Raw genomic sequence first — 47,289 nt, 5'->3', positions numbered from 1 at the left:
CGCCCAAGTCGACGAGATCGCGCTGACCGGCGGCAACTCGCCGGGTTGGGGCGCCGCGTTTGCGGCGCTGCCCGCGTGGCGGCCCGGCGACCGCATCCTGGTCGGCCGCCACGAATGGGGCGGCAATCTGGCCGCCATGCGCCTGATTGCGCAGCGCGCGGGTGCGACGCTGGAAACCATTCCGTCCGACGACAGCGGCTGCGTCGACGCAGAGGCGCTGGAAGCCATGCTTGACGACCGGGTGCGTCTGATCGCGCTGACCTGGCTACCCGCCAACGGCGGCCTCATCAACCCGGCCGCCGCCATTGGGAAGGTCGCACGCAAGCATGGCATTCCGTATTTCGTGGACGGCGCACAGGCGGTGGGACAGTTTCCCATCGACGTGCGGGAAATCGGCTGCGACGTGTTGAGCGGCGCCGGACGCAAGGCATTGCGCGGGCCGCGCGGCACGGGTTTGCTATATGTGCGCCGCGAGTTTCTGGACCAACTTACGCCCGCCTTCGTGGACACCCATTCCGCGCCGCTGGGCGAGGACGGCGAACCCATGCTGCGTGCCGATGCCGCGCGCCTGGAGTCCGCGGAGAATTCACTGGCGCTGCGCTGCGGCCTTGCCAATGCGCTGCGCGAAGCGCTGGATGTGGGCCTGGACACCATCCGCGCCACCATCGACGCCAACGCCCAGGCGCTGCGCGCCGAACTGGCGGCCATCTCCGGCATTTCGGTGCTGGATCAGGGCCGCGACAAATCCGGGCTTGTCGCCTTCAACATCGCCGGACACGACGCGGCGGACGTGCAGCGCACGCTCGCCGCGCAGGGCATCACCATTGGCAGCAACGGCGTGCCCTATACGCCGCTGGACATGCAGGCCCGCGGCCTGGACCGGGTCGCGCGCGCGTCCGTGAGCTATCTGACAAGCGGCGACGAAATCGATCGGTTGCTGGAAGCCTTGCGCAAGCTGGCTGCATAGCGCGTGCGCAAACGCGGCATCCATGTGGGACTGCCGCGCGGCGGCCGACAGGACCCGAGTTACGCAATCTTGCCCGCCACGCCTGCGCGCTTCGTAAACGGCGACCATTTCGTGAACACGAGCAGGTTGCCCAGCATCACCAGCGCCAGGCCGGCGAACGCGTAGGGCGTCCAGCGGTAGCCTTCGACGACGGTGGATATGCTGAGCGCCACGACCGGAAACAGCACCGTGCAGTAAGCGGCCCGCGCGGGTCCCATGCGGCCGACCAGCGTCAGATACGCGGTAAAGCCCACGACCGACCCCAGCACGGCCAGATAGAGCAACGCGCCCACATAGGCCGGCGAGGAATCGAAGCCGAACGGCAGTCCGGCAACCACGCAGCCCACCAGAAGAATGGCCGCGCCATAGAGCATGCTGTACGCGTTGCCCGTCAGCGGCCGGATGCCGGCGCGCTGCTGCAGGGATGACAGCATGTTGCCCGTGGAAAAGCAGAGCGTACCCAACAGCGCAAAACCCAGGCCCAGCAGCGTCTCGTGGCTGGCCTCCTGGCCCGCCAGTTCCGGCCAGAACAGCAGCACCAGACCGCAGAACCCCAGCGCGCCCGCCGCCATGATGCGCGGCGAGATGCGAGTGCCAAACCAGATCCGCGCATTGAGCGCGTTCCACAGCGTGGCGGCCGAAAACACCACCGACACCAGACCGCTGGGAATCCATTGCGTGGCCGAATAAAAGCACAGGAAGTTCAGGCAGAACAGGCACAGGCCCTGACCCACGCACAGCCAGTGGCCGCGCCGGTCCAGTTTCTGCAGTTTGCGCATGGCCAGCAGCGCCACGAACAGCAGCAGCCCCGCCAGCGCAAAGCGGTAGAAGATCGACACGGGAATGGCCACCACGCCAAGCTGCAGCTTGATGGCGATCCACGTGGTGCCCCAGATCAGGACGGTGAGCAGGTACAGGGAAAGATTCATGATGCGAGGAGCGCGGGAAAGCCGCGCGAAGAGCCGATTCGGACACCGGCGGCCATTTGGCGCACCGGACAGCCAGTGTGCGCCCCGATGCCGCGCCGCAATTGCCGGTTCTTGCGCTTTTGTCCGGATCGGGCGCGTCACGCGCGCGCGAACGCAGTAGCATTCCTTCCCATGGGCAACACCGCTACGGCCCCGGCCGATTTTTCCGTTTTCCGCACGCTGTCGCGCTCGACAGCGACGCTGCAGCGCGCCACGTCGCTGGGCGAGGGCATGGCGATCTCGCAATGGTCACGCACCGCCCGCGAAACGCTGGGCTACGAAACGCCCGGCCATCACACGCTCTCGCTGTACCTGCACGGCGGCGACCGCTCGTTTCGCGTGGGCCAGGACTCGCTGCATGGCGGCGCGGGCAAATTCTGCGTGCTGCCCGCCGAACACCATTCCCGCTGGTGCATGAACGACAACGTGCATTTCCTGCACCTGTACATCGCCCCGCAGCGGCTGGCGCGCGAAGCCGTCATGCGGCTGGACTGCGAACCCCGCACGTTGGAGCTGCGCGACCGCACCTACATCCAGGACGACTCGCTGATCGACGTCTGCCGCCGCCTGCTGGGCGCAGACTGGAACGAACCCGCCGACCGTCTGGCCGCCAGCAGCGCGGCCGAGACCGTGCTGCACCATCTGCTGATGCAGGGCGTGGCGCGCAAGACGCCGCAACCGGCGCGCGGCGGCCTCGCGCCCGGCGTGCGCCGCCGCGTGATGGACTACGTGGACGCGCATCTGGCCGATCCGCTGACGCTCGACGAACTGGCCGGCGTCGCCGCGCTGTCCACCTATCACTTCGCCCGCATGTTCCACGCCTCGTTCGGCGAGCCGCCCCACGGCTGGGTGCGGGGCAGGCGTCTGGCTCGCGCCCAACACCTGCTGTCGGCCGGCAAGGGCGACCTCGCCAGCATTGCGCAGGCCTGCGGCTTCGGCAGCGCCAGCCACCTTGCCCGCGTCTTCCGGGCCGCCATCGGCATCACGCCGGGCCAGTACCGCGGCGCGCACGCCCGGCACTGACACCGCCGATCCGGCATCATGCCGGCCGCAGCGCGCGGTCTACAATGGCGCATCGCCCTAGCGGCTCACCCGGCCACCTCCCGCCTGCTCCGACGCGATGCCGCTTCCGACCTCTCGCGATACGTCCCCACTCATCGACAGCGCCGGTCAGCGCCCCTTGCGCGCGCACTGGCTGGCCGAACTCATCCGGTTGCGCGAAACGCACTGGGGGCCGCTCGAAGACGCGCAGGCGGTGCGCCAGGTGCGCCAACTCGATGCCGACCTGCCGTCGCGCATCCTTACCCGCGCCGCGCTGCTGGCGCAACGCGAAAACCTCATTCCCCTCGTCGATGCCTGGCGCCGCAGCGCCACGGCCATGCTGGCCGTGCTGTTTGTACTGGCGCTGGTTTCCGGCGCGGCCGCCGCCTTGGGCGCGCTGGGCGATGGCACGCGGCCCGTTAACGTGCTGTGGGCGGTGGGCGCGCTGCTGGGGCTGCACGCGCTGACGTTCCTGCTGTGGCTGGCAAGTTTTCTGCTGCGGCCCGCGGCCGTAACTGGCTTTGGGCGGCTGTGGCTCTGGGCCACGCGCAAACTGGCGCGCGGGCCCGATGGCGCGCTGGTGCCGCAGGCCTTCCTGAATTTGCTGTCGCGCGCCGGCGCCCTGCGCGGCCTGTTCGGCAGCATCAGCCATCTGCTGTGGCTGACCGCGCTGTGCGCCGCGCTCGCGACACTGCTGGCCGTGCTGTCCACCGCCAGCTACCGCTTCATCTGGGCCACCACGCTGCTCGCGCCCGACACCTTCGTGTGGCTGACGCAGGCCATCGGCTGGCTGCCCGCGCATCTGGGCTTTCCCATGCCCGACGCCGCGACGATCCGCGCCAGCGACGGTACGCAGGTCCTGCCGGCCGGCGCGCAGGCGCAATGGTCTCTCTGGCTGATCGGCGTGCTGGTGGTCTACGGCATCGTGCCGCGTCTGATCGCGGGCGCGCTGTGCATGGTCGCCACGCTGCGCGCGCTGCGCCGCGTGCGCATCGATCCCGCGCTGGCGGGCTTCTCGCCCCTGCGCGACCGCCTCGAACCGCCCGCGTTGTCCACCGGCATCGACCGCCCCGTCGATCCTCTGCACGAACCGCGCGTGCGAGCCCCCGCGCTGGAAGGCCTGGGCGGGCAGCCCGTGCTGCTGGCGCTGGAACTGCCGGCGGACCTGACGTGGCCACCCGCGGATCTGCCAGACACCATCCGCCAGGCCGGCAATCTGGATACGCGCGAGGAACGCAACCGCGTGCTCGACGCGCTGGCGCAGACGGCGGCCTCGCGTCTCTTGATCGCCTGCGACGCGCGCCAGACGCCCGACCGGGGAACCCTGTCGCTCGTGGCGGACCTGTCGGCCCACGCGGGACAGACGCGCGTCTGGCTGATCACGCCGCGCGCCGGCGACGACACGCCTGGCGAAAGCCGCGCCGACCTCTGGCGCGACCGCCTGCTGGCGCTGGGCCTGCCCGCCGACGCCATCCTCCGGGCGCCCGTCGCGCCGCTGACCTGGCTGGAGTCCGGTCATGACTGACCCGCTCATCAGGATCGCCCTCGTCGGCCACACCAACACCGGTAAGACGTCGCTCTTGCGCACGCTGACCCGCGACACGACGTTCGGCGAAGTGGCCGACCGCCCCGGCACCACGCGTCACGTCGAAGGCGCGCGCCTGCGCCTGGACGGGCGGCCCGTGCTGGAATGGTTCGACACGCCCGGCATGGAAGACAGCATCGCCTTGCTGGAATACCTGGAACGGCTGGACCGCCCCGGCGAAAGGCTGGACGGCCCGGCGCGCGTCCGGCGCTTTCTGGACACGCCCGAAGCGCACGGCCGCTACGAACAGGAGGCGCGCGTCCTGACCAAGATGCTCGATTGCGATGCCGCGCTGTACGTCATCGACGCCCGCGATCCGGTGCTGGGCAAGCATCGTGATGAACTCGCCATCCTGGCCGCGTGTGGACGGCCCCTGCTGCCGGTCTTGAACTTCGTCAACGCACCCGCGCACCGCGCCGACGAATGGCGCGATGCCATGGCAAGACTGGGCCTGCACGCCGTCGTGGAATTCGACACCGTCGCGCCGCCGCTCGATGGCGAACAGCAGTTGTACGCCAAGCTCGGCGTGCTGCTGGACCGCCACGCCGGCGCGCTGACCCGGCTGGCGGACAGCCTTGCCGCACAGCGCCGCGAACGCCACGCCGCCGCATACGAACTGGTTGCGGACCTGCTCATCGACGTGGCCGCGCTGCACCTGTCCAGCCCCAGCGATGAAGCCGCGCTCGCCGCCGCGTCCAGCCAGCTTCGCGACCAGGTGCGCCAGCGTGAACAGACCTGCGTCAACGCGCTGCTCGCCCTCTACAACTTCCGCGCCACCGATTACGCCGACGACGCCTTGCCCTTGCAGGGCGAACGCTGGGGCATGGATCTTTTTCATCCGCAGGCGCTCAAGGACATGGGCGTGCAGGTCGGCATGGGCGCGGCCGCGGGCGCCATGGCCGGCGCCGCCGTCGACCTGATGAGCGCGGGCCTCAGCCTGGGCACCGGCATGCTGATCGGCGCGGCCGCGGGCGGCTTGTGGCAAGGCGTCGAAAAGCTGGGCAAGCGCGTCGCGGGCAAGCTGCGCGGCTATCGCGAGATCAGCGTCGACGATGCAGTGCTGCGCCTGCTCGCGTTGCGCCAGCGGCAGTTGATCGAGGCGCTGGAGCGCCGCGGCCACGCGGCCCGCGAACCGTTGCGCCTGGACCTGCCCGCCGATGACGCATGGCGCAAAGGCCCCTTGCCCGATGCGCTGAAGGAAGCGCGCAGCCGGCCCGAATGGTCGGCCCTGGGTAAACACTATGAAGACAGCGACCGCCGCAAGCGCATGCTGCTCGACTTGGCGAAAACCCTAGCATCCGCGCCGCTTCCGGCCGAATGACCGGCGGCCCGCGCGCCCCGCAGGACGCACCATTCACGGCTTCCGGCAAGCGCGTGATAACCCCAATCCAAACCAATTGACGCTTAAACGAATGCGTCGATAAGATTCGATCTGCATCGGCGCGGGTCCGTCCCCGTCATGTCAATCACAAGGGGTCGGTCTATCGTGAAGTCGAAGTCCTGCGCAGTGATTACCGGCATCGCCAACCACGGCCCGTGCGCAGTTCGCGCCGCGCGCCGCCCGGCCCCCATCCTTCCATCGTCGTAAGCAGCAACGCCATGCCCCGGAACCCCTTGGGGCCGGGGCCCTGTCACTTCTGTCGCGCGATCCGCGCACCACACGGAGCATGAGGGCTATGCGTACTTTTCCCCACTTCAAGCAGGCGGCGCTAGCCGCTGCCGTGGCCGCCTCGCTGGCCTTCAGCGCTGGCGCGGCCGCCAAAACGCTGCACTGGTCGTATCAGGGCGATGCCACGTCGATGGATCCGATGGCGTTGAACGAGACCTTCACGCTGGGCTTTCAAGGCAACATCTACGAAACGCTGGCCGGCTACGACGGCAACCTGAAACTCACGCCGCTGCTCGCGGAAAGCTGGGAGAACCCCGAGCCCACCAAATGGGTCTTCAAGCTGCGTAAGGACGTCAAGTTCCACGACGGTTCGCCCTTCACCGCCGACGACGTGATCTTCTCGTGGAAGCGCAGCCTGACGCCGGGCTCGGACATGAAGGGCTACGGCGCCAAGGCCAGCGACATCAAGAAGGTGGACGACTACACCATCGAAGTCACCACCCCCACGCCCAACCCCATCCTGCCGCGCGAATGGGTGTTCCTGTACATCATGAGCAAGAACTGGGCGGAAAAGAACAAGACCACCGAGGCCACCAACGTCAAGGGCGACAACCAGGGCAACTACGCCAACCTGCACGCCAATGGCACCGGCCCGTTCATGCTGACCGAACGTCAGCCCGACGTGAAGACGGTGCTCAAGCGCTACGGCGGCTACTGGAACAAGAACATCAAGACCAACATCGACGAGGTCATCTTCCAGCCGATCACGCAGGAAGCCACGCGCGTGGCCGCGCTGATCTCGGGCGAGATGGACGTCGTGCAGCCCGTGCCGGTGCAGGACTGGAAGCGCCTGGAAGACGCCAAGGGCGTCAAGCCGCTGACCGCGCCCGAAGCCCGCGCCATCTTCATCGGCATGGACCAGGACCGCGACGAGTTGCTGTTCTCCGACGTGAAGGGCAAGAACCCGTTCAAGGACGTGCGCGTGCGCGAGGCCGTCGTGCTGGCCGTGGACACCAAGGCCATCAACGAGAAGATCATGCGCGGCGCGGCCAAGCCGCTGGGTTCGCTGATCGCCACGTCCATCAATGGCTACGACGAATCCTTCGGCGCGCCGTACAAGCCGGATCCCGAGCGCGCCAAGAAGCTCCTGGCCGAAGCCGGCTATCCCAAAGGCTTCACCGTGACGATGGACTGCCCGAACGACCGCTACGTCAACGACGAGAAGGTCTGCCAGGCCGTGGCCGGCATGCTGGCGCGCGTGGGCATCAAGATCAACCTGCTGGCGCAGACCAAGTCCAAGTACTTCGGCAAGATCCTGCTGCAGGCCGGCAACCAGACCAGCATGTACATGCTGGGTTGGACGCCCAGCTCCACCGATGCGCACAACACGCTGCTCAACCTGACCTCGTGCCGCGACGCCAAGACGGCCGCGGGCCAGTTCAACCTGGGCGGCTACTGCAACAAGAAGGTGGACGAGCTGACCAACAAGATCGGCGTCGAAACCGATCAGGCCAAGCGCAACGCGATGATCAAGGAAGCCTTCGGCATCGTGCGCAGCGACTTCGGCTACCTGCCGCTGCACCAGCAGCCCATGTCGTGGGGCGTGAAGGAAAACGTCACCGTCACCCAGCGCGCCGACGACGTGCTGGACCTGCGCGACGTCGTGCTGCCGTAAGCGGCGCGTGATGCAACCCCGGGCGGCGCGCGCCGCCCGGACGCGCCCGGCCCAGCCCCCATTCCCGCACCGCGCGCGGAACGCGGCCCGGCGCCGTCCGAACCAGAGGGCTTCCTGACATGCTTTCCTTTATTGCGCAGCGGCTGTTTCAGTCGGTGCTCGTGATGTTGACGGTGGCGCTGATCGCGTTCTCCATGTTCCGTTATGTGGGCGATCCGGTCGCCAGCATGGTCGGCCAGGACACGACGCCTGAACAACGCGCCCAGTTGCGCGAACAGCTCGGCCTGGATGATCCCTTCGTCGTGCAGTACGCGCATTTCGTCATCAATGCGGTGCAGGGCGACTTCGGCATGTCGTACCGGCATCGCCGCCCGGTCAGCGACCTGCTCGAAGAGCGCATGCCGGCCACGCTGGAACTGTCGTTCGTGTCCGCCGTCATGGCGCTGGCGCTGGGCATCCCGATGGGTATCTACACCGCGCTCAAGCGACACGGCGTGCTGTCCAAGGCCTTCATGGCGATCTCGTTGGCGGGCATCTCGCTGCCCACGTTCCTTATCGGCATCCTGCTCATATTGTTCTTTGGCGTGCAGCTGCGATGGCTGCCCAGCTTCGGGCGCGGCGATGTGGTTAGTCTGGGATGGTGGACCACGGGCTTTCTCACCAAGTCCGGCTGGCTGGCGCTCATCATGCCCGCGATCACGCTGGCGCTCTTTCAGATGACACTCATCATGCGCCTGGTGCGCGCCGAGATGCTGGAAGTGCTGCGCGCCGACTTCATCAAGTTCGCGCGGGCGCGCGGCCTGCCGGAGCGGCTGATCAATTTCCGCCATGCCCTGAAAAACACGATGGTGCCCGTCATCACGATCACGGGGCTGCAGTTGGGTTCCATCATTGCGTTCGCCATCATCACCGAGACGGTGTTCCAGTGGCCCGGCATGGGCTTGCTGTTCATACAGGCCATCAGCATGGTGGACATCCCGGTCATGGCCGCGTATCTGGTTCTGATCGCCTTCATGTTCGTGGTCATCAACCTGGTCGTTGACCTGCTGTATTTCGCCGTAGACCCGCGCCTGCGCGTGCAGAGCAAATAGAGGATTCAACCCATGATTGCTCGCATCGCTCCCTTCTTCACACGCGCCGCCGACAGCGACCTGTGGCATAGCTTCAAGCGCTCGCCCGGCGCCATCATCGCCGCGTCCGTCACGCTGGTCATCGTGCTGGGCGCGCTGTTCGCGCCGCTCGTCGCGCCGCACAATCCCTTCGACCTCGCGTCCCTGAGCATCATGGACGCCAACACGCCGCCTGCCTGGGAAGAGGGCGGCAGCCCCGACTTCCTGCTCGGCACGGACGACCAGGGCCGCGACATTCTGTCGGCCGTCATGTATGGCTCGCGCGTGTCGCTGCTGGTCGGCTTTGCCTCGGTGCTGTTCTCGATGGTGCTGGGCGTGACGCTCGGTCTCATCAGCGGCTACGCCGGCGGGCGCGTCGACAGCTTCATCATGCGCATCGCCGACGTGCAGCTTTCGTTTCCGGCGATCCTGGTCGCACTGCTGATCGACGGCGTGGCGCGCGGACTGCTGCCGCGCGACATGCACGACCAGCTCGCGCTCTACGTGCTGATCTTTGCCATCGGGATCTCCGGCTGGGTGCAGTACGCGCGCACCGTGCGCGGCTCGACGCTGGTCGAGCGCAACAAGGAATACGTGCAGGCGGCCAAGCTGATCGGCATCGGCCCCATCACCATCCTGCGCCGCCACATCCTGCCCAACGTCATGGGACCGGTGCTGGTCATCGCCACCATCCACCTGGCGATCGCCATCATCACCGAGGCCACGCTGTCGTTCCTGGGCGTGGGCGTGCCGCCCACCGCGCCGTCACTGGGCACGCTGATCCGCATCGGCAACAGCTATCTCTTTTCGGGCATGTGGTGGATCTCCATCTTCCCCGGCATCGCGCTGGTGGCGCTGGTGCTGTCGGTCAACCTGCTGGGCGACTGGCTGCGCGACGCGCTCAACCCCAAGCTGCGCTGAGGACGTCATGGCCCTGCTGAACATTGATGACATCCGTATCGAATTTCCCAGCCGCCGCGGCACGCTGGTGGCGGTGGACGGCGTTTCCCTGTCGCTGGAAAAGGGCGAGATCCTGGGCGTGGTGGGCGAGTCCGGCGCGGGCAAATCCACCATCGGCAACGCCGTCATCGGCCTGCTGGAAGCGCCCGGACGCCTGGCCGGCGGATCGGTGCTGCTGAACGGCGAACGCATCGACACGCTGACGCCCGCGCAGAAGCGCAAGGTGCGCGGCCGCCGCATCGGCATGATCTTCCAGGATCCGCTGACGTCGCTGGACCCGCTGCAGACCGTCGAAAGCCAGCTGGTCGAAACGATGCTGGTGCATCTGGACCTGACGCATGACGCGGCAAAGAAACGCGCCGTGCAACTGCTGGCGCAAGTCGGCATCGACCAGCCCGAGCTGCGCGTGCAGCAGTATCCCCACCAGTTTTCAGGTGGCATGCGGCAGCGCGTCGTGATTGCACTGGCGTTGTGCTGCGAACCTGAAGTCATCATCGCCGACGAACCCACCACCGCGCTCGACGTGTCGATCCAGGCGCAGATCCTGGACCTGCTTAGAAAACTGTGCCGCGAAGAGCAGGTGGGCATGATCATCATCACGCACGACATGGGCGTGATCGCGGATGTGACGGACCGCGTGGCGGTGCTGTATCGCGGCAAGCTGGTCGAGCAGGGCCCCACGGCCAAAATCCTGGGCGACCCCGACCACGCCTACACGCGCAGCCTGATCTCGGCCGTGCCGCGTCCGGACATCAAGCTCAAGCGCTTTCCGCTGGTGACCTATATCGAATCCGTGCGCACGCCCGCGCAGCCGCTGGACCTGGCCACCCACTGGCTCGGCCAGCGCCGCGACTTCGGCAAGCGCACGGAAGGTCCACTGGTGCAGGTGCGCGACCTGTCCATGCGGTTCGTGCTCAAGAGCGCGTTCTTCAAGCGCAACCAACGCACGCTGGACGCGGTCAAGCGCGTGAACCTGTCCATCGGCGAAGGCGAGGTCTTCGGGCTGGTCGGTGAATCCGGCTCGGGCAAGTCGACCGTGGCGCGGCTGATATCGGGGCTGTACACGCCCAGCGAGGGCTCCGTCACGTTTGGCGGCACGGACCTCACGGCGCTCAAGGGCGAGAAGGAACTCAATCCGTTCCGCCGGCAGATCCAGATGATCTTCCAGGACCCGTTCTCGTCGCTGAACCCGCGCATGCGCGTGCTGGACATCGTGGCCGAGCCCATCCGCTTCCACAAGCTTGCCGCCAGCGAAGCCGAGACGCGCCGCATCGTGGCCGACCTGCTGGACGTTGTGGGCCTCGCAGACCGCGCGGCCGAACGCTTCCCGCACGAGTTCTCCGGCGGCCAGCGGCAGCGCATCTGCATCGCACGGGCGCTGGCCACGCGGCCGCGCTTTCTGATCTGCGACGAGCCCACCTCGGCGCTGGACGTATCCATCCAGGCGCAGATCCTGAACCTGCTCAAGGATCTGCAGGAAGAGCTTGGCCTGACCATGCTGTTCATCAGTCACGACCTGCCGGTGATCCGCCAGATGTGCGACCGCGTCGGTGTGATGCGCCACGGCGAACTGCTGGAAGTGGCCGACACGGAAACCCTGTTCGAACACCCGCAGCATCCCTACAGCCAACATCTGCTCGGTCTGATGCCTCGCCTGCAATCCATGTCCCGCGAAGGGCTGGACGTGGTGGGCTGAGACCGCGCGCCAACGGAGTCCACTGACATGAGCGAGTCACGGCAAACCCTCTTCATCGGCGGCAAGGTATTCGACGGAGAGGGGCGGACGTTGCCCAACCACGGTGTGCTGGTCGAGGGCGCACGCGTGGCCCGCGTGGCGCCTGCGGGCGAATTCTCGGGCTACGCGGGCGCACGGGTCGACACCACCGGCATGACGCTCATGCCCAGCCTGGCGGATTGCCACGTGCATCTGGTCTACACGGGCGGCGCCGACCCCAACGCGCAATTGAGCAAGCAGGGCCCGGCGCAGATCACGCTGACCGCGCTGGAGAACGCGCAGGCCAGCCTGCGCGGCGGCGTCACGGCGCTGCGCGACTGCGGCGGCAAGGACTATCTGGAATTCGGCGTGCGCGACGCCATCGCGCGCGGCGTGTTTCCCGGCCCCACCATCAAGGCGTCAGGCCGCATCATCTGCATGACGGGCGGCCACGGCAACCGCATCGGCCGCGTCGCCGACGGTTGCGAAGAAGTGGTCAAGGCGGTGCGCGAACAGGTCCACGCCGGCTGCGACCTGGTCAAGATCATGGCCACGGGCGGCGTCATGACGCCGGGCGTCAGCCCCATGGATGCGCACTACAGCTTCGACGAAATGAAGGCGGGCGTGCACGAGGCCAAGCGCTTTCGCAAAAGCACCGCCAGCCATGCGCAGGGCACGCAGGGCATCCTGAATGCGGTGCGCGCCGGCATCGATTCGATCGAGCACGGCATCTTCATGGACGACGACTGCCTGCGCGAAATGCTGGAGGCCGAGACGTATCTGGTGCCGACCATCGCTGCCGTGCGCAACATCATCGCCAACGCCGACAACGGCATTCCCGCCTACGCGGTGGAAAAGGCCCGCGCGGTGGAGCAGCGCCATCGCGAGTCGTTCCAGATGTACTACAAGGCGGGCGGGCGCATCGCGCTGGGCACCGACGCGGGCACGCCGTTCAATCTGCACGGCGAGAACGCCATGGAACTGGCGTACATGGTGGAGTTCGGCATGACGCCGGTGGACGCGCTGATCGCCGGCACGTCACGCGGCCATGACCTGATGGGCATGACCGATCACGGCGTGATTGCGGAGGGCAAGGTGGCCGACCTGCTGCTGGTGCAGGGCGACCCGGTTGAAGACATCATGAAGGCCGCCGACAAGCGCTTTCACGTCGCCGTGCTGCGCAACGGCGAACTTGCGGCGGGGGCCTTGCCGTTCTGAACCTCAGGGCGCCGGCGCGGCGCCCGGCGAATTGCGCATGAACATCTGGCTCAGGAATATCTCGACGGGGATGCGCTTGCCATTGACGTCGACTTGGCCCTCCCGGTAGTCCGCCTCGAACTGGATCACGCCGTCCTCGATACGGGCCCAGGTCGATGCGGCGACCAGGCCTCGTAGCCCCGCGGCTTCCCGCTCGGCCGCCGACCGGGCTGCCTCACGCGTGGCGCCCTTCAGTTCCGCCCGCGCCGCGATCACGTCGGCCAGGTTTTCCGGCGACAGCTTCAGCCGCACGCTCAGGTTGCGCAAGACTTCCTTGGTGATGGCAATAGGGTCGCTTTTCCAGAACGACGGCGCAGCCAGGCCGATATCCAGGCTGAGCGATGACGTGCCACGCGCCGTGTCGACCTGCAGCGTCGACAGCGTGAAGCTGGGACGGGCCAGAAGGAACTTCAACAGATGAGACGCGGCAAGCATCCCCTCGCCCGAAAGGGGATCGGCCTTTTTCGCGCTCAACATCGTGCTTGTGGTGGCGTCCTGAAACGCCTTGAGCGACGCCACGTCCATGTCCTTGCCGCTCGCCACCATCCGCAGCTTGGCCACGTGCAGGGCGCGCACGCTGATGCTGCCGACATCGAGCGCCATCTTGCCCGTCATGCGCTCGCGGGTCCCTTCCGAACCCAGCGTCAGCGCAATGTCCTTCAGGCCCAGCGGCAGCTTGTCCATATTGGACGCCCATTGCTTGACCGTCAGCGTCGTGCTGCTCGCGGAGGACTCGGCCGCACCGGACAACTCATGCGACAACGCCAGATCATCGAGGGTCAGCGTGGAGGGCGTGCCCCTGATCACTTCGGTCAGCGAGGCCTTCTTGACGGCAAGTGACACCGTGTCGCGCGTGCCGTCGCCGGCATGTTCGACCTGCGCCTGCAAGCCCGAGAAGTCGAACGTGATCGGAGCGCCGGCATACTTCACCGGCGCCAGCGCCAGATCGCCGGAAAAGTCGCGGTCATAAGCGAACAGGAAGTTCGCCGTCACCGGCGCCGACCCGCCCGCAGCCGCGAACCAGGCGGCTGCGTCGGGCGTCTCCGTCATATGCAGCCGGCCCGCCGCCATCACAGGCGCGACATCGCCGGACGCAAGCCGCGAGGCGGGAAACGGACCGTGTTCGATCTTGCTCGTGAACGCGAATGCCTTCTCAGCGGGCTTGCGGCCAGACTGCACCAAGACCTTCACACCAAACCGCGCATCGGAAGAAAACACGCCGCGTTCAAACGATTGCAGTTCAAGCGTCACGGGCACGCCCAGCTTTGCACTCAGGCGCTGCGCCTCTGCGTTCAACGCCTGCACGTCCTGCGTCAGCCGGGCTTCGATCTTCTTGCCGGTGTACCACGCGGTGCCGACCCACGCCGCAGCCACCACCGCCACCAACACGCCACCCGCCACGATCCGCTTGTTCATGATGCCTATGTCCGTTTGAGATACGCCGTGATTGCCGCGCCCGGCGATGATAAAGAAAAACGGGCTGTCACATGGACAGCCCGTAGCAGGCGGCGCCGGAAAAATCGCGGCGCGCCAATCGTGTTGCGGCAGCTTAGCGCATGCCGCCCAGCACGCCACCCATCGCCATCATCAGGAACTGCTGCAGCGGCATCTTCTTGCCGTTGAAGTCGACCTGGCCGTCGGCGTAGTTCAGGTACGAGACGATGTTGTTGTTCTCGATCTTGCCCAGGCCCATTGCCGTGGCCATGGTGCCGACCATTTCAACCTGGCCCTTGGCCGTCTGCACGGCTTGTTCGGCAGCCACACCGCGCATTTGCGGTTCGATGGCCATCAGGTCCGACAGGTTGCCCTTGGACAGCACGAGCTTGGCATCCAGCTTCTTCAGGGCCTGCAACGCCATGTCGGAGGCTTCGCCTTCCAGCGCGGCCGGCTTGACCAGCGCCATGTTCAGGTTGAACGTCGACGTGCCGTTGGCAGTGCGCACTTCCAGCGGCGAGACGGCCAGCGTCGGGTTCCCGGCCAGCAGTTGCTCGACGTTGGTCTTGAGCACGGCCTTTTCTTCGTCCGTGAATTGCGGCGTCTGCTCTTCGCCCTTGCTTTGCAGCATGCGGCGCGAGGCGGCCTCGTAGATGTCGTTCAGCGACTTCAGCGCCTTGGAGTCCAGGTTCTGCGCGTCGATGACCAGCTTCATGCCGGCCATGTCCTTGGCCTGCACGTTGATCATGCCGAAGTCCACGGCCATCTTGGCGCCCATGGCCGAACCGTTCTCGGTCATGTCCACGGCGATCGACGTGTCCTTGAGTTGGACGGGCGGCTTTTCGCGCGACGTGATCGTCCAGTCCTTGAACGTCACCTTCTGGCTGCCCACGTACATCTCGTTGGCGGCCGGCTTCAGGTCGCTGGTCAGGGTGATGCCCTTGACCGCCATGGCGGTGATGTCGCTGGTGTCGGACGGACCCGACAGCTCCAGGCTGTCGACGGCCACGTCGAAGATGCCGCGCTTGGTGGAAGTGGCGTAATCAAAATCGCCCTTCATGCCCGAGAACACAAGCTTGGTGGTGTCCTTGGCGACTTCGACCGGGGCCATGTTGAACGTGCCGGTGATGTCCTTGCCGTAGCTGACGCTGTAGTGGCCCGACAGCGGCACGGCGCCCTTGGCGGCCGCGAACCATTCGTTGACGGTGGGCGTCTCTTCCAGCGCGAAGTCGCTGGCCACCATGGCCGGCATGAACTTGCCCGACTTCAGGTTGGAGAACGGCAGGGGGCCGTGGCTCAGGTGTTCGATGAAGACCACGTCGCGCTCTTGCGCGGGCTTGCCTTCGGCGGCGGGCGTGGTGAACTTGATGCGGTAGCGGGAAGTCGAGGTGAAGACGCCGCGGTCGAACGAGACCAGCTCGGCGACGGCATTGATGCCCCACTTGTCGGAGGCCTTCTTGAGCTCGACGTTCGAGTCCTCGATGGCCTGCTTGACGAATGCTTCGGCCTTTTGGCCCGTGTACCAAGCCGTGCCGGTCCAGACCGCGCCCAGCGCGACGACGATGCCAACCAATGCCGATTTCTTCATTGCATCCCTTTTATTTTGAATAGATGAAAGCCGACGGATTATAGGGAGGGCCGACTAGGGAAAACACTTATTTTGTTCTAATTTAATTCAAAATATTGCTGAATGATTCTATAGAGACCTTTTAAGCGCTTGCTGCGCCGCCACATCAGCTACAATCCGTTCCGTGCGCCAAGCCAATCTGCGCACGTCCGCTCGGCCCTTCGCCGCCAAGCTTCGCCCTGATGGGCGCTTCCCCTTTTCTCCTTATTCGACCGCCTGGATTGGAGTCTCTCAAATAGAGCGACAGGCTGCCGCTGGAGCTGTTTTGACTACCACTTCCCCTTTCGCCGACCTCGGGCTGGCTGATTCGCTGTTGCGCGCCATTGCCGACACCGGCTACACCGCGCCCACGCCCATTCAAGCCCAGGCCATTCCGCAAGTGCTGAAGGGCGGCGACCTGCTCGCAGCCGCCCAGACCGGCACCGGCAAGACTGCCGGCTTCACGCTGCCGATCCTGCACCTGCTGTCGCAGAAAAAACCCGAGGCCCGCAAGCCCGGCCGCCCCCGTTGCCTGATCCTGACCCCGACGCGTGAACTGACCGCGCAGGTCGCCGAATCGGTGCAAACCTATGGCAAGTACACCTCGCTGTCGTCCATGGTGATGTTTGGCGGCGTCAATATCAACCCCCAGATCTCCGCGCTGCGCAAGCCGCTGGACATCCTGGTCGCCACGCCCGGCCGCCTGCTGGACCATTGCGGCCAGAAGACGGTGGACCTGTCGGGCGTCGAAATCCTGGTGCTGGACGAAGCCGACCGCATGCTGGACATGGGCTTCATCCGCGACATCCGCAAGATCCTCGCGCTGCTGCCCAAGCAACGCCAGAACCTGCTGTTCTCGGCCACGTTCTCCGACGAGATCCGTACGCTGGCGCGCGGCGTGCTGAACAATCCGGGCGAAGTCTCGGTCACCCCGCGCAACACCGCCACCGAGCTGGTCACGCAGACCGTGCACATCGTCGAGCAACACCACAAGCGCGACCTGATCAGCCACATCATCCGTGAAAGCGGCTGGCACCAGGTGCTGGTCTTCACGCGCACCAAGCACGGCGCCAACCGCCTGGCCGAGAAGCTCGTGAAGGACGGCCTGACCGCCGCCGCCATCCACGGCAACAAGAGCCAATCGGCCCGCACGCGCGCGCTGGCCGGCTTCAAGGACAGCACCGTGACCGTGCTGGTCGCCACCGACATCGCCGCCCGTGGCCTGGACATCGACCAGTTGCCGCAGGTCGTGAACTTCGAGCTGCCCAACGTGCCGGAAGACTACGTCCACCGCATCGGCCGCACGGGCCGCGCCGGCGCCACCGGCGCCGCGGTCTCGCTGGTCGACAACAGCGAAATCAAGCTGCTCAAGGACATCGAGCGCCTGATCAAGAAGACGATCGAACGCAAGCCCGTGGAAGGCTGGACGCCTCCCACGACCAGCGCGGCCGCCTTCGAACGCCAGGAGCGCGACGAAGACTCGCGCAGCATGCGCGGCGGTCCCCGCAATGGCGGCCGCGGCGGCAACGGCGGCTCGGGCCGCTCCTCGCGTCCCGCCCAAGGCCAGCCGCGCGCAGCGGCAGGCGGCCGTGCCCCCGCCCCGGCCCGCGCCGGCGAAGGCCGTGGCAACGGCGGTTCGCGCGATGGCAAGCCCGCAGACCGTCCGGCTCACGCCGGCCGCAACGAGGGCCGTCCGCAGCAGAATCGCCGTCCCGAAGGCTCGTCGCGTCCGGCCGGCAACGCCGGTTCCGGCCGCCCGTCCGAGGGACGCTCCGGCCAGGGTCGCCCGGCCGGCGCGCCGCGCGCCGCGTTGCTGAGCAAGTAATATCTCCCGCAACCCCGACACTGCGATCCACGGACCCGCGCCATCATGCCCTTATCCACCTGGTTGACGTTCTTCCTGGCCTCCTGGGCCATTTCGTTCTCACCGGGCGCCGGCGCCATCTCGGCCATGTCCTCCGGCCTGAAATATGGCTTTGCGCGCGGCTACTGGAACACGGCAGGCCTGATCATGGGCATCCTGTTCCAGTTCGTCGTGGTCGCCGTGGGGTTGGGCGCCGTGCTGGCGACGTCGGAAATGGCGTTCAACGTGGTCAAGTACCTGGGCGTTGCCTACCTGATCTACCTGGGCGTGCGCCAGATCCGCACGGACGCCGCGCCGGTCGCGGTGGACGCCGGCGATCCCCGTCAGGCGTCCATTCGTGACCTGGTGTTGCGCGGTTTCCTGATCAACACCATGAACCCGAAGGGCACCGTGTTCCTTCTGGCCGTGGTGCCGCAGTTCGTGGATCCGGCGCTGTCGCTGACGCCGCAGTACGCGGCCTTGGCGGCCACGCTGGCGTTCACCGACCTGGTGGCGATGGGCGTGTACACGCTGCTGGCGGCGCGCGTATTGCGCCTCTTGCGCGACGCCAAGCACATCCGCTGGATGAACCGCACCTTCGGGTCGCTCTTCATCCTGGCAGGCGTGTTCCTGGCAACCTTCCGCCGCCACAACTGAATCAATAAGCGTGGGGCACGGGCCGGCAACGGCGCGTGCCCCACATGTTTTCGTGCACGACACCGGACCGCACCGGCCTGAAAAGCGGCGTTAAGTAGAATCCTCCGATCATGAGCATTTCCAACGAAGTCGCACGGCGCCGTACGTTCGCCATCATTTCCCACCCTGACGCGGGCAAGACCACGCTGACGGAAAAACTGCTGCTGTTCGCAGGCGCCATTCAGATCGCCGGCAGCGTCAAGGCGCGCAAGGCGTCGCGCCACGCCTCGTCCGACTGGATGGAAATCGAAAAGCAGCGCGGCATCTCGGTGGCGTCCTCGGTGATGCAGATGGAGTACCGCGACTGCGTCATCAACCTGCTCGACACCCCGGGCCACCAGGACTTCTCCGAAGACACCTACCGCGTGCTGACGGCGGTCGACGCCGCGCTGATGGTGATCGACGCGGCCAACGGCGTCGAGCCGCAGACCATCCGCCTCCTGCAGGTCTGCCGCGCGCGCAACACGCCGATCATCACGTTCATCAACAAGATGGACCGCGAAGTGCGCGAGCCCCTGGAACTCCTGTCCGAGATCGAAGGGCACCTGGGCATGGACGCCGTGCCGTTCTCGTGGCCGGTGGGCATGGGCAAGTCGTTCGGCGGCGTGTTCGACATCCGCCGCGACCGCATGCGCGTCTTCCGCCCCGGCCAGGAGCGCCGTTCCGACAACGACGACTTCATCGAAGGCCTGACCAACCCCGAGATCGCCAAGCGCTTCGGCGGGGCGTTCGACCAGGCCAGCGGCGAAATCGAGCTCATCAACGAAGCGGCGCCCGCGTTCGACCGCGACCAGTTCCTGGCCGGCAAGCAGACGCCCGTGTTCTTCGGCTCGGCCATCAACAACTTCGGCGTGCAGGAAGTGCTGGACGCCCTGGTCGACCAGGCGCCGCCCCCGGGCGCGCGCACGGCCCTGCAACGCGAAGTGAAGCCCGAAGAACCCAAGTTCACCGGCGTGGTGTTCAAGGTGCAGGCCAACATGGACCCCGCCCACCGCGACCGCGTCGCCTTCGTGCGCGTGAGCTCCGGCCGTTTCGAGCGCGGCATGCGCCTGAAGGTGGCGCGCACCAACAAGGAAATGCGCCCCAACAACGTGGTGTCCTTCCTGTCGCAACGCCGCGAACTGCTGGACGAAGCCTTTGCCGGCGACGTCATCGGCATTCCGAACCACGGCGTGCTGCAACTGGGCGACGTGCTGACCGAAGGCGAGACCCTGCAGTTCACCGGCCTGCCGTTCTTTGCGCCGGAACTGTTCCAGGCGGTCGAAGTGAAAGACCCCCTGCGCACGAAGCAATTGCGCACCGGCCTCACCCAATTGGGCGAGGAAGGGGCCATTCAGGTGTTCCGTCCCGAGGTCGCCGGTGGCTCGCTGCTGCTGGGCGCGGTCGGGCAGCTGCAGTTCGAAGTGGTCGCGCACCGCCTGAAGACGGAGTACGGCGTGGATGCCCGGATGCTGCCTTCGCGCTACACAATGGCACGTTGGATTACGTCTGAAAACCCCAAGGCGCTGCGCAAGTTCATGGATGCCAATGCCGCCCATATCGCCTATGATGTCGTCGATGCTGCGGCGTTTTTGATCGGTTCTCCCGCGCAGTTGCGCGTCGCCGAGGAACTGTATCCCGATGTGAAATTCCACGCCATGCGGGAGCACGGTGGCAAGGTTTTCGGAGACAAAGCGTAGACCCGTTCGGGTTCCGCACGGCAGATTGAGGGTAGCAATGTCTTGGCGTTTTTTGTTCGCAACGCTCCTGATCGCGCTCGGCGCGTCGGCATGGGGCGGAATTCAATTAGGTGATTGGCTGGTGGCGCATGCGCCGGCGGCCGCGCCCGCTCCTGGGCAGGACGCAGCCGCGTCCCAGCAGCCCGTTCTGGATGCCAATGGCCGTCCGTATGTGGCGCAGCCGCCGCAGCCGCGCATTGACGGCACGTTGGGCGTGCCCGACAAGCCGTCCGATCGCGAATGGCAGGTCAATACGGTGTCGCTGTTCGACACCGTCAGCGATCCCGCCGTCCAGATCTCGCGTGAACGCATCAGCCCCGAACAAGCGCGCGAAATCGCCGCCTCGTCGCAGGTGCCGCTGCCGTCGGGCAATTCCGATGTCAGCACGATGGACCTGCTGGTGCCCGGCACCTCCACCGCCATCAATGGTGGCGTAGCCGCAGGCGGCAGCTACGGCACACCGCAGATGGTGCAGGCGCCCCCGCCGCCGCCCAACACCGCGCCGGCGCCCGGCGCGCAGGGCTGGCAGGATGCGCTGCGGCGCGAACTGGCCCAATGCGCCACGCAAGGCTTCTTCGAACGCCCGTCGTGTTCCTGGAACGCGCGCAACAAGTACTGCGCGCCGAATCGCGCCTGGGGCACGATGGCTGAATGCCCGGCCCGTCCGCAGTAAGAGGTTTGCAATAAGACGTCTGCAATAAAGCCGTCACATCGCAACCTGCACACGCAGATTGATGGCAAGAAAAATGGCGCCCCACGGGGCGCCATTTCTTTTGCAGCCAGCAGCCTTATTCAGGCACGGACATCTGGCTTTGCAGGTAGTTCTGGATGCCGACCTTGTCGATCAGGTCGATCTGGGTTTCCAGATAGTCGATGTGCTCTTCGGTGTCGTCCAGAATGTCCTGGAACAGATCGCGCGACACGTAATCCCGCACCGATTCGCAATACGCGATGGCTTCCTTGACGGTCGCCTGGGCGGCCGTTTCGAGCTTCAGGTCACAGGCCAGCAGTTCCGGCACGTCTTCGCCGATCAGCAGCTTGTGCAGGTCTTGCAGGTTGGGCAGGCCGTCCAGCATGAAGATGCGGGCGATCAGACGGTCGGCGTGCTTCATTTCGCCGATGGATTCTTCGTACTCGTGCTTGCCCAGCTTGTCGAAGCCCCAATGGTTCAGCATGCGGGCATGCAGGAAATATTGGTTGATGGCCGTCAGCTCGTTGGTCAGCTGCTTGTTGAGAAACTGGATGACGGTTTTATCGCCTTTCATGATGGACTCCTTGCAGTCAGGCGCGACGCGAGCGCATCGCGACAAAGGAGCGCACGATGCCGCGCGTACGCAACCCATGCAGACTACCATTCGCCGCAGGGCCGCGACTACCCTTGCGCTGCATTTGGTAAACGGCTTTAGGAGCGCAACAAGAAAGCGACAAGCTAATGAGAATGAGTATGCATTTCTGATGCCTTGCATGCTTGGCGACGCAACGGCGCGGGATGCGGACGCGCGTTGCACTGAAACGGCTTCGCGATTGCCCGTGTTCGTGTTCCGCTGCGGCCCATGCGCCGCGCCATTCTGCGCAGCAAACGCGTCATGCCCGCTCGTTGCATATCAGCAACCGGATCAGGGCGTGTTGACCATGCTCAACTTACGCCGTGCGCCGCGTCGCAAGCCAGATGCCGAACGCGATGGGTACGATGCCCAGCAGGTCCAGCCAAGAGACGGGCTCGCGCAACACCACCCAGCCGAACAACAGGCCAAGCGGCGGCATCAGAAAATGCAGCGCGCTGGCCGACGTGGCGCTGGCGCGGCCCAGGATCATGAACCACAGGTAATAGCCGCCCATCGACACCGCGACGATCATGTAGGCCATGCTCCAGATCAGGCTGGACGTCAGGCGCGCATCGCCAAGGCTTTCGGTGGCCAGCGCAAACGGCAGCAATGCCGCGGCGCCGGCCAGCGACTGGATGCCGGTCGAGGTCCATAGGCCCGAGGTCGGCTTGAGCATCTTGTAGAGCAGCGTGCCGGCCACCAGCGCCACCAGGCCGCCGGTCACAAGCAGCGTGCCGTGCAGGTCTTCCTGCATGCCTGTCAGCCGCGATCTCAACACCAGCGCGACACCCGCCAGCCCGAGGCACAACCCGAGCAGTTTGCGCCAGCTCAGCCGCTCGCCCAGCAGCGGGCCGGCCAGCACGCCGATAAGCAGCGGGTTGGTGCTGATGAGCACGGCGGTGAATGCGGACGATACGGTGGTCATGCCCGACCAGCTCAAGCCCAGGTAGAGCGCGTTGTTGAGCGCCCCCAGCAGGATCAGCGCGGCCAAGTCGCGCCCCGAAGGCAGCTTCCAACGGCCGCTGGCCGCCGCCAGGCCCAGCATCAGCGCGCCCGCGATCAGGAACCGGATCGTCAGCAGCGTCAGCGGCGGACAGTCGCGCACCGCGATCTTGGCCGCGGCAAAAGCGGAACTCCACAGAAAGCAGAACGCGGCGATCGGCGCCAGGCTGATGCCGGGGCTGCCGGTCACGGGCAAGGCAGGAGCAGGGGTTGAAAGCGCCTTCATGGATGATCCGGCAACGTAGTCTGCAACCGCGATCGCGGCGGGATGGAGGCATTCTGCTCGCCAGCCCATCCAGTGACAAACGCTTTATTCGGATCGAACTCCTGCACCGCAGCCCGTCCATGGTCAGCCAGCAGATCCGTAGTCGAAACTGGCGCTATGCGCGGCCGGCAACGCGCGCGAAGCGGCGCGTCAGTTGGCGATAGAAATCAGGGAGTTTTGCGGGAAGGAAATGACGCGGCTCGCCGCATGAAGGCAGCGAGCCGGAAGTGACACCAATGCTCAGGCGATGGCGACCAGCGGAATCGGAAAGCTGCTGTTGGCAGCCGGAGAAGCCGATTCGACGAGGGCGGGAGCATTGACCGGAACTGCGATGGAGCGCACGTCGCACACGCTGGAGCAGCGGCCGCCCGGCAGGTATTCGGCGGCGGTCGCCGCGCAGCAGCCGCAGCACGTGGCCACGCCCAGCTCGAACTGCAGGTCGGAAAGCGTCGTCGCGCCCGCGTCCACGCTGGCGCGGACTTGGCGTTCGGTGATGGCATTACATACGCAAATGTACATGCGAATGATTATCGAAAATTATTCAAGCCCTGGCAAGTCCCGCGCACAAATAATTTTGCAACCGAAATGTCACGCAAGCTATTGAAAATAGGGACAATTTTGCCTAAGCTTGTCCCTTATTTCAACGCGCTGCGGCTTGCGCCTTGCGCAGCGCGGCCGGGGCAATCCGCAGCGCTTCGCGGTACTTTGCCACTGTCCGACGGGCGATCACTATCCCCTGATCGGCCAGTTTTTGCATGATCTGGCTGTCCGACAACGGCTTGGCGCGGTTCTCGTCGGCCACCATCTGGCGGATGTAGGTCTGCACCGCGGTCGCCGACGTGGCGTCGCCGCCTTCGGTCGAAACGCCAGTGCCGAAGAATCGCTTGAGCTCCAGCGTGCCAAACGGAGTGAGCATGTACTTCTGCGTTGTGGCGCGCGAAATGGTCGATTCGTGCAAGCCGAGTTCGCCGGCGATGTCTTTCAGGATCAGCGGGCGCATGGCCGCCGGACCCTGGCTGAAGAAGGCGGTCTGGCGTTCGACGATGGCCTGCGACACGCGCAGGATGGTGTCGAAACGCTGCTCCACGTTCCGGATCATCCATTTGGCCTGCTGCAATTGGGCTTGCAGCCCGGCGTGCGCGGACTCCTTCTGGTTGCCCAGCATCTGCGCGTACAGGCCGTTGATCTGCAGCCGCGGCACCGCGGCGCTGTTGAGCGTGGCCTGCCAGCCGCGCCGGGTCTTGCGCACGATGACGTCCGGCACGGCATACTCGGCCGCCGGCACGGTCCACGCCCGTCCGGGGCGGGGCTCCAGACGCAGGATCAATGCATGCGCCGCGCGGAATGTGGGCTCGTCGCAGCCGAGCGCCGCGCACACGCGCGCGGCGTTGCCGGTCGCCAACAGCGGCAGGTGCTCGGCGCAGATCCGCCGCGCACAGGCCAGAACGGCGGGATCGGCTGCCTCGGACAGCCGGCTGAGATCGGGATTGCGCAACTGAAGCTGAAGGCACTCGGCCATGTCGCGCGCGCCAATGCCCACGGGATCGAACGACTGCAGCAGCGACAGCGCCGCGCGCAGCTCGTCCAAGTCCGGCTCCATTTCGGCCGGGAGCCAACCCAGGATCTCGTCCAGCGGCGATCCGAGATAGCCGTTTTCGTCCAGTTCGTCGATCAACAGGGACGCCAGCGCGACATCGCGCGGGGCCGCCCGGGTCAAGGCAAGCTGGCCCAGCAGGTGCTCGCGCAAGGTGTCCGGACGCGCCGCCTCGGGCAGGCTGGCGTCGTCATCGGGGTACACGCCGCCCGAACCCGGCATTTCGTCGATGGGCGTCTCGCGCTCGGCCGCCGGCTCGTCGTCCTGCACGGAGGATTCGCGCTCGGACTCGGACCGCGACTCCGCCTCGGCCGACGACGGCTCGTCCTCCCGGTCCAGCAGGGGATTTTCCGCCAGCACTTGCGAGATTTCCGCTTCAAGGTCGAGCGTCGACAGCTGCAGCAACCGGATCGATTGCTGAAGTTGTGGGGTCAGCGTCAGGTGCTGGCCAGGCCGCAGTTCTAAAATTGGACGGGTCATAGGTACAATATTTTGCATGATGAATCTGACTTCGCCCGCAAGCGTTCGCCAGGACTGCCGACTGATCGGACAGACCCTGCTCAAACTGGCGCTTCCCCGACTCGTTTTGCGCGCGATCGTTATCGCTGTCGCGATCGTTGTCTGGTATCTGGTTGCCTCCTGGATACTCGATTTCGGCAAGCGCATGAACTACGACTTCCTGCACACGCTGGGCCAGCCCACCCAGGACATGGCGCAGCGGATCAATCCCTACCTCTGGTGGGTGGTTGCCGGCATCTGGACCCTGATCGTCTTCTTCTCGGTGCGCGCCTGGTTCTCCGCCAGCCTGGCCTCGGGCGCCGCGACGCCGGTCGGCACGGAGACGCTAGCCGAACTGGCGCCCAACCTGTCTGAAGAATCGCTGGGCGTGCTGCGCTGGACCTGGGGCGATCGGCAGGAACCCTTCACCGTCGGCGACCTTCGCCGCTCGTTGTCGGAATTGCGCCACAACCGCATCGGCAAGATCGACATGGTGGCCGAGCAGGCCCGGATCCTGGAAGCGGGCGCCAACCGTCCCACCCGTGATCCGCGTGACGATGGCCGCCGTGACGACGTCCGCCGCACCGACACCCCGCGCGAACCGCGCTACGTCGAACCCCGCATCGGCCCGGCCCGCTAGGCCGCGCCCAGCACTGCTACAAGGCCGCCGCAAGGCGGCCTTATCGTTTGACCGCCGCGAGACGGCCTTGCCGCTTCAAAACGCCTGCCGGGCGATCAACGGAAAGGACCGCGAGCTGATCCGTCCCTTGCTATTTCCGTTTGCGCTTCCCGGAAAAGTGTGTTTGACTAGCACCCCATGGCCGCACACCGCACCTCCCTCGCGATTGCCACCGGACGCTCCGCCGCTCCGGTCGCCGGCCTGCGCGTTCAATCCTCCTTCATCGCGCTATCGCTATTGCTACCGATCGGTTGCCGGGCCTAGTGTCCCCGTGGTAGCTCGGCAGCCACGTTTGCCACACGCGATTTCCCCCTTTTATCTCTGAATCCTGCCGGCCATCCCGGCAAACCCTGGCACAAGACCGTCATCCGGTTGCGATGCCGACGAGCGCATAATGCGCCGGGATTCACAAGAAACCGATCGAGGTGTAGTGATGATGCTTGCCAACCCCGCCACCAAATACGTCCCCTTCGCGCCCTTTGCCCGCGATTTCTCCGAACGCACCTGGCCCAGCCGCCGCATTACCAAGGCGCCGATCTGGATGAGCACGGACCTGCGCGACGGCAACCAGGCGCTGATCGAGCCGATGAGCGTGGAACGCAAGGTCCGCTTCTTCGAACAGCTCGTGAAGATCGGTTTCAAGGAAATCGAAGTCGGTTTCCCGTCCGCGTCGCAGACCGACTTCGACTTCGTGCGCAAGCTCATCGACGAGAAGCGCATTCCCGATGACGTGACCATCATCGTGCTGACCCAGTCGCGCGAAGACCTGATCAGCCGCACTGTGGAAGCTGCCGCGGGCGCCAAGCAAGCGATCGTCCACATGTACAACGCGTGCGCACCGGCCTTCCGCAAGGTCGTGTTCAACATGTCCAAGGACGAGATCAAGAACATCGCCACCACCGGCACGCGCCTCATCAAGCAGTACACGTCGCAGCGTCCCGAGACCAAGTGGGGCTACGAGTACTCGCCCGAAGTCTTCAGCACGACCGAACCCGAATTCGCGCTGGAAGTGTCGGATGCCGTCGCCGAAGTCTGGCAGCCCACGCCCGACAACAAGATGGTGTTGAACCTGCCCGCCACCATCGAGGCGACCACGCCCAATCTGTACGCCGACCAGATCGAGTGGATGCACAAGAACCTGGCCCGCCGCGACAGCATCGTGCTCAGCGTCCATCCGCATAATGACCGCGGCACCGCCGTTGCCGCCGCCGAGTTTGCCGTGATGGCCGGCGCCGACCGCATCGAAGGCTGCCTGTTCGGCAGCGGCGAGCGCACCGGCAACGTCGACCTCGTCACGCTCGCATTGAACCTCTACACGCAAGGCGTGCATCCCGGCCTGGATTTCTCGGACATCGACGAAGTCCGCCGCTGTGCCGAATACTGCAACCAGTTGCCGGTCCATCCGCGCCATCCGTACGCGGGCGACCTGGTCTTCACGGCGTTCTCCGGTTCGCACCAGGACGCGATCAAGAAGGGCTTTGCGTTGCAAAAGGCCGACGCCGTCTGGGAAGTGCCGTACTTGCCGATCGACCCCGCCGACCTCGGCCGCAGCTACGACGCCGTGATCCGTGTGAACAGCCAATCGGGCAAGGGTGGCGTGTCGTACCTGCTCGAGCAGGAACACGGCCTGGTGTTGCCGCGCCGCCTTCAGATCGAATTCAGCCGCGCCATCCAGCGCGTCACGGACGAGACGGGCCGCGAAGTGACCGCCGACGACGTGCACACGATCTTCAATCGCGAATACCTCGAGCAGAAGGCGCCGTGGAAGCTGATCCGCCATCGCATCGACGGCGATCCGTCGGCCGGCGAAGGCCAGCACTTCAGCATCGAAGCCGAACTTGAATTCAACGGCGAACGCCGCATCGTGAGCGGCAAGGGCGACGGCGCGATTTCCGCCTTCGTGGCCGCGCTGGATGTGCCGGTTCGCATCATGGACTACCACGAGCACGCCATCGGCACCGGCACCGGCACGCGCGCCGCGTCCTATGTCGAACTGCGCGTCGGCGAATCCGCCACGGGCTTTGGCGTGGGCATCGACCGCGACATCGTGACGGCCTCGTTCCAGGCCGTGCTGAGCGCCGTGAACCGCCACATCAATTCCGGCGCCGTCACCGCCGAACAGGAAGCCGCCGAAGCCGTGTGATCCACGGCCAGGCCTGAGGCCCCCGACAACGGGGCACGAAATGAAGCCCGCCTTATCCGGCGGGCTTTTTCATTGCGGGCGATCCTTGTTTGCAGGGCAAGGTGTCAGACGCCCATGCATCTGCACATCGCAAGGTGTCAGACACCCATGTCGCGCCTTTTTCAGCTTGGCGGCCTCTTCTGTTGGGTGTCAGACACCTTGAAGTGGAGGCCGGCCTGGGTGTCTGACACCACTCGAATAGCTATCACGCGCTCGGCCTAGGTGTCTGACACCCAATGATCCGCTGTCACGCGCTGAAGATCTTCTTGCCTGGGTGTCTGACACCGTCCCACGCCAGAAGCCGTGAACTCAGCCGCGCGGCCACATGTCGGACGCGCCGATGTCTGGCGCATTCGCCGCCAGCAGGCGCGCATGGATCCACGCGCCGAGGGCGAGCAGGCGATGGTCCTCATGCCGCGCGCCAACGAGCTGCAATCCCACCGGCAGGCCCTGCGGGCCGGTCGCGAACGGCAGGTTCAGGCAAGGCAGGCCGAAGAGTGTCCACGCGCGCGAGAATTGCGGATCGCCCGTGCCCAGGTCGGCGAAGGGCGCTTCGCCGCTGGCGCTGGGCGCAATCAGCACGTCGTACTGCTGGAACCACGCGTCGACGCGCGCACGCGATTCGGCCGCGCGCGCCAGCTTCTTGATGTGCTGTTCCGCACTGATCTGCGCGCCGGATTCCAAAATGGCCTGCAGCTTGGGACTGAGTTGCGCGGCATGTTCGACGCGTTCGTATGCAAGCGCCTGCGAGGCCTCGAACGCCATGATGTCCGAATGCAGCTGGACCAGCACGCAATGCTCCGGCGGCAGCGGCACCTCTTCGACCTTGGCGCCCGCGCGCGACAGAATCGCTGCGGCCTGCGCGAAGGCTTCCTTGGTTTCGGGCTGCGCGTGGCGCCATTGCAGGCTGCGGTACATGCCCACGCGCGGCGCGTCGTGATAGGACAGATCCAGCATGCGCGGATCCCGCATCAGGACCGACGAGAACAGCGCCACGTCTTCCACCGAGCGCGCGAATCCGCCCACCGTGTCCAGCGATTCGGCCAGGCTTTTCACGCCGGCGCGGGAGATCCCGCCGAACGTGGGCTTGTAGCCGACCACGCCGCAATAGGACGCCGGCCGGATGATGGACCCGGCCGTCTGCGAGCCGAGCGCAAAAGGCACCATGTCGTCGGCCACCGCGGCCGCCGAGCCGCTGGACGACCCGCCGGGCGTGTAGGCCTCGTTGCGGGGATTGCGTGTGGGGCCGGCCTGATAGGTGGCGAATTCGGTGGTGACGGTCTTGCCGATGACGATGGCGCCCGCGCCGCGGCACAGCGCCACCGAGGCGGCGTCCAGTCCGGGACGATGGCGGTCGTAGATGGGGGAACCGTAGCGGGTGGGCAGATCGACCGTGTCGAACAGGTCTTTCACGCCGATGGGCAGGCCGTGGAGCGGACCGCGCAGCGCGCCGCGGTCGAGGGTTTCGGCCTGATCCAGCGCGGCCTGCTTCTGCAGGGCCGTCCACGCATGGACGGTGTTCTCGCGCTGTTCGATGCGCGCGAAGCAGGCGCGCACCAATTGCACTGCGGTCAGTTCGCGCCGTTGCAGCTTGCGCGCGGCTTCGACCGCGCCCAGTCTGTTCAAGGCAGTAGACATGATTCTTTCCTCTTTGCCGGTGCCGCGACGAGCGCGGAAAAACATACTGCGCACCCGGTCCCCTTGACCGAGGGTATGCCCGGCGTGGCGACCTGCTTGAGAAAGCAAGCGTCATGCCCGGCAAACCGACCTTGCCATTGTGCGTGTTGCGTCAATTGGGAAAAACACCGAAAGAACGGGCCTTCCGCGAAAAACGCGCTGCGCCATGGCTTTGTGTTGTTGCGTTCGCATCAGCATAGCGCAAACCCCTGCAATACAAAGTTCATATTCCTCAAGTAAAGTGAAATCGTTTTCAGCAAATTAGCAGCGATTCATCAATGGCTACGCGCCCGTCGCCCCGCTTTTCCATCATCGAAGTGGCTCGCAAGGCGGGGGTCTCGCCGGCGACGGTGTCGCGCGCGTTCAACCAGCCGGAGATCGTGCATCCCGACACGCTGGCGCACATCCGCAACATCGCCAAGCGCGCGGGATTTCGCCCCAACCGCGTGGGCCGCAGCCTGCGTTCGGGCAGCACGCGCACCATCGGGCTGATCCTGCCCACGCTATCGAATCCCGTATTCGCCGAGTGCTTCGAAGGCGCCGAACGCCGCGCCCGTGAATCGGGGTACAGCGTCATGCTGACCGCCACCGGCTACGACCCCGCGGTCGAATCGGCTGCGGTGCAGGGCCTGATCGACCATCAGGTCGATGGCTTGATCCTGACCGTGGCCGACGTCAGCAAGAGCGCCACGCTGGACGATCTGGACGGCAGCGGCATCCCTTACGTGCTGGTCTACAACGAGTCCAACGATCATCCCTTTGCGTCGGTCGACAATCGCGCCGCGGCAAGCGACATGGTGGCGCACCTGGCCGCGATGGGTCACAAGCGCATCGCGCTGGTGACCGGCCCGCTGACCGCCTCGGACCGCGCGCGCCGTCGCCTGATGGGCGCCCGCGCCAGCGCCAAGAAGCTGGGTCTGGACGCGATCCAGCACATCGCCATGAGTTCGCACACGGGCAGCGACGTGGACGCCTTGAAGGCCGCGTTGCGCGGCAAGCAAGCCCCCACGGCGCTCTTCTGCTCCAACGATCTGCTGGCCACGGCCGTCATCGCCGACCTGGTGGGACTGGGGCTGTCGGTGCCGGCCGACATCTCGGTGTGCGGTTTTGACGGCATGCGCTTTGGCGCGTTGCTGACGCCGCCGCTGACCACCGTCGCGCAACCCAGCGACGGCATCGGCCAGACGGCGTGCTCGAACCTGCTGGCGCAGATCCATGGCCAGCCGCCGCAATCCATCCGCCTGCCGCATTGCATCGTCGTAGGCGGCACCGCGGCGTCCGTTCGCCGCTAGCCCGACCGCGCCCCAATCCGACAACCTTCCAGATTCCTACGCGCCATGCTCATCGCACAGATCACCGACCTTCACATGCGCACCCCGGGGGACAAGGCCTACGGCATCATCGATCCGGCCGCGTTCCTGGCGCCGGCCGTGCGCGCCCTCAATGTCCTGACGCCGCGCCCCGACTGCGTGCTGATCACCGGCGACCTGACGGACCTGGGCAAGCCCATCGAATACCAGACGCTGCGCGAGCACCTGCAGGCGCTGGAGATTCCGTACTTCCTGCTGCCCGGCAACCACGACGACCGCGCCCAGCTGCGCGCCGCGTTTCCCGACCACGCGTACCTGCAGGATGGCGGTCAATTCGTGCAGTACGCCATCGAGACCTATCCGCTGCGCATGCTGGCGCTGGACACCGTGGTGCCGATGAAAAGCCATGGCGAACTCTGCCAGACGCGCCTGGACTGGCTGGCAGAGCGCCTGGCCGAACAGCCCGGCCGGCCCACGCTGGTCCTGATGCATCACCCGCCGTTCCTGACGGGCATCGAACACATGGACGACATCGGCCTTTTGGCCGGCGCGCCGGAACTGGAACGCATCGTCGCCCGCTATCCGAACGTGGAGCGCGTGTTGTGCGGCCACCTGCATCGCACGATCTTCCAGCGCTTTGGCGGCACGATCGCATCGACCTGTCCCGGCACCGCGCACCAGCTTGCGCTGGAACTCGGTCCGCGCCCGACGCTGCAATACATCATGGAACCGCCCGGTTATCAGTTGCATTGGTGGCAGGGCGGCAACCTGGTCACGCATCACGCCGTCATCGGGGATTACCCCGGCCCGTATCCCTTTGGTTGAAACCGGCGCGGGGAACCCACGCATTGCCACATATCCGTCATGTTTGCGCTGCACAATGAAAAGGTTTTCATAACAGGCAACAATGCGGATCTAACAATTAGATCTTCGAGACAGCATGTCATCCATCGTTCTGGATAACCTCACCAAACAGTACGCCGGCGCGGCGGCGATCCAAGGCGTGAGCTTCACGGTTCCGGCCGGCAGCTTCACCGTTCTGCTGGGTCCGTCCGGTTGCGGCAAGTCGACGACGCTGCGCATGATCGCCGGCCTGGATACGCCCACGTCCGGCACCATCCGCATCGGCGACCGCGACGTCACGCAACTGCCACCGGCCAAGCGCCGCATCTCGATGGTGTTCCAGTCGTATGCGCTGTTTCCTCACCTGTCGGTGCGCGAAAACATCCTGTTCGGCCTGAAGGTGCGCAAGGAACCGGCTAAAGACTTCGACCGGCGCTTGAAGCGCGTGGCCGACCTGCTGGGCCTGTCCCACCTCCTGGACCGCAAGCCGTCGCAACTGTCCGGCGGCCAGCAGCAGCGTGTGGCGCTGGGCCGCGCCGTGATTTCCGAAGCGCCGGTCTGCCTGATGGACGAACCCCTTTCCAACCTGGACGCACAGCTGCGCCACGAAATGCGCCGCGAGATCCGCGCGCTGCAGCAAAGCCTGGGCATCACCATGGTCTACGTCACGCACGATCAGACCGAGGCCATGAGCATGGCCGATCAGGTGGTGCTGCTGCGTGGCGGCCAGATCGAACAGCACGACACGCCCGATGGCCTGTATGCGCGTCCGGCCAGCGAGTTCGCGGCGCGCTTCATCGGCACGCCGCCCATGAACCTGATCAATCTGACGCAGCAATCAGGCGCCACCGTGATCGCCGGCACGCAAGGCCCCGCCATCGCGAATGCGCCCGCGGGCGCCGTGAAGCTGGGCGTGCGGCCTGAACACATACGCATCGACGGCGACGGCATCGCGGCCACCGTCGAAAGCGTTGAGTACTTCGGCGCGGACTCCATCGTGGTGTGCCGCATCGGCGACACGGGCGGCGTGGCCGTCCGGGTCGGCGGCCATCTGCGCGCAAGCGCAGGCGAGTCGCTGCGCCTGTCCTGGCCAGACGGGCAACAGCATTTCTTCGCCGCCGATTCGGCGGTCATCAACACCGACGGGCGCTAGAGAAAATAGCCCACACACAGGAAAGGAACATCCCATGCGACGCATCGTACTCAAGACCCTGGCCGCCAGCCTGGCCGCCGCCTGCCTTTCTCTGCCTGTGCAGGCGCAGAACAAGCCCGTCGAGGTCGAGTTCTATTACCCGGTCGCCGTCGGCGGCCCGATCACCAAGATCGTCGACGACATGGTGACGGATTTCCAGAAGGAAAATCCCAACATCAAGATCAAGCCGATCTACGCCGGTTCGTACCAGGACTCCATCGCCAAGGCGCTGACCGCGCTCAAGGGCGGCACCCCGCCGCAACTGGCCGTGCTGCTGTCCACCGACATGTTCACGCTGATCGACGAGGACGCCATCGTCCCGATCGACGGCCTGGCCAAGACCGACGCCGACAAGAAGTGGCTGGGCGGTTTCTATGACGCCTTCATGCAGAACAGCCGCTCCGGCGGCCACACCTGGGGCGTGCCGTTCCAGCGTTCGACGATCGTCATGTACTACAACAAGGATCTCTTCAAGGCCGCCGGCCTGGATCCCGAAAAGCCGCCCAAGACCTGGGCCGAGCTGGTTGAGTACGGCAAGAAGCTGACCAAGCAGGACGCCTCGGGCAACACGACGCAGTGGGGCATCGAAATCCCGTCGGGCGGCGCGTTTGCGTACTGGCTGTTCCAGGCGCTGACCACGCCCAACGGCGCGATCCTGATGAACGAAGCGGGCAACGAGGTCTACCTGGACAAGCCGGCGGTGGTCGAAGCCGCGCAGTTCTGGCGCGACCTGTCGGCCAAGCACAAGATCATGCCGACCGGCACGATCGATTGGGGCACCACGCCCAAGGACTTCCTGGAAAAGAAGGCGGCCATGGTGTGGACCACCACCGGCAACCTGACCAACATCCGCAAGAACGCCGACTTCCCGTTCGGCGTGGCGATGATGCCGCAGCAAAAGCGCGGCGGCAGCCCCACCGGCGGCGGCAACTTCTACATCTTCAAGAGCGGCACGCCGGAGCAGCAGGCGGCGGCGCTGAAGTTCGCGCAATGGGCCACGACGCCCGAGCGTGCCGCGGACTGGAGCATCGCCACGGGCTACGTGGCCGTGACGCCGGCTGCCTGGCAGACCGAGAAGATGAAGAAGTACGCGCAGGAAGTTCCGGCCGCCACGGTCGCGCGCGACCAGCTGGAAGTCAGCGTGGCCGAATTCTCCACGCACGAGAACCAGCGCGTCACCAAAACCCTGAACGACGCCCTGCAAGCGGCGCTGACGGGTTCGAAGACGCCGCAGCAGGCCCTGACCGACGCACAGCGCGAGTCCGATCGCATACTGCGTTCCTACAAGTAAACCGACCGCACGCACGATGAGCCGCTCTTTGAATGCGCTTTATGGCTGGCTGCTTCTGCTGCCAGCCATCGTGCTGCTCGCCGCCTTCACGCATTACCCGGCGGTGGCGACGCTTTGGCACAGCTTTTTCTCGACCCCAAAGGGCGCGCGCCCGGCCCGCTTCGTCGGGCTGGACAACTACGCGGTCATGCGCGACGACCCCGTGTTCTGGCAGTCGCTGTGGAACAACCTGTGGTTTGCGCTGGGCACCATTCCCACTTCGATCGGCATCGCGCTGATCATGGCGCTGTGGGTCAACCGCAATCTCGCCGGACGCGGGTTCCTGCGCATGGCGTACTTCACGCCGACCGTGCTGCCGATGGTGGCCGTCGCAAACATCTGGCTGTTCTTCTACACGCCGCAGTACGGGCTGATCGCGCAGGTGATGGGCTGGTTCGGCGCGGCGGGTCCCAACTGGCTGGGCAACCGCGAGACCGCGCTGCCCGCCCTGATGCTGGTGACCGTGTGGAAAGAGGCCGGTTTCTTCATGATCTTCTATCTGGCGGCGCTGCAGACGGTATCGCCGTCGCTGCGTGAAGCGGCCATGCTGGAAGGCGCCTCGCGCTGGCAGTATTTCCGCCGCATCCTGTGGCCGCTGCTGATGCCCACGACGCTCTTCGTGCTGATCAATGCGCTGATCAACGCGTTCCGGCTGGTCGACCACGTGGTCGTCATGACGCGCGGCGGGCCGGACAACGCCAGCACCTTGCTGCTCTATTACATCTACCAGGTGGGATTCAGCTTCTGGGACACGGCCTACGCCGCCACCCTGACCGTCGTGTTGCTGGTGGTGCTGGCGCTGACCGCGCTGATCAAGTTCCGCTGGCTGGACCGCAGGACGCACTACCAATGAAAGACAAGCTCGATACCCTGGGCGCGTGGGCGCTTGGCCTGTTGTGGATCCTGCCGCTGGCCTATGCGATGTGGGCGGCGTTCCATCCGCCGGCCTACGCGACCCGCTTCGATCTCTTCGCGCCGCTGACGCTCGACAACTTCGTGCGCGCCTGGAACGCGGCGCCATTTCCGCGCTACTTCCTGAACACGTTCGTGCTGGTCACGATGGTGCTGGCCGCGCAGCTCGTGCTGTCGACGCTGGCGGGCTATGCGTTCGCGCGCTTCGAGTTCCGCGGCCGCGATTTCGTCTTCATGCTGGTGTTGCTACAGCTGATGATCATGCCCGACGTGCTGCTGGTGGAAAACTACCGGTCGATGAGCCTGCTCGGCGTGCGCGACACGGTGTTCGCGATCGGCTTGCCGTACTTTGCCTCGGCCTTCGGCATCTTCCTGTTGCGCCAGACCTTCAAGACGGTCCCGCGCGAACTGGAAGAGGCGGCCCGCATGGAAGGCGCGAACGCGTTGCAGATCCTCTGGAAGGTCTACGTGCCGCTGGCCAAGCCCATCTACGTGGCCTACGGGCTGGTGTCGGTCAGCCACCACTGGAACAACTTCCTGTGGCCGCTGATCATCACCAATTCGGTCGAATCCCGGCCGCTGACGGTGGGGCTGCAGGTGTTCTCGTCCACCGACCAGGGCATCGACTGGTCCGTGATCACCGCCGCGACGCTGATGTCCGCCGCGCCGCTGCTGATCGCGTTCCTGCTGTTCCAGCGCCAGTTCGTCCAGTCGTTCATGCGGGCGGGGATCCGATAGGATCGGGCGGTTCCGCCCCATCGCGCCGCAACAAAAACCCCGCCTAGGCGGGGTTTGGTACGTCTGAAGGCAGGCGAAGGGGGTCAATATCCCACGGTCAGCCCCGGCAAGTCCACCGTGATGCGCGGACGCTCCAGCGCCAGCGCCAGGTGCTCGGCGAACTCGCGGGCTTCCTTTTCGTCGGTGGACAGGGTGTCGTAGCCCAGCGCATCGGCCACGCCCAGCACCTTGTCCAGCAGCAGGACCTTGCCGCTGGGCCGCAGCGGCTCGCAGCCCAGGGTTTCCCAGGCGCTGTCAAACCAGTCGCGCGCATCGGCCTGGCGTTGCGGAGAGGTTTCGACGTTCGCGGAAAGGTCCAGCGAACGCCGGGGGTCGAAAACGATGGTGATGTCGCTACGCATGGGATTTGGGCTCCGTCAGAGGGCGTCAGGCCAACAGGGTAGGCAAAAAACGCCGGACAGATTGTCCGTCCAGCGACATATTCCTACCAGCCCCGCGAAACTTCCCAGGTGACCTCGGCGCCCGCGGCCTGCGACTGGCGCATCATGTCCAGCAGGGGGAAGGCCCGTTCCTTCAGGCCCACGGCGCGCGCCATCGGTGCGACGGGCGCCTTGTCCTCGTCTTCCTCGTCCGGGCTCTCGTGGGCGTGCTGGTACTCGTCGATCGCGCGTTCGATGCCACTGATGGCCGGACCAAGCTGCTCCACGGTGAAGACGCCGCGCTCGGGGATCTTGTCGCCGACCGGCTTGCCTGCCGCCTGCAACAGGGCGCCGGCGTGGTCGGTCAGCATCAGGACTTCGGCCACGACCTTGGAGTGAAAAGTGATCAGCATATTCCGGTCTCCTACATTGATAACCTTAGCTTCGTACACTACCCCAACGCCCCCATGATGCCAACTGGCGCCCTCAAATCAACTATGATTCAGGGGTTTCCCGTGACAGCAGGCGCCGCGCCGGCCCTGCCTGCGCAACGCGCAACGGCTTACCGGCCCCCGCCGGACGGACCCGGAAGCCAGCCTGCGGGCGCGGCACGGATTGCCGGCAGGCCGCAAGCGCCGTGCCGCCCTCGTCACTCACTCAGAACCACGCCAGACGCCCATGCTCCTCGAGCAACAAAAACAGCTTATCTCCCTGATCCAGGCCGCCGTCGCGCAAAGCCTGCCCGACGCCCAGCCCAATGTGCTGCTGGAGCGCCCCAAGGTTGCCGCCCACGGCGACGTCGCCACCAACGTGGCCATGCAGCTGGCCAAGCCGGCGCGCCGCAATCCCCGCGAACTGGCCCAGGGCATCGTCGACGCCGTGATGGCCAATCCCGACGCCGCCGCGCTGGTCGAGAGCGCCGAAGTGGCCGGCCCCGGCTTCATCAACCTGCGCATCACCCCGGCGGCCCGCCAGGCGGTGATCGCAGCAGTGGCCGAGCAGGGCGACACCTACGGACGCGCCGCGCGCCTGGGTGAAAAGATCTTGGTCGAATTCGTGTCGGCCAATCCCACCGGCCCGCTGCACGTGGGCCATGCCCGCCAGGCCGCGCTGGGCGACGCGCTGTGCCGCCTGTACGACGCCGTCGGCTGGGACGTCACCCGCGAGTTCTATTACAACGACGCCGGCAACCAGATCCATAACCTGGCAATCAGCGTGCAGGCCCGCGCGCGTGGCCTGACCACGGAATCGCCGGACTGGCCCGAAGACGGCTACAAGGGCGACTACATCGCCGACATCGCCCGCGACTTCCAGGAAGGCAAGACCATCCAGGCGTCCGACGGCGAGCCCGTCACCGCCACGGGCAACATCGACAACCTGGACGACATCCGCGTCTTTGCCGTGGCCTATCTGCGCCGCGAGCAGGACCTGGACCTGCAGGCCTTTGGCCTGGCGTTCGACAATTACTACCTGGAAAGCTCGCTCTACACGTCCGGCCGCGTCGAAGCGACGGTCAAGGCGCTGGTCGCCGGCGGCCACACGTACGAGGAAGGCGGCGCGCTGTGGCTGCGCACCACCGAACTGGGCACGGGCGACGACAAAGACCGCGTCATGCGCAAGAGCGAGGGCGGCTACACCTATTTCGTCCCTGACGTCGCCTACCACAAGGCCAAATGGGAGCGCGGCTTCCATCGCGCCGTGAACATCCAGGGCAGCGACCATCACGGCACCGTGGCCCGCGTGCGCGCCGGCCTGCAGGCGCTGGAAGAGGGCATCCCGAAGGACTACCCGTCCTACGTGCTGCACAAGATGGTCAAGGTGATGCGCGGCGGCGAAGAGGTCAAGATCTCCAAGCGCGCCGGCAGCTACGTCACCATGCGCGACCTGATCGACTGGGTCGGCCGCGACGCCGTCCGCTACTTCCTGATCCAGCGCCGCGCCGACACGGAATTCGTGTTCGACGTGGACCTGGCCCTGTCCAAGAGCGACGAGAACCCCGTCTATTACATCCAGTACGCCCACGCGCGCATCTGCTCAGTCATCAACAACGCGGGCATGCCGGCCGCCGACGTGGCCCAGGCCGACGCCTCGCTACTGACCGCGCCGACCGAATTCGCGCTGATGCAGCGCCTGGCCGAGTTCCCGCAAGTGGTGGCGCTGGCCGCTCAGGATCTGTCGCCGCACCACATCGCGTTCTGGCTGCGCGACTGCGCGTCGGACTTCCATGGCTGGTACAACGCCGAGCGCGTGCTGGTCGACGACACCGCCGTGAAGCTGGCCCGCCTGCGCCTGGCCGCCACGACCCGCCAGGTGCTGGCCAACGGCCTCGCGCTGTTGGGCGTTTCCGCGCCCGAGCGGATGTAACATCGGTTCATGGCAACCAAGCGCAAATCCTCCAGCCGTTCCTCCGGCGAAAGCGGCAGCACCCTGTACGGGGCGCTGGCCGGTCTGCTGATCGGGCTGATCGTCGCCGCCGTCGTCGCGTTCTATGTCACCAAGGCGCCCGTTCCCTTCGTGGACCGGGCCAGCCGCCAGGGCGATACGGGCAAGCTGCCCGATCCGCGCTCGGCGCCGGATCCCAATGCCGGCCTGTACGGCCGCGACGGGGCCGCAGGCGCGCCGCCCACCGGTCCCACCGCCACCGCGCCGGCCCCGCTGCCGGGCGCGGGCGCGCCGGGCAAGGGCGACGAAACGCCCGCCAAGCTGGACGACCTGGGCGCGCTGATCGCCACGCTGCCGACCTCCCGTGCGCCGGCTGCTGCGCCGTCGGCGCCCCCCGCCACGGCGTCCGCGCCCACTCCCATCTCCAAGGCCGCCCCCGCGGCGACGGCAGCCGCCAAGCCGTCCGCGCCCGCCGCCACCGGCACGTACTACCTGCAAGCCGGCGCCTTCCGTGGCGAGAACGACGCCGAATCGCTCAAGGCGCGCATCATCCTGCTGGGCCTGCCCGTCGCGGTGCAGAAAGCCGAACTCAACGGCAAGCCCATCAATCGCGTCCGCGTCGGTCCGTTTGCCCGCCTGGACGACATGAACCGGGCGCGCGGCCGCCTGGGCGAGAACAAGATCGAGACCGCCGTCGTGCGCCAATAGCGCTACGCGGCGGATCGTTTTGCATTGAACTAATCCGGCCCCGGGCCTGTCTGTAGCCTTTTATTCAGGAACCTCACCCATGCTGTCCCCCAAGCTCATCCGCATCCTGGCAGCCGCCGCGCTGACCGCCACGGCGTTCTTCAGCCCGGCCAGCCACGCGCAAGGCGCCCAGCAGTACGTGCCGATCAACCCGCCGCTGCCGTCGGACACCCCGGGCAAGGTCGAGGTCCTGGAATTCTTCGCCTACACCTGCCCGCACTGCGCCGCCATGGAACCCATGGTCGAGGACTGGGCCAAGACCGCGCCGTCCGACGTCGTGCTCAAGCAGGTTCCCATCGCCTTCAACGCCGGCATGAAGCCGCTGCAACAGCTGTATTACACGCTGCTGGCGCTGGACCGTCCCGACCTGCACCCGAAGGTCTTCACGGCCATCCACGGCGAGCACAAGCGCCTGTTCGACAAGAAGGCCATGGGTGAGTGGATTGCGACCCAGGGCGTGGACCGCGCCAAGTTCGACTCGGTGTTCGATTCGTTCAGCGTGCAGACCCAGGTGCAGCGCGCCAACCAGCTTGCCGAGGCCTATCGCATCGAAGGCACCCCGTCGTTTGCCGTGGGTGGCAAGTTCATGACCTCGCCGGTCATGGCGGGCAACAGCTACGAAGGCGCGCTGAAGGAAGTCAACGCGCTGATTCCGATGGCGCGCGCGAAGTAATCCGCGCAAGACCCGAATGGCAAACGCCCCGAGCCTTTTCAGGCCGGGGCGTTTTTGTTTCAGGCTTGGTCCAGCGGTGCCGCCTGGCTTCAGTCCTTGACGGCCGCCGCCTGCTCAAGAGCCTGCGTCAGGTCCGCAATGATGTCCTCCGGCGATTCCAGCCCGATGTGCAGGCGCACGACAGGGTTCTCGCCTTCGCCCCAATAGCCGTGCTTGGACAGATCCTTGGGCGACACGAGCTGCACCAGGCTTTCATAGCCGCCCCACGAGAACCCGATGCCAAAGAGCGTCAGCGCATCGACAAAGCGGCGCGCGGCGGCCGGGGACAGGGCCAGTTCCGCCGACAGCATGCCGTTCGAGCCCGTGCAGTCGCGCTGCCACAACTCATGGCCGGGATCCTTGGGCCAGGCCGGATGGAAGAGGCGCACGGTCTCGGGACGCGAATCCAGGAACTCGCACACCTGCATGGCGTGTCGCGCATGCTGCGCCATGCGGATGGGCATGGTGCGCACGCCGCGCAGCGCCAGCCACGCGTCGTCGGCGCTGATGGAGTAACCCATCGCATATTGCGTGCGGTTCAGCTTGCGGGCGATGCCCTCGTCGTTGGTGACCACCGCCCCCAGCATCAGATCGGAGTGCCCGCCCACGTACTTGGTGCCGGCAATGACCGAGACCTGCGCGCCCAGCGTCAGCGGGCGGTAGATGTAGCCGGAACCCCAGGTGTTGTCGGTGGCCAGCACCAATCCGTGACGCTGCGCGATGGCGGCCATGGCGCCCATGTCCAGCATCTCGAACAGCAGCGATCCGGGCGATTCCACGTACAGCAGCTTGGTGTTGGGCCGCACCAGCGCGTCGACATCTTCGCTGGCGGCAAAGTACGTGATCTCGATGTTCATGCGCTTGAGCACCGCATCGTCCAGCTCGCGCATCGGGCCGTACACGCTGTCGGAGATCAGCGCGTGATCGCCCGCGGAGCACAGCGCCATCATCACCATCGTCATGGCCGACAAGCCGGAGGACGCCAGGTAGCAATGCGTGCCGCCTTCCAGCTGCGTGAAGACCTCTTCCAGCGCGGCGTGGGTGTCCATGCCCATGCGCCCGTAAGTGGACGCGCGGCCGCCCGCCGCCTTGCTGCGCTGCGCGTTTTCCAGCGCGGCGATGTTGGCAAAGCGCACCGTGCTGGCCCGCATGGGCGGCAGCGGCACCGGCGCCGTGCCGGTCTCGGGGTTGAACGGGGCGGTGCCCGCGTGCTGGAGAACCGTATCGATGTGTTTGGTAGGCATCTTGTTGGGGTGCGACAAAACCGGGGAAATCAAACCATATCAGGACGCGGCGGGAATTTCAGCGGATCCACTCGGCCGTCTCGGACAAATCCGCGCGCCGGGCGACGATGGCGACGGCACTTGCAGGTGTCAGACGCGGGCGCTGTGGCCGGTGTCTGACACCCGAGGGAGATGAGCGTCAGCCTGCAGCAGCGTCTTAACGGGTGTCAGACACCTAGGTCGGCAGCAACGCGGCAAGAGTCGGACACCGGGCACAAGGACGCCATGCAGCGCAGAGGTCGAACACCGGCACAAGAACGCCACGCAGCGTAGGTGTCTGACACCCTAAGAAATGGCCTTCAGCCCGACGCGGTGCCACGCGGGTGTCTGACACCGGCCAGAAGAACGCCCCTGCAAAAGCCTGAAACGCCCCCGCCCATATCGTCTTCAGCCGATCCACGTCACCGTCTCGGACAATTCCGCGCGCTGGGTGCGGTAGCTGTTGGCCGGATGCGCCGAATCCTCGAAGCCGAACGAGATCCCGCAGACCACCCGCCGGCCGGCTCCAATGCCCAGCACCTTGCGCAAAACCTCGGGATACATCGCCAGCGATGCCTGCGCCACGGTCGCCACGCCATTGGCCTGCGCCGCAAGCAGAAAATTGGCGACATACCCGCCGCAATCCATCGCGCCGTATTCGCCCAGCGCCTCGTCGGTCGTGATGATCGCGACGTGCGGCGCGTCAAAGAGCGCGAAGTTACGCATCTCCTGACGCCGGTAAGCCTCGCGGTCGCCGCGCGGCACGCCGACGGCGCCGTACAGCTGGAAACCGGATTCGCGACGGCGGGCCAGGTATTCGTCGCGGTATTCGCGCGGAAACGGGAAGTCGGGCTTGAAGCCCTCGACCTGCGCGCGGCGCTCCAGTGCGTCGCGCAACCGTTGCGTGCCGTCGCCCTCGGTGATCGCCACCTGCCACGGCTGGCAGTTGCACCAGGACGCCGTGCGCTGTGCCAGGGTCAGGATGCGTTCGATGGTAGCGCGGGGGACGGGCTTCGGCAGAAAGGCGCGGCAGCTGTGGCGGGCAAGCAGCCAGTCCTCGAGCGCGGCATCGGGCAGGGCGTCGTTGGCGTTATGGGTGTTATTGGCGGTCTGAGCGGCAACGGTCATGATCGGTCTGTCTCCTGTCGTGGTCGGCTTTGCCCTTATCATGCCACTTGCTGTCCGCCGCCGTCCGGGCGACGCTGTCCGCTGGTCCGTTACCGAAGAGAGTCCATGCTGCCCCTCGACACCCTCATCGCATTCTTTGGCATTGCCGTGCTGCTGGCGCTGACGCCCGGGCCGGACAATCTCTTCGTGCTGATGCAGTCCGCCATCTGGGGACGCAAGGCGGGCATGTTCGTGGTGCTGGGGTTGTGCACCGGTCTGCTCGGACATACGGCCGCCGTGGCGGTCGGGCTGGCTGCGGTTTTCGCCGCGTCGCCCGTCGCGTTCACGGTGCTCAAGCTGGCCGGCGCGGCCTACTTGGCGTATCTGGCTTGGCAGATCCTGCGCGCCCCCGTCGAATCCGAAGACGGCAAGCGTCCCGAACCCATGCGGCCCGGCGCGTTGTACCGCCGCGGCATCGTCATGAACCTCACCAATCCCAAGGTGCTGCTGTTCTTCTTCGCCTTCCTGCCGCAATTCACGTCACCACGACTGGGATCGGTAGGCGTGCAGACCATGCAACTGGGCGCGGTGTTCATCGTGTCGACGCTGCTGGTGTTCGGCGCGATCGCGTTCTTCTCGGGCGCATTTGGTGAGCTGCTGCAGCGCTCGGTCACGGCCAAGCGCTGGCTGAACCGCATTGCCGCGCTGGTGTTCGTCGGGCTGGCGGTCAGGCTGGCGACGGCTTCCCGCTAGACGCCGCGCCAGCGCCGCACGCCAATCGCAGGAAACAAACAACGGGACTCAAGCAGCCGGACGCGAGCAACGAACACGCATCGCCGACTGCCATCGCCCCCAAATCAAGCCGCCTTGAACCGCACGATGCCATCGGCATCCTGCGCGCGCGTCAGCTTGCCTTCGAAGTACAGCGCATGCAGATGCGCCAGCGCCTCGCCCATCGCGAATGTCAGCTGATGCAGATCCAGCTTGCGCTTGAACAGCACCGGCACGATGTCGGACGTCGATTGCGGCTTCACGGCACAGGCTTCCAGCACCTCGGCCAGCCGATCCCGGTGATGCTCGTGTTGCTGCGTGATGCGCTCGTGCAGACCCTTGAACGGGCGGCCGTGCGACGGCAGCACCAGCGTGTCGCGGGGCAGGCCGTCATAGCCATGAAGCGACCGCAGATACAACGGCAGGGGATTCGCGTCGGGTTCGTAATCGAACACGCTCACGTTGGTGGAAATGCGCGGCAGCACCATGTCGCCGGAAATCAGCACGCCCAGATCGGGCGAGAACAGCGACGCGTGTTCCGGCGCATGACCATAGCCCACGATGACGCGCCAGTCGCGCCCGCCGATGCGCACCTGATCGCCGTCCATGATGCGCGTATAGCGCGACGGCACTGCAGGCACCAGGTTCGGGAAATAGCTGGCGCGCTGACGGATCTGTTCCTGCGCGTCCGGGTCCGTCAGCCCGTGGCGGGCGAAGTGTTCAACCGCCGATTGGCCGCCCGGTCCCGCGCCGGCATCAGTGCGGCGCGACGACCACAGCGACGCCACCATGTAATCCGTCATCGTCATCCACAGCCGCGCGTTCCAGCGCTCGCACAGCCAGTAGGCCAGGCCGATGTGGTCCGGATGCATGTGGGTCACCAGCACGCGCAGCACGGGTAGGCCGTCCAGCTCGTTCTTGAACACGTCTTCCCACAGCGTCTTCACTTCGTCGCGCGAAATGCCGCAGTCGACGACCGTCCAGCCGTCCTGCCCGTCGATGTTGTCGCGCAGCAGCCAGAGGTTGATATGATCCAGCGCGAACGGCAGCGGCATCCGGATCCATTTGACGCCCTCCGCCACCACATGCGCGCGGCCGGCCTCGGGCTGGAAATCGGCCCAGGGATACTGAAGCTTCTGTTCGTTGGGGTTCATTGCCTCTCGCTCCACGCTTGACGATCACGCCAAGTCATCATAATTTACGTTTACGTAAACTGCCACACGTCGCATGCCCTCGTCAACCTGGACCATCTCCGAGCTCGCCCGCGAGTTCGACGTCACGCCCCGCACGATCCGCTTCTACGAAGACCAGGGGATCGTCAGCCCGGCGCGCGAGGGCCGCAACCGCATCTTCGGACCGCGCGACCGCACGCGCCTGAAACTGGCGTTGCGCGGCAAACGGCTGGGCCTGCAACTGTCCGAGATCCTGACGCTGATCGACATGTACGACGGCCCCGGCGACACCGACGTGCAGTTGCGCCAATACCTGTCCGTGCTGGAACAGCATCGCGTCACGCTCGAGCAGCAGCGCCGCGACATCGACGACACCCTGCAGGAAATCAGCGAACAGGAACGCCAGTGCCGCGTCCTGCTGGCGCAGAAGCCGTAGTCCGCATGGCTGTTTTTCAAACCATCGGGCTATTCGTCCTGACCGCGCTTGCCGAAATCATCGGCTGCTATCTGCCTTATCTGTGGCTGCGCAAGGGCCATTCCATCTGGCTGCTGGCGCCCGCCGCGCTGAGCCTCGCGCTGTTCGCCTGGCTGCTGACGCTGCACCCCACGGCGTCTGGCCGGGTCTATGCGGCGTATGGCGGCGTCTACATCGGCATGGCGCTGCTATGGCTGTGGGCGGTGGACGGCGTGCGGCCCAGCGCGAGCGACTGGATCGGCGTGGGCCTGTGCATCGCTGGCATGCTGGTGATCATGTTCGGGCCGCGCGGGACCTGAACCGGCCGGCTGGACGGGCAAAGAAAAAGCGCGCGTTCCCGTAAAGGACCGCGCGCTTTGCATTGATGCCCATCTTTTGACGCCGGCTGCCTGTCGGCGAATCCCGCAGCAGATTGACCCCGCCGCGCGGAAACGCCACAACAAACCCGCCGATCACTCCGCCTTGATGTTCCCTTCCTTGATAAGGCGGCCGTTGTTCGCGAACTCGGCCTGCACCTGTTTTGCGAAGGCCTCGCCTGACGCCGTGCCCGGCTGCAGGAACGACTTTGCCAGCAGTTCCTGAAACTCGGCGCTGGCCACCGCCTTGGCCAACGCAGCCTGCAACGGCTGCGACACCGTGGGCGGCAGATTGGCCGGCGCGAAGATGCCGAAGTTCGAGTAGTACTGCGCCTGCGGCAGCTTCAGTTCGGCCATCGTCGGCACGTCGGGCCACGCGGCCAGGCGTTGTGGCGCCATCACCGCCAGCGGTTTCAGCGCGCCGTTGGCCACGTGCGGCAGCACGACGTCGCTGTTGACCACCAGCAGTTCCACCACGCCGCCCAGGCCGTCGGTCAGCGCCTGGCTGTTGCCTCGATACGGCACGTGCAGCATCTTGGTGCCGGTCTGCGACGTGACCGCCGCCATGCCGATATGCGCGACCGTGCCCTGGCCCGGCGTGCCGTAGCGCACGCCTTCTGGATGCGACTTGGCGTATTCCACCAGGCCCGCAAAATCCTTCACCGGCAACGCCTTGGTCGCCACGATGGCGACCGGCGCCACGGCCACGCTGGCCACCGGCGTCAGGTCCTTCATCGGGTCGTAATTGGTCTTGGCCAGATGCGGAAAGATCGTCAGCGGGCTGGTCGAGGCCAGCAGCAGCGTGGTGCCGTCCGGCTGCGCGCGCGCCACATAGTCCGTGCCCACCGAAGCGCCCGCGCCCGGCTTGTTTTCCACGATGACCGTGATGTTCGCTTCCTTGCGCAGCGCGTCGCCCAACCGGCGCGCGATTGCATCGGCGCTGCCGCCGGCCGTGTAGGGCACGACCACGGTAACGGGCTTGGCCGGCCAGCTCTGCGCCATCGCGCCGCTAGCCATGATTGCCAGGGCCGCCCCCGCGGCCTTGATCAGCAATGTCTTCTTTTTCATATCGTCCTGGTGATGTTGCGTAGCACTGCGTTGGTGAAACGGACTGCGGAAAAGCACATCAGGCAAGGTAGCGTTGCGCCAGGCGAACCCAGTACGACGCCCCCGCCGGAATCAAGGAATCATTGAAGTCATAGCTGGCGTTGTGCAGCATGCACGGACCCAGGCCGTGGCCCGCCATGCGATGCTCGCCGTCGCCGTTGCCCAGGAACACGTAGCACCCCGGCTTTTCCTGCAACAGGAAGGCAAAGTCCTCGGACGCCATGGCCGGTTCGATGGTGAGTGCGCGGTCCTCGCCCACGACCTCGCGCATCACGCCCATGCAGAATTCCGTCTCGGCCACGGTGTTGACCAGCGCCGGGTAGCGGCGCTCGAAGTACACCTCGGCCTCGCAGCCATGCGCCGCGGCGATGCTGGGTGCAATTTCCTGCATGCGCCGCTCGATCAGGTCCACCACATCTGTGCTGTACGCGCGCACCGACCCGCCCAGCCACGCCGTGTTGGGAATCACGTTGATGACGCTGCCGCCTGCCTGCACCTGCGTGATCGACAGCACCGCCGCATCCAGCGGACGCTTGCTGCGCGTCAGGATCGTCTGCAGCGACTGGCCGATGGCAAAGAGCGCCGGCACCGGGTCATTGCAGTCCTGCGGCGCGGCGGCGTGGCCGCCTTTGCCCTTGACGGTGATCTTGAAGCCGTTGGCCGCCGCCATCATCGGGCCGGCACAGACGCCGAACGCGCCCGCCGGCAGGCCCGGCCAGTTGTGCATGCCAAAGACCGCCTCGCACGGAAAGCGGGTGAACAGGCCATCCTGGATCATCGCGCGGCCGCCCGCGCCGCCTTCCTCGGCCGGCTGAAAGCACAGGTAGACGGTGCCGTCGAAACCGCCCGCCGTCTGCAAATGCTGCGCCGCAGCCAGCAGCATCGCGGTGTGACCGTCGTGGCCGCAGCCGTGCATCTTGCCGTCATGGCGCGAGCGGTGTTCGAACTGGTTTTCTTCCTGCATGGGCAGCGCGTCCATGTCGGCGCGCAGCATGATGGCCCGGTCCGACG

General features: G+C 66.0%; 42 protein-coding genes. 27 read left to right on the top strand and 15 right to left on the bottom strand.

The window, feature by feature from the left end:
• Positions 1-967, top strand: a 967-nt coding sequence (locus tag RT697_RS03515; protein ID WP_313697014.1) for an aminotransferase class V-fold PLP-dependent enzyme, incomplete at its 5' end; no start/stop codon positions are given.
• 59 nt (positions 968-1,026) lie between these two features.
• Here the strand turns inward: RT697_RS03515 and RT697_RS03510 are convergent.
• On the bottom strand, positions 1,027-1,935 hold the full coding sequence (locus tag RT697_RS03510; RefSeq protein ID WP_313697013.1) for an EamA family transporter: 909 nt from the start codon (positions 1,933-1,935) through the stop codon (positions 1,027-1,029).
• A 171-nt stretch (positions 1,936-2,106) separates the two neighbouring features.
• On the opposite strand from RT697_RS03510, the gene RT697_RS03505 reads away from it, so the two are divergent.
• The 8 genes from RT697_RS03505 (at position 2,107) to RT697_RS03470 (ending at position 12,885) form a co-directional block, all read left to right on the top strand.
• Positions 2,107-2,997, top strand: a complete 891-nt coding sequence (locus RT697_RS03505) for an AraC family transcriptional regulator (protein WP_313697012.1) — start codon at positions 2,107-2,109, stop codon at positions 2,995-2,997.
• 97 nt (positions 2,998-3,094) lie between these two features.
• Complete coding sequence (locus RT697_RS03500) at positions 3,095-4,540, top strand: DUF2868 domain-containing protein (protein WP_313697011.1); 1,446 nt, start codon at positions 3,095-3,097, stop codon at positions 4,538-4,540.
• Positions 4,533-5,921, top strand: a complete 1,389-nt coding sequence (locus RT697_RS03495; protein WP_313697010.1) for a GTPase/DUF3482 domain-containing protein — start codon at positions 4,533-4,535, stop codon at positions 5,919-5,921. The genes RT697_RS03500 and RT697_RS03495 overlap by 8 nt, the downstream gene beginning before the upstream one ends.
• A gap of 355 nt (positions 5,922-6,276) precedes the next feature.
• Entirely contained in the window at positions 6,277-7,884 is a 1,608-nt protein-coding gene (locus RT697_RS03490; RefSeq protein WP_313697009.1) for an ABC transporter substrate-binding protein, read from the top strand.
• A gap of 119 nt (positions 7,885-8,003) precedes the next feature.
• Positions 8,004-8,975 carry an ABC transporter permease gene (locus RT697_RS03485; RefSeq protein WP_056565682.1) on the top strand — a complete coding sequence of 324 codons (972 nt, stop codon included), beginning with the start codon at positions 8,004-8,006 and terminating at the stop codon, positions 8,973-8,975.
• Between the two features lie 12 nt (positions 8,976-8,987).
• Positions 8,988-9,914 (top strand): ABC transporter permease, encoded by a 927-nt coding sequence (locus RT697_RS03480; RefSeq protein ID WP_313697008.1) that lies wholly within the window; start codon positions 8,988-8,990, stop codon positions 9,912-9,914.
• A 7-nt stretch (positions 9,915-9,921) separates the two neighbouring features.
• Complete coding sequence (locus RT697_RS03475; RefSeq protein ID WP_313697007.1) at positions 9,922-11,649, top strand: ABC transporter ATP-binding protein; 1,728 nt, start codon at positions 9,922-9,924, stop codon at positions 11,647-11,649.
• Between the two features lie 27 nt (positions 11,650-11,676).
• Positions 11,677-12,885, top strand: a complete 1,209-nt coding sequence (locus tag RT697_RS03470) for an amidohydrolase family protein (protein WP_313697006.1) — start codon at positions 11,677-11,679, stop codon at positions 12,883-12,885.
• A gap of 3 nt (positions 12,886-12,888) precedes the next feature.
• Here RT697_RS03470 and RT697_RS03465 read toward each other — a convergent pair whose 3' ends face one another.
• Both RT697_RS03465 and RT697_RS03460 read right to left on the bottom strand, forming a co-directional pair.
• The gene (locus tag RT697_RS03465; protein ID WP_313697005.1) at positions 12,889-14,340 is read right to left on the bottom strand and encodes a DUF945 family protein; all 1,452 of its coding nucleotides are present in this window, start codon (positions 14,338-14,340) and stop codon (positions 12,889-12,891) included.
• Between the two features lie 133 nt (positions 14,341-14,473).
• On the bottom strand, positions 14,474-15,946 hold the full coding sequence (locus RT697_RS03460; RefSeq protein WP_313697004.1) for a YdgA family protein: 1,473 nt from the start codon (positions 15,944-15,946) through the stop codon (positions 14,474-14,476).
• Positions 15,947-16,250: 304 nt separating this feature from the next.
• Here RT697_RS03460 and RT697_RS03455 point away from each other — a divergent pair, with 304 nt between their 5' ends.
• The 4 genes from RT697_RS03455 (at position 16,251) to RT697_RS03440 (ending at position 20,894) form a co-directional block, all read left to right on the top strand.
• A complete protein-coding gene (locus RT697_RS03455; RefSeq protein WP_313697003.1) occupies positions 16,251-17,789 on the top strand; it encodes a DEAD/DEAH box helicase in 1,539 nt (512 codons plus the stop codon).
• 45 nt (positions 17,790-17,834) lie between these two features.
• Positions 17,835-18,464, top strand: a complete 630-nt coding sequence (locus RT697_RS03450) for a LysE family translocator (protein ID WP_056565698.1) — start codon at positions 17,835-17,837, stop codon at positions 18,462-18,464.
• Positions 18,465-18,574: 110 nt separating this feature from the next.
• On the top strand, positions 18,575-20,182 hold the full coding sequence (locus tag RT697_RS03445; protein WP_313697002.1) for a peptide chain release factor 3: 1,608 nt from the start codon (positions 18,575-18,577) through the stop codon (positions 20,180-20,182).
• A gap of 37 nt (positions 20,183-20,219) precedes the next feature.
• A complete protein-coding gene (locus tag RT697_RS03440) occupies positions 20,220-20,894 on the top strand; it encodes a hypothetical protein (RefSeq protein ID WP_105236898.1) in 675 nt (224 codons plus the stop codon).
• 115 nt (positions 20,895-21,009) lie between these two features.
• Here the strand turns inward: RT697_RS03440 and bfr are convergent, their stop codons facing one another.
• The 4 genes from bfr to rpoN all read right to left on the bottom strand — a co-directional run bounded on the left by bfr (position 21,010) and on the right by rpoN (position 24,905).
• Entirely contained in the window at positions 21,010-21,486 is a 477-nt protein-coding gene (gene bfr, locus RT697_RS03435) for a bacterioferritin (protein ID WP_056327755.1), read from the bottom strand.
• Positions 21,487-21,862: 376 nt separating this feature from the next.
• Positions 21,863-22,774, bottom strand: a complete 912-nt coding sequence (locus tag RT697_RS03430; protein ID WP_313697001.1) for a DMT family transporter — start codon at positions 22,772-22,774, stop codon at positions 21,863-21,865.
• Between the two features lie 279 nt (positions 22,775-23,053).
• Entirely contained in the window at positions 23,054-23,332 is a 279-nt protein-coding gene (locus tag RT697_RS03425) for a (2Fe-2S)-binding protein (RefSeq protein WP_312997100.1), read from the bottom strand.
• A 121-nt stretch (positions 23,333-23,453) separates the two neighbouring features.
• A complete protein-coding gene (rpoN, locus tag RT697_RS03420) occupies positions 23,454-24,905 on the bottom strand; it encodes an RNA polymerase factor sigma-54 (protein ID WP_313697000.1) in 1,452 nt (483 codons plus the stop codon).
• Here rpoN and RT697_RS03415 point away from each other — a divergent pair.
• Together RT697_RS03415 and leuA are read left to right on the top strand one after the other, a co-directional pair.
• A complete protein-coding gene (locus RT697_RS03415) occupies positions 24,904-25,545 on the top strand; it encodes a hypothetical protein (RefSeq protein ID WP_313696999.1) in 642 nt (213 codons plus the stop codon). The genes rpoN and RT697_RS03415 overlap by 2 nt on opposite strands.
• 472 nt (positions 25,546-26,017) lie before the next feature.
• Positions 26,018-27,727 carry a 2-isopropylmalate synthase gene (gene leuA / locus RT697_RS03410; RefSeq protein WP_313696998.1) on the top strand — a complete coding sequence of 570 codons (1,710 nt, stop codon included), beginning with the start codon at positions 26,018-26,020 and terminating at the stop codon, positions 27,725-27,727.
• Between the two features lie 348 nt (positions 27,728-28,075).
• Here leuA and RT697_RS03405 read toward each other — a convergent pair whose 3' ends face one another.
• Positions 28,076-29,404 (bottom strand): amidase, encoded by a 1,329-nt coding sequence (locus RT697_RS03405; RefSeq protein ID WP_313696997.1) that lies wholly within the window; start codon positions 29,402-29,404, stop codon positions 28,076-28,078.
• 317 nt (positions 29,405-29,721) lie between these two features.
• On the opposite strand from RT697_RS03405, the gene RT697_RS03400 reads away from it, so the two are divergent.
• The 6 genes from RT697_RS03400 (at position 29,722) to RT697_RS03375 (ending at position 35,768) form a co-directional block, all read left to right on the top strand.
• On the top strand, positions 29,722-30,735 hold the full coding sequence (locus tag RT697_RS03400) for a LacI family DNA-binding transcriptional regulator (protein ID WP_313696996.1): 1,014 nt from the start codon (positions 29,722-29,724) through the stop codon (positions 30,733-30,735).
• Positions 30,736-30,780: 45 nt separating this feature from the next.
• Positions 30,781-31,578 (top strand): phosphodiesterase, encoded by a 798-nt coding sequence (locus tag RT697_RS03395; RefSeq protein WP_313696995.1) that lies wholly within the window; start codon positions 30,781-30,783, stop codon positions 31,576-31,578.
• 115 nt (positions 31,579-31,693) lie between these two features.
• Positions 31,694-32,749 (top strand): ABC transporter ATP-binding protein, encoded by a 1,056-nt coding sequence (locus tag RT697_RS03390; protein WP_313696994.1) that lies wholly within the window; start codon positions 31,694-31,696, stop codon positions 32,747-32,749.
• 34 nt (positions 32,750-32,783) lie between these two features.
• A complete protein-coding gene (locus RT697_RS03385) occupies positions 32,784-34,079 on the top strand; it encodes an ABC transporter substrate-binding protein (protein ID WP_105236888.1) in 1,296 nt (431 codons plus the stop codon).
• Positions 34,080-34,095: 16 nt separating this feature from the next.
• Positions 34,096-34,971, top strand: coding sequence for a carbohydrate ABC transporter permease (locus RT697_RS03380; protein ID WP_105236887.1), 876 nt, complete (start codon positions 34,096-34,098; stop codon positions 34,969-34,971).
• The gene (locus RT697_RS03375) at positions 34,968-35,768 is read left to right on the top strand and encodes a carbohydrate ABC transporter permease (protein WP_056565737.1); all 801 of its coding nucleotides are present in this window, start codon (positions 34,968-34,970) and stop codon (positions 35,766-35,768) included. Before RT697_RS03380 ends, RT697_RS03375 begins: the two co-directional genes overlap by 4 nt.
• A gap of 83 nt (positions 35,769-35,851) precedes the next feature.
• Here the strand turns inward: RT697_RS03375 and RT697_RS03370 are convergent, their stop codons facing one another.
• Together RT697_RS03370 and RT697_RS03365 are read right to left on the bottom strand one after the other, a co-directional pair.
• The gene (locus RT697_RS03370; RefSeq protein ID WP_105236886.1) at positions 35,852-36,169 is read right to left on the bottom strand and encodes a hypothetical protein; all 318 of its coding nucleotides are present in this window, start codon (positions 36,167-36,169) and stop codon (positions 35,852-35,854) included.
• An 83-nt stretch (positions 36,170-36,252) separates the two neighbouring features.
• A complete protein-coding gene (locus RT697_RS03365; RefSeq protein WP_313696993.1) occupies positions 36,253-36,600 on the bottom strand; it encodes a DUF1840 domain-containing protein in 348 nt (115 codons plus the stop codon).
• 265 nt (positions 36,601-36,865) lie between these two features.
• Here RT697_RS03365 and argS point away from each other — a divergent pair, with 265 nt between their 5' ends.
• From argS to RT697_RS03350, 3 genes are all read left to right on the top strand, one after another.
• Positions 36,866-38,551 carry an arginine--tRNA ligase gene (argS, locus tag RT697_RS03360; protein WP_313696992.1) on the top strand — a complete coding sequence of 562 codons (1,686 nt, stop codon included), beginning with the start codon at positions 36,866-36,868 and terminating at the stop codon, positions 38,549-38,551.
• Between the two features lie 9 nt (positions 38,552-38,560).
• Positions 38,561-39,277 carry an SPOR domain-containing protein gene (locus tag RT697_RS03355; RefSeq protein ID WP_313696991.1) on the top strand — a complete coding sequence of 239 codons (717 nt, stop codon included), beginning with the start codon at positions 38,561-38,563 and terminating at the stop codon, positions 39,275-39,277.
• A 79-nt stretch (positions 39,278-39,356) separates the two neighbouring features.
• A complete protein-coding gene (locus RT697_RS03350) occupies positions 39,357-39,989 on the top strand; it encodes a thiol:disulfide interchange protein DsbA/DsbL (protein WP_056565750.1) in 633 nt (210 codons plus the stop codon).
• Positions 39,990-40,078: 89 nt separating this feature from the next.
• Here the strand turns inward: RT697_RS03350 and metC are convergent, their stop codons facing one another.
• Positions 40,079-41,272, bottom strand: coding sequence for a cystathionine beta-lyase (metC, locus tag RT697_RS03345; protein ID WP_313696990.1), 1,194 nt, complete (start codon positions 41,270-41,272; stop codon positions 40,079-40,081).
• A 426-nt stretch (positions 41,273-41,698) separates the two neighbouring features.
• Entirely contained in the window at positions 41,699-42,418 is a 720-nt protein-coding gene (locus RT697_RS03340; RefSeq protein WP_313696989.1) for a nitroreductase, read from the bottom strand.
• A gap of 105 nt (positions 42,419-42,523) precedes the next feature.
• On the opposite strand from RT697_RS03340, the gene RT697_RS03335 reads away from it, so the two are divergent.
• Positions 42,524-43,150, top strand: a complete 627-nt coding sequence (locus RT697_RS03335) for a LysE family translocator (protein WP_105236880.1) — start codon at positions 42,524-42,526, stop codon at positions 43,148-43,150.
• A gap of 104 nt (positions 43,151-43,254) precedes the next feature.
• Here RT697_RS03335 and RT697_RS03330 read toward each other — a convergent pair whose 3' ends face one another.
• Positions 43,255-44,322 carry an MBL fold metallo-hydrolase gene (locus RT697_RS03330; RefSeq protein WP_313696988.1) on the bottom strand — a complete coding sequence of 356 codons (1,068 nt, stop codon included), beginning with the start codon at positions 44,320-44,322 and terminating at the stop codon, positions 43,255-43,257.
• Between the two features lie 73 nt (positions 44,323-44,395).
• Between RT697_RS03330 and RT697_RS03325 the strand changes: the two genes are divergently transcribed.
• Positions 44,396-44,776, top strand: coding sequence for a MerR family transcriptional regulator (locus RT697_RS03325; protein WP_175185536.1), 381 nt, complete (start codon positions 44,396-44,398; stop codon positions 44,774-44,776).
• A gap of 5 nt (positions 44,777-44,781) precedes the next feature.
• Positions 44,782-45,114 carry a YnfA family protein gene (locus RT697_RS03320; RefSeq protein WP_312433748.1) on the top strand — a complete coding sequence of 111 codons (333 nt, stop codon included), beginning with the start codon at positions 44,782-44,784 and terminating at the stop codon, positions 45,112-45,114.
• 153 nt (positions 45,115-45,267) lie between these two features.
• On the opposite strand, the gene RT697_RS03315 is transcribed toward RT697_RS03320, so the two are convergent.
• The gene (locus RT697_RS03315) at positions 45,268-46,239 is read right to left on the bottom strand and encodes a tripartite tricarboxylate transporter substrate binding protein (RefSeq protein WP_313696987.1); all 972 of its coding nucleotides are present in this window, start codon (positions 46,237-46,239) and stop codon (positions 45,268-45,270) included.
• 58 nt (positions 46,240-46,297) lie between these two features.
• The coding region (locus RT697_RS03310; RefSeq protein ID WP_313696986.1) for a M20 aminoacylase family protein at positions 46,298-47,289 on the bottom strand (992 nt) is incomplete at its 5' end.

It is taken from the genome of Achromobacter sp., assembly GCF_032113835.1.
Taxonomy (GTDB): domain Bacteria; phylum Pseudomonadota; class Gammaproteobacteria; order Burkholderiales; family Burkholderiaceae_B; genus Achromobacter.
The sequence above is the reverse complement of the archived record's forward strand: the minus strand, read 5'-3'. Positions and strand labels throughout refer to the sequence as shown.

Excerpts from the sequence above, each read along its gene's own strand:
- RT697_RS03510 (WP_313697013.1), bottom strand. The coding sequence starts at position 1,935 with ATGAATCTTTCCCTGTACCTGCTCACCGTCCTGATCTGGGGCACCACG.
- RT697_RS03505 (WP_313697012.1), top strand. The coding sequence starts at position 2,107 with ATGGGCAACACCGCTACGGCCCCGGCCGATTTTTCCGTTTTCCGCACG.
- RT697_RS03500 (WP_313697011.1), top strand. The coding sequence starts at position 3,095 with ATGCCGCTTCCGACCTCTCGCGATACGTCCCCACTCATCGACAGCGCC.
- RT697_RS03495 (WP_313697010.1), top strand. The coding sequence starts at position 4,533 with ATGACTGACCCGCTCATCAGGATCGCCCTCGTCGGCCACACCAACACC.
- RT697_RS03490 (WP_313697009.1), top strand. The coding sequence starts at position 6,277 with ATGCGTACTTTTCCCCACTTCAAGCAGGCGGCGCTAGCCGCTGCCGTG.
- RT697_RS03485 (WP_056565682.1), top strand. The coding sequence starts at position 8,004 with ATGCTTTCCTTTATTGCGCAGCGGCTGTTTCAGTCGGTGCTCGTGATG.
- RT697_RS03480 (WP_313697008.1), top strand. The coding sequence starts at position 8,988 with ATGATTGCTCGCATCGCTCCCTTCTTCACACGCGCCGCCGACAGCGAC.
- RT697_RS03475 (WP_313697007.1), top strand. The coding sequence starts at position 9,922 with ATGGCCCTGCTGAACATTGATGACATCCGTATCGAATTTCCCAGCCGC.
- RT697_RS03470 (WP_313697006.1), top strand. The coding sequence starts at position 11,677 with ATGAGCGAGTCACGGCAAACCCTCTTCATCGGCGGCAAGGTATTCGAC.
- RT697_RS03465 (WP_313697005.1), bottom strand. The coding sequence starts at position 14,340 with ATGAACAAGCGGATCGTGGCGGGTGGCGTGTTGGTGGCGGTGGTGGCT.
- RT697_RS03460 (WP_313697004.1), bottom strand. The coding sequence starts at position 15,946 with ATGAAGAAATCGGCATTGGTTGGCATCGTCGTCGCGCTGGGCGCGGTC.
- RT697_RS03450 (WP_056565698.1), top strand. The coding sequence starts at position 17,835 with ATGCCCTTATCCACCTGGTTGACGTTCTTCCTGGCCTCCTGGGCCATT.
- RT697_RS03445 (WP_313697002.1), top strand. The coding sequence starts at position 18,575 with ATGAGCATTTCCAACGAAGTCGCACGGCGCCGTACGTTCGCCATCATT.
- RT697_RS03440 (WP_105236898.1), top strand. The coding sequence starts at position 20,220 with ATGTCTTGGCGTTTTTTGTTCGCAACGCTCCTGATCGCGCTCGGCGCG.
- bfr (WP_056327755.1), bottom strand. The coding sequence starts at position 21,486 with ATGAAAGGCGATAAAACCGTCATCCAGTTTCTCAACAAGCAGCTGACC.
- RT697_RS03430 (WP_313697001.1), bottom strand. The coding sequence starts at position 22,774 with ATGAAGGCGCTTTCAACCCCTGCTCCTGCCTTGCCCGTGACCGGCAGC.
- RT697_RS03425 (WP_312997100.1), bottom strand. The coding sequence starts at position 23,332 with ATGTACATTTGCGTATGTAATGCCATCACCGAACGCCAAGTCCGCGCC.
- RT697_RS03415 (WP_313696999.1), top strand. The coding sequence starts at position 24,904 with ATGATGAATCTGACTTCGCCCGCAAGCGTTCGCCAGGACTGCCGACTG.
- rpoN (WP_313697000.1), bottom strand. The coding sequence starts at position 24,905 with ATGCAAAATATTGTACCTATGACCCGTCCAATTTTAGAACTGCGGCCT.
- leuA (WP_313696998.1), top strand. The coding sequence starts at position 26,018 with ATGATGCTTGCCAACCCCGCCACCAAATACGTCCCCTTCGCGCCCTTT.
- RT697_RS03405 (WP_313696997.1), bottom strand. The coding sequence starts at position 29,404 with ATGTCTACTGCCTTGAACAGACTGGGCGCGGTCGAAGCCGCGCGCAAG.
- RT697_RS03400 (WP_313696996.1), top strand. The coding sequence starts at position 29,722 with ATGGCTACGCGCCCGTCGCCCCGCTTTTCCATCATCGAAGTGGCTCGC.
- RT697_RS03395 (WP_313696995.1), top strand. The coding sequence starts at position 30,781 with ATGCTCATCGCACAGATCACCGACCTTCACATGCGCACCCCGGGGGAC.
- RT697_RS03390 (WP_313696994.1), top strand. The coding sequence starts at position 31,694 with ATGTCATCCATCGTTCTGGATAACCTCACCAAACAGTACGCCGGCGCG.
- RT697_RS03385 (WP_105236888.1), top strand. The coding sequence starts at position 32,784 with ATGCGACGCATCGTACTCAAGACCCTGGCCGCCAGCCTGGCCGCCGCC.
- RT697_RS03380 (WP_105236887.1), top strand. The coding sequence starts at position 34,096 with ATGAGCCGCTCTTTGAATGCGCTTTATGGCTGGCTGCTTCTGCTGCCA.
- RT697_RS03375 (WP_056565737.1), top strand. The coding sequence starts at position 34,968 with ATGAAAGACAAGCTCGATACCCTGGGCGCGTGGGCGCTTGGCCTGTTG.
- RT697_RS03370 (WP_105236886.1), bottom strand. The coding sequence starts at position 36,169 with ATGCGTAGCGACATCACCATCGTTTTCGACCCCCGGCGTTCGCTGGAC.
- RT697_RS03365 (WP_313696993.1), bottom strand. The coding sequence starts at position 36,600 with ATGCTGATCACTTTTCACTCCAAGGTCGTGGCCGAAGTCCTGATGCTG.
- argS (WP_313696992.1), top strand. The coding sequence starts at position 36,866 with ATGCTCCTCGAGCAACAAAAACAGCTTATCTCCCTGATCCAGGCCGCC.
- RT697_RS03355 (WP_313696991.1), top strand. The coding sequence starts at position 38,561 with ATGGCAACCAAGCGCAAATCCTCCAGCCGTTCCTCCGGCGAAAGCGGC.
- RT697_RS03350 (WP_056565750.1), top strand. The coding sequence starts at position 39,357 with ATGCTGTCCCCCAAGCTCATCCGCATCCTGGCAGCCGCCGCGCTGACC.
- metC (WP_313696990.1), bottom strand. The coding sequence starts at position 41,272 with ATGCCTACCAAACACATCGATACGGTTCTCCAGCACGCGGGCACCGCC.
- RT697_RS03340 (WP_313696989.1), bottom strand. The coding sequence starts at position 42,418 with ATGACCGTTGCCGCTCAGACCGCCAATAACACCCATAACGCCAACGAC.
- RT697_RS03335 (WP_105236880.1), top strand. The coding sequence starts at position 42,524 with ATGCTGCCCCTCGACACCCTCATCGCATTCTTTGGCATTGCCGTGCTG.
- RT697_RS03330 (WP_313696988.1), bottom strand. The coding sequence starts at position 44,322 with ATGAACCCCAACGAACAGAAGCTTCAGTATCCCTGGGCCGATTTCCAG.
- RT697_RS03325 (WP_175185536.1), top strand. The coding sequence starts at position 44,396 with ATGCCCTCGTCAACCTGGACCATCTCCGAGCTCGCCCGCGAGTTCGAC.
- RT697_RS03320 (WP_312433748.1), top strand. The coding sequence starts at position 44,782 with ATGGCTGTTTTTCAAACCATCGGGCTATTCGTCCTGACCGCGCTTGCC.
- RT697_RS03315 (WP_313696987.1), bottom strand. The coding sequence starts at position 46,239 with ATGAAAAAGAAGACATTGCTGATCAAGGCCGCGGGGGCGGCCCTGGCA.